The sequence below is a fragment of the Amycolatopsis sp. DSM 110486 genome (assembly GCF_019468465.1).
In the GTDB taxonomy this organism is placed as follows: Bacteria; Actinomycetota; Actinomycetes; order Mycobacteriales; family Pseudonocardiaceae; genus Amycolatopsis.
The window spans coordinates 5,893,910-5,942,500 of record NZ_CP080519.1; the positions used below are offsets into that span (position 1 = coordinate 5,893,910).

45 protein-coding genes and 1 tRNA gene (2 of these 46 only partly in view) are annotated in these 48,591 nt (G+C 69.8%); 20 read left to right on the top strand and 26 right to left on the bottom strand.

Translation table 11 applies throughout. The annotated features are described in order from the left end of the window. On the bottom strand, positions 1–183 hold the start of the coding sequence (locus tag K1T34_RS28645) for an Lsr2 family protein (protein WP_220237876.1). It extends 279 nt beyond the left edge of the window; only the first 183 of its 462 coding nucleotides appear in the window; the start codon lies at positions 181–183; its stop codon lies off the left edge, out of view. Positions 184–320: 137 nt separating this feature from the next. Here K1T34_RS28645 and K1T34_RS28650 point away from each other — a divergent pair, with 137 nt between their 5' ends. Further along, positions 321–1,730: an NAD(P)/FAD-dependent oxidoreductase gene (locus K1T34_RS28650; protein ID WP_220237877.1), complete on the top strand. Its 1,410-nt coding sequence runs from the start codon at positions 321–323 to the stop codon at positions 1,728–1,730. Between the two features lie 63 nt (positions 1,731–1,793). Here K1T34_RS28650 and K1T34_RS28655 read toward each other — a convergent pair whose 3' ends face one another. Continuing rightward, the gene (locus tag K1T34_RS28655) at positions 1,794–4,109 is read right to left on the bottom strand and encodes a hypothetical protein (protein ID WP_220237878.1); all 2,316 of its coding nucleotides are present in this window, start codon (positions 4,107–4,109) and stop codon (positions 1,794–1,796) included. 279 nt (positions 4,110–4,388) lie between these two features. Between K1T34_RS28655 and K1T34_RS28660 the strand changes: the two genes are divergently transcribed. Next, positions 4,389–4,892, top strand: a complete 504-nt coding sequence (locus tag K1T34_RS28660; protein WP_220237879.1) for a DUF3145 domain-containing protein — start codon at positions 4,389–4,391, stop codon at positions 4,890–4,892. A 31-nt stretch (positions 4,893–4,923) separates the two neighbouring features. Then, the gene (locus K1T34_RS28665; RefSeq protein ID WP_220237880.1) at positions 4,924–5,517 is read left to right on the top strand and encodes a hypothetical protein; all 594 of its coding nucleotides are present in this window, start codon (positions 4,924–4,926) and stop codon (positions 5,515–5,517) included. Between the two features lie 75 nt (positions 5,518–5,592). Here K1T34_RS28665 and K1T34_RS28670 read toward each other — a convergent pair whose 3' ends face one another. The 5 genes from K1T34_RS28670 to K1T34_RS28690 all read right to left on the bottom strand — a co-directional run bounded on the left by K1T34_RS28670 (position 5,593) and on the right by K1T34_RS28690 (position 10,560). Next, on the bottom strand, positions 5,593–6,843 hold the full coding sequence (locus tag K1T34_RS28670; RefSeq protein WP_220237881.1) for a beta-ketoacyl synthase: 1,251 nt from the start codon (positions 6,841–6,843) through the stop codon (positions 5,593–5,595). 64 nt (positions 6,844–6,907) lie between these two features. Then, positions 6,908–7,153: an acyl carrier protein gene (locus tag K1T34_RS28675; protein WP_220237882.1), complete on the bottom strand. Its 246-nt coding sequence runs from the start codon at positions 7,151–7,153 to the stop codon at positions 6,908–6,910. A gap of 71 nt (positions 7,154–7,224) precedes the next feature. Continuing rightward, positions 7,225–8,208, bottom strand: coding sequence for a beta-ketoacyl-ACP synthase III (locus K1T34_RS28680; protein ID WP_220237883.1), 984 nt, complete (start codon positions 8,206–8,208; stop codon positions 7,225–7,227). Further along, positions 8,205–9,128 carry an ACP S-malonyltransferase gene (locus tag K1T34_RS28685; RefSeq protein ID WP_266118348.1) on the bottom strand — a complete coding sequence of 308 codons (924 nt, stop codon included), beginning with the start codon at positions 9,126–9,128 and terminating at the stop codon, positions 8,205–8,207. Before K1T34_RS28685 ends, K1T34_RS28680 begins: the two co-directional genes overlap by 4 nt. 220 nt (positions 9,129–9,348) lie before the next feature. After that, complete coding sequence (locus K1T34_RS28690) at positions 9,349–10,560, bottom strand: CdaR family transcriptional regulator (protein WP_220237884.1); 1,212 nt, start codon at positions 10,558–10,560, stop codon at positions 9,349–9,351. A 160-nt stretch (positions 10,561–10,720) separates the two neighbouring features. Between K1T34_RS28690 and K1T34_RS28695 the strand changes: the two genes are divergently transcribed. From K1T34_RS28695 to K1T34_RS28710, 4 genes are all read left to right on the top strand, one after another. Continuing rightward, complete coding sequence (locus tag K1T34_RS28695) at positions 10,721–11,644, top strand: ABC transporter ATP-binding protein (protein ID WP_220237885.1); 924 nt, start codon at positions 10,721–10,723, stop codon at positions 11,642–11,644. After that, positions 11,641–12,855, top strand: coding sequence for an ABC transporter permease (locus tag K1T34_RS28700; RefSeq protein ID WP_255637658.1), 1,215 nt, complete (start codon positions 11,641–11,643; stop codon positions 12,853–12,855). Before K1T34_RS28695 ends, K1T34_RS28700 begins: the two co-directional genes overlap by 4 nt. 375 nt (positions 12,856–13,230) lie before the next feature. Continuing rightward, a complete protein-coding gene (locus K1T34_RS28705) occupies positions 13,231–14,103 on the top strand; it encodes a hypothetical protein (protein WP_220237886.1) in 873 nt (290 codons plus the stop codon). A gap of 153 nt (positions 14,104–14,256) precedes the next feature. Continuing rightward, a complete protein-coding gene (locus K1T34_RS28710; RefSeq protein ID WP_220247468.1) occupies positions 14,257–14,895 on the top strand; it encodes a nicotinamide mononucleotide transporter family protein in 639 nt (212 codons plus the stop codon). On the opposite strand, the gene K1T34_RS28715 is transcribed toward K1T34_RS28710, so the two are convergent. From K1T34_RS28715 to aceE, 3 genes are all read right to left on the bottom strand, one after another. Continuing rightward, positions 14,876–16,489 (bottom strand): L-lactate permease, encoded by a 1,614-nt coding sequence (locus K1T34_RS28715; protein ID WP_220237887.1) that lies wholly within the window; start codon positions 16,487–16,489, stop codon positions 14,876–14,878. The genes K1T34_RS28710 and K1T34_RS28715 overlap by 20 nt on opposite strands. Before the next feature lie 220 nt (positions 16,490–16,709). Continuing rightward, positions 16,710–17,921 (bottom strand): alpha-hydroxy acid oxidase, encoded by a 1,212-nt coding sequence (locus tag K1T34_RS28720; protein ID WP_220237888.1) that lies wholly within the window; start codon positions 17,919–17,921, stop codon positions 16,710–16,712. A 155-nt stretch (positions 17,922–18,076) separates the two neighbouring features. Then, on the bottom strand, positions 18,077–20,872 hold the full coding sequence (aceE, locus tag K1T34_RS28725) for a pyruvate dehydrogenase (acetyl-transferring), homodimeric type (protein ID WP_220237889.1): 2,796 nt from the start codon (positions 20,870–20,872) through the stop codon (positions 18,077–18,079). A 431-nt stretch (positions 20,873–21,303) separates the two neighbouring features. Here aceE and K1T34_RS28730 point away from each other — a divergent pair, with 431 nt between their 5' ends. From K1T34_RS28730 to K1T34_RS28740, 3 genes are all read left to right on the top strand, one after another. Beyond that, complete coding sequence (locus K1T34_RS28730) at positions 21,304–21,738, top strand: DUF3052 domain-containing protein (protein ID WP_220237890.1); 435 nt, start codon at positions 21,304–21,306, stop codon at positions 21,736–21,738. Between the two features lie 75 nt (positions 21,739–21,813). Beyond that, positions 21,814–22,275 carry a peroxiredoxin gene (locus K1T34_RS28735; RefSeq protein WP_220237891.1) on the top strand — a complete coding sequence of 154 codons (462 nt, stop codon included), beginning with the start codon at positions 21,814–21,816 and terminating at the stop codon, positions 22,273–22,275. 49 nt (positions 22,276–22,324) lie between these two features. Next, positions 22,325–22,399: transfer RNA gene (locus tag K1T34_RS28740), tRNA-Val, on the top strand. A gap of 55 nt (positions 22,400–22,454) precedes the next feature. Here K1T34_RS28740 and K1T34_RS28745 read toward each other — a convergent pair. The 9 genes from K1T34_RS28745 to K1T34_RS28785 form a co-directional block, all read right to left on the bottom strand. After that, positions 22,455–23,591 (bottom strand): tyrosine-type recombinase/integrase, encoded by a 1,137-nt coding sequence (locus K1T34_RS28745; RefSeq protein ID WP_220237892.1) that lies wholly within the window; start codon positions 23,589–23,591, stop codon positions 22,455–22,457. Between the two features lie 23 nt (positions 23,592–23,614). Next, positions 23,615–23,818, bottom strand: coding sequence for a helix-turn-helix domain-containing protein (locus K1T34_RS28750; RefSeq protein ID WP_220237893.1), 204 nt, complete (start codon positions 23,816–23,818; stop codon positions 23,615–23,617). 682 nt (positions 23,819–24,500) lie between these two features. After that, on the bottom strand, positions 24,501–24,755 hold the full coding sequence (locus tag K1T34_RS28755; protein ID WP_220237894.1) for a hypothetical protein: 255 nt from the start codon (positions 24,753–24,755) through the stop codon (positions 24,501–24,503). 456 nt (positions 24,756–25,211) lie between these two features. Next, a complete protein-coding gene (locus tag K1T34_RS28760; RefSeq protein ID WP_220237895.1) occupies positions 25,212–25,553 on the bottom strand; it encodes a hypothetical protein in 342 nt (113 codons plus the stop codon). Between the two features lie 611 nt (positions 25,554–26,164). Then, a complete protein-coding gene (locus K1T34_RS28765; RefSeq protein ID WP_220237896.1) occupies positions 26,165–27,277 on the bottom strand; it encodes an AAA family ATPase in 1,113 nt (370 codons plus the stop codon). Between the two features lie 158 nt (positions 27,278–27,435). Then, entirely contained in the window at positions 27,436–27,774 is a 339-nt protein-coding gene (locus K1T34_RS28770) for a hypothetical protein (protein WP_220237897.1), read from the bottom strand. A 99-nt stretch (positions 27,775–27,873) separates the two neighbouring features. Then, complete coding sequence (locus K1T34_RS28775) at positions 27,874–28,263, bottom strand: hypothetical protein (RefSeq protein WP_220237898.1); 390 nt, start codon at positions 28,261–28,263, stop codon at positions 27,874–27,876. Next, the gene (locus K1T34_RS28780) at positions 28,260–28,697 is read right to left on the bottom strand and encodes a hypothetical protein (RefSeq protein ID WP_220237899.1); all 438 of its coding nucleotides are present in this window, start codon (positions 28,695–28,697) and stop codon (positions 28,260–28,262) included. The genes K1T34_RS28775 and K1T34_RS28780 overlap by 4 nt, the downstream gene beginning before the upstream one ends. Before the next feature lie 2 nt (positions 28,698–28,699). Continuing rightward, a complete protein-coding gene (locus K1T34_RS28785) occupies positions 28,700–28,972 on the bottom strand; it encodes an AlpA family transcriptional regulator (RefSeq protein ID WP_220237900.1) in 273 nt (90 codons plus the stop codon). 192 nt (positions 28,973–29,164) lie between these two features. On the opposite strand from K1T34_RS28785, the gene K1T34_RS28790 reads away from it, so the two are divergent. Continuing rightward, positions 29,165–29,515 carry a GntR family transcriptional regulator gene (locus tag K1T34_RS28790; RefSeq protein ID WP_220237901.1) on the top strand — a complete coding sequence of 117 codons (351 nt, stop codon included), beginning with the start codon at positions 29,165–29,167 and terminating at the stop codon, positions 29,513–29,515. On the opposite strand, the gene K1T34_RS28795 is transcribed toward K1T34_RS28790, so the two are convergent. Continuing rightward, the gene (locus tag K1T34_RS28795) at positions 29,512–29,712 is read right to left on the bottom strand and encodes a hypothetical protein (protein ID WP_220237902.1); all 201 of its coding nucleotides are present in this window, start codon (positions 29,710–29,712) and stop codon (positions 29,512–29,514) included. The genes K1T34_RS28790 and K1T34_RS28795 overlap by 4 nt on opposite strands. 223 nt (positions 29,713–29,935) lie before the next feature. Between K1T34_RS28795 and K1T34_RS28800 the strand changes: the two genes are divergently transcribed. The 3 genes from K1T34_RS28800 to K1T34_RS28810 all read left to right on the top strand — a co-directional run bounded on the left by K1T34_RS28800 (position 29,936) and on the right by K1T34_RS28810 (position 34,147). Continuing rightward, positions 29,936–31,171 carry a helix-turn-helix domain-containing protein gene (locus K1T34_RS28800; RefSeq protein ID WP_255637659.1) on the top strand — a complete coding sequence of 412 codons (1,236 nt, stop codon included), beginning with the start codon at positions 29,936–29,938 and terminating at the stop codon, positions 31,169–31,171. After that, a complete protein-coding gene (locus K1T34_RS28805) occupies positions 31,168–32,112 on the top strand; it encodes a hypothetical protein (RefSeq protein ID WP_220237903.1) in 945 nt (314 codons plus the stop codon). The genes K1T34_RS28800 and K1T34_RS28805 overlap by 4 nt, the downstream gene beginning before the upstream one ends. Positions 32,113–33,049: 937 nt before the next feature. Next, positions 33,050–34,147, top strand: coding sequence for a hypothetical protein (locus tag K1T34_RS28810; protein WP_220237904.1), 1,098 nt, complete (start codon positions 33,050–33,052; stop codon positions 34,145–34,147). Positions 34,148–34,316: 169 nt separating this feature from the next. Here K1T34_RS28810 and K1T34_RS28815 read toward each other — a convergent pair whose 3' ends face one another. Beyond that, the gene (locus K1T34_RS28815) at positions 34,317–34,868 is read right to left on the bottom strand and encodes a carboxymuconolactone decarboxylase family protein (RefSeq protein WP_255637660.1); all 552 of its coding nucleotides are present in this window, start codon (positions 34,866–34,868) and stop codon (positions 34,317–34,319) included. 80 nt (positions 34,869–34,948) lie between these two features. On the opposite strand from K1T34_RS28815, the gene K1T34_RS28820 reads away from it, so the two are divergent. After that, the gene (locus K1T34_RS28820; protein WP_220237905.1) at positions 34,949–35,410 is read left to right on the top strand and encodes a MarR family winged helix-turn-helix transcriptional regulator; all 462 of its coding nucleotides are present in this window, start codon (positions 34,949–34,951) and stop codon (positions 35,408–35,410) included. A 4-nt stretch (positions 35,411–35,414) separates the two neighbouring features. Here the strand turns inward: K1T34_RS28820 and K1T34_RS28825 are convergent, their stop codons facing one another. Next, a complete protein-coding gene (locus K1T34_RS28825) occupies positions 35,415–36,620 on the bottom strand; it encodes an aminotransferase class V-fold PLP-dependent enzyme (RefSeq protein ID WP_220237906.1) in 1,206 nt (401 codons plus the stop codon). 45 nt (positions 36,621–36,665) lie between these two features. Here K1T34_RS28825 and K1T34_RS28830 point away from each other — a divergent pair, with 45 nt between their 5' ends. Continuing rightward, a complete protein-coding gene (locus tag K1T34_RS28830; RefSeq protein WP_220237907.1) occupies positions 36,666–37,283 on the top strand; it encodes a GntR family transcriptional regulator in 618 nt (205 codons plus the stop codon). A 4-nt stretch (positions 37,284–37,287) separates the two neighbouring features. Further along, entirely contained in the window at positions 37,288–38,055 is a 768-nt protein-coding gene (locus K1T34_RS28835) for a metallophosphoesterase (RefSeq protein ID WP_220237908.1), read from the top strand. Here the strand turns inward: K1T34_RS28835 and K1T34_RS28840 are convergent. Genes K1T34_RS28840 through K1T34_RS28850 form a run of 4 tightly spaced genes read right to left on the bottom strand, consistent with a single transcriptional unit; the run spans position 38,045 to position 41,495 of the window. Continuing rightward, positions 38,045–39,670, bottom strand: a complete 1,626-nt coding sequence (locus K1T34_RS28840; protein WP_220237909.1) for a CocE/NonD family hydrolase — start codon at positions 39,668–39,670, stop codon at positions 38,045–38,047. The two genes, K1T34_RS28835 and K1T34_RS28840, sit on opposite strands and share 11 nt — an antisense overlap. A gap of 60 nt (positions 39,671–39,730) precedes the next feature. Next, complete coding sequence (locus K1T34_RS28845) at positions 39,731–40,693, bottom strand: asparaginase (protein ID WP_255637661.1); 963 nt, start codon at positions 40,691–40,693, stop codon at positions 39,731–39,733. Next, the gene (locus tag K1T34_RS53570) at positions 40,690–40,818 is read right to left on the bottom strand and encodes a hypothetical protein (protein ID WP_255637662.1); all 129 of its coding nucleotides are present in this window, start codon (positions 40,816–40,818) and stop codon (positions 40,690–40,692) included. Before K1T34_RS53570 ends, K1T34_RS28845 begins: the two co-directional genes overlap by 4 nt. A gap of 5 nt (positions 40,819–40,823) precedes the next feature. Further along, on the bottom strand, positions 40,824–41,495 hold the full coding sequence (locus tag K1T34_RS28850) for a FadR/GntR family transcriptional regulator (protein ID WP_220247472.1): 672 nt from the start codon (positions 41,493–41,495) through the stop codon (positions 40,824–40,826). Positions 41,496–41,869: 374 nt separating this feature from the next. Between K1T34_RS28850 and dnaE the strand changes: the two genes are divergently transcribed. From dnaE to K1T34_RS28865, 3 genes are all read left to right on the top strand, one after another. After that, positions 41,870–45,457 carry a DNA polymerase III subunit alpha gene (dnaE, locus tag K1T34_RS28855; RefSeq protein ID WP_220237910.1) on the top strand — a complete coding sequence of 1,196 codons (3,588 nt, stop codon included), beginning with the start codon at positions 41,870–41,872 and terminating at the stop codon, positions 45,455–45,457. Continuing rightward, positions 45,457–46,932 (top strand): MFS transporter, encoded by a 1,476-nt coding sequence (locus K1T34_RS28860; protein WP_220237911.1) that lies wholly within the window; start codon positions 45,457–45,459, stop codon positions 46,930–46,932. The genes dnaE and K1T34_RS28860 overlap by 1 nt, the downstream gene beginning before the upstream one ends. A 485-nt stretch (positions 46,933–47,417) precedes the next feature. Then, positions 47,418–48,591: the 5' portion of a low temperature requirement protein A gene (locus K1T34_RS28865; RefSeq protein WP_220237912.1), read on the top strand. Its footprint extends 23 nt past the window's final position; 1,174 of the gene's 1,197 nt are visible here — the first part of the coding sequence; the start codon lies at positions 47,418–47,420; its stop codon lies beyond the right edge, outside the window.

The following is a 48,591-nucleotide window of genomic DNA, read 5'->3' on the forward strand; positions in this document are numbered from 1 at the left end:
CTTGCGGCCACCCGTGCGACGGCCGTTCGTCACGTAGGGGTCGAAAATTTCGCGCAGTGCCGCGGCGTTGCGGACGGAGAGGTCGATCTCGTAGTCGAGTCCGTCGAGGCCGAAGCCCACCGTCTCGGCGGCGGGTTCGCCGGTGAGGTCGTCCAACACGTGGACGGCGGTGTTCTTGGCCATGCGAAAGCCTCCGTGCTCGATCGTGGTCGTGCGTGCAATCGGCACGGCGACGACCCGGTGTCGCCGATTTCTTGCAGCTCGCGGAAGACAATAACGGCTGGCTTGCGTGAAGCCGCGCAGTGGTGTGCGCTGAACCCATGTCAGGACAGACTTTCGACGTCGTGGTGATCGGGGCCGGCCCGGTCGGTGAAGTCGCCGCGGAACGCGCCGCCATGGGCGGGTTCAAGGTGGCGCTCATCGAGCACGAGTTGTTCGGCGGTGAGTGCTCGTACTGGGCGTGCGTCCCCAGCAAGGCGTTGCTGCGCCCGGGGAACCTGCTCGCCGCGGCCAAACGCATGCCGGGGGTGGTGGTCGGCGACGCGCTCGACCCCGCGCAGGTGCTCGCCCGCCGGGACTCGTTCATCGGCCGCGGCGACCCGCAAGGTCAGGACCACGGCCAGGTGGACTGGGCGCGAGGGGTGGGCGTCGAGCCGATCCGCGGCCACGGGCGGATTTCCGGTGAACGGGAGGTGACGCTGTCCGACGGGCAGGTGCTCACCGCGCGCCACGGCGTGATCGTCTGCACCGGCAGCGTGGCGCGTTACCCGCCGATCCCCGGCCTCGACACGATCAAGCCCTGGGGCTCGCGCGACGCGACGGCGTCGTCGGCCGTGCCCGCGCGGCTCGGCGTGCTGGGCGGTGGCGTCGTCGGCGTGGAGATGGCGCAGGCTTGGGCGCGCCTGGGCGCGCAGGTGCACCTGATCATCACGGGCAAGCGCCCGCTGCCGCGGCTACCGGAGTTCGCGGGCGACCTGGTGCTCGCGGGCCTGCGCGCCGACGGCGTGATCGTGCACACCGGCTCGGGCATCGACGAGGTGTCCGCTGTGGACGGCGGCGGCGCGTCGCTCAAGCTCACCGGCGGCGAAGACCTGGTGGTCGACGAGCTGCTGGTGGCCACCGGCCGCGTACCGGCGACCGGCAACGTCGGGCTCGACGTCCTCGGCCTGCCCACGGAGGGCCCGCTCGAGGTCGACGAGAGCGGCCGCGTGTCCGCCGTGGACGGTGGCTGGCTCTACGCCGCGGGCGACGTGACCGGGCGCGCGCTGCTGACCCACCAGGGCAAGTACGGCGCCCGCGTGGCCGGTGACAGCATCGCCGCGCGCGGCCGCGGTGAGGACATCTCCACCGCGCCGTGGAGCCGCTACAGCGCGACCGCCGACCACCACGCAGTGCCGCAGGTCATCTTCACCGACCCGGAGGTGGCGTCCGTCGGTCTCACCGAGGCCCGCGAGGGCTCGGCCGACCGCGTCGTCGACATCGACATCGCGGTCGCCGGCTCGGCGCTGTTCGCCGACGGCTACACCGGCAAGGCCCGTATGGTCGTCGACACCGACCGCGGCGTGGTCCTGGGCGTCACCTTCGCCGGCCAGGACGTCGCCGAAATGCTGCACTCCGCCACGATCGCCGTCGTGGGCGAAGTCCCCCTCGACCGCCTGTGGCACGCGGTCCCCTCGTTCCCCACGATCAGCGAGGTCTGGCTGCGGCTGCTGGAGGCTTACGGCCTGTAGGCAGGGCTCTGGAAGGTGGCGGGTCCCCGGCTGTTGCCGGGGACCCGCTGTTTTTCAAGGCGGTCAGGCGGGCATGGCGAGTGCGAGGGCGCGCTGGGCCGCGCGGGTGAGGCCGGGGTCGTCCGGAGTGGACGGACCGGACTGCCACACGACCTGCACCAGCCGCACGCCGGTGCCGTCGAGTTTGCTGGCGTAGGCGGCGCTGTCGAACTGCGGGGGCGGGGCCGGCCACTTGCCGGTCTCGGTGGCGACGTCGAGGATGCCGCCGCCGCCCGGGGTGTCGGCGACCTGCTTGAAGTGCGTGGCCTGGGCGGCGTCGGGGAACTGGACCACGGCCATGGTCACCGCGGCGGCGCGCCCATCGACCAGGGCGGTGTAGCTGGCGCGGCTGACGGCGGAGCAGCTCGTCTGCTGCAGACTGGCCTGCACGTCGCCGAACGCGTGCGACGCGCAGCGCTGGTCCGAACTGCTCGCCCGCGGCTCGAACGACAGGCTCGGCGACGCGCTGCCGGCCGGCGCACTGCTCACGGCCGCGGGCGGCGGCACCGGCCGCGCGCTCGAGCTCGGTGCGGGAGCGGCCTCGCCGCCCCCACCGCTGCCGGTCGCCGCCACGACGATCGCCGTGACCAACAGGATCGCCAGCAACCCGATCGCGGCCACCGGCACCCACCGCACGGTCCGCGACTGCTCCTTCTCCCGCGGCGGCGCACCGCCACCCGCGGGAACCTCCACCGACCCGGAGGCCGACGGCGCCGACGACACAGTCCTCGGCGGGCTCGCCGCGTTCGTCGCGGTCGCTGCGGCACCCTGCCGGGCCGCCGGTGCCGGCGGTGTGCCACCCGGTCCGGCGCCGACCACGGCGGGCTTGCCACCCGCGACGGCGTTGGTGCCGGCCACGGCGGGCTTGCCGCCGGCAGCGACGGGAGGCTGTCCAGCCGGAGCCTTGCCACCAGCGGAGACAGAAGACCTGCCTCCAGCCGGAGCGACAGGCGGGTTTCCACCGAGAGGGACGGGCGGCTTGCCGCCGGGCGCACCAGTCGGCCTGCCGTTGCCATTCCCCGGCGGGACCGGCCTCGGCGCAGGCACCGCTCGCTGCCCGGCCGGCCGCTGCCCGCTCTGCTTCGGCCCATCCTGCCTCGGCGACGTCATCTTCTCCGTCACCGCCGACTCCAGCGAACCGCCCCGGCCACCGCCCGAAGTGGACGGACCGTTCGGCACCGCACCGGGGAAGCTCGGCGGGGCAGTCGACTCGGTCGGCCCGTCGGCGAGGGGAATCGCCTGCTCAGGCGCGGTGGCCGACTCCGCGGTGGCCGGCGAAGCAGCCGTACCGGGGAAGGTCGGTGCGGCGGTGGACTCCGTCGGGGCGTCGGCGAGGTGGATCGCCGCGTCCTGGTCGGTGCCGATGGTTTCCTCGGTGGCCGGGGGAACGGCCGCCGAGGAAGACTCCGTGGGGAAAGGCGAAGCGGCCGAAGTGGACGAACCCGGTGCCGCCGTCGACTCGGTGGGTGCGGTGGCGAGGTGACCCGCCTGTTCCGGAACCGCGGCCGGGGAAGTGACCGAAGTGGACGCACCCGGGAAAGCCGGCGCCTCGGCCGGGACGCCGGCCAGGGACGGCGCGGCGACGTGCGGCACCGGCCGGGTGGTCGGGATGACCGGCGGTGGCGGCGGCACCGACGTGATGCGCGTGCGCTGCGCGGGCTTCGACACACCGGAAGCAGAAACAGGAGCGGCAGCCGGAACAGGAGCAGGCACAGGAACCGGCGGATCATCCGTGTACCGGACGAACCCCTCACCCAGCAGCACCTCGTCCGACATCCCTGGCGCATCCGGCGCCAGCGCGGTGATCAACGCCCGCGCCTGGTCCACCGACCGCGGACTCCGCGCCGTGGCCAGCGACACCGTCGCGGCCAGCATCGTCGTCGGCGTCGGGTGCAGCACGCGTACCGGCCCGGAGAGGTCCGCGGGTGGCTGATCGACCGTCTCGACATACGGACCGACCGCCACGATCGTGCCCACCGGGCCGGAACCCGGCGCCAGCTCGGCGATGCGGCGTTCGCACTCGGCCGAGAGGTCCAGGGCTTCCGTGGCGGGGTTGACGGCGTCGTCACCGTGGACCAGCGGCCAGCCGTCGGCCTTCCACGGGCCGCCGAGCGGCGCTTCGAGGCGCAGCGCCGGGTCGGGGAGGTCGACGCCGATCACGATGAGCACGCCCTTCGGCAGCACCACCACGGCTTCGACGGCGCGCTCGCCGCCGGCCGGGCGGGCGCCGATCAGGGCCACGCCACCGATCACGGTGCTGCCGCGGCCGAGGGAGGCCAGCGCTGCCCGCACATCGTCGGCGACGCGCGACGGCTGCTGCCCGAGGCGGACCAGTCGCACCGAAACCCTCCTCACCTCGTCCGTTTCGCGGCCCACGCTAGCGTGCCTGCCCCGCAGATCCCTGCTACACGCGGACGCGTCGGCGAGCCTCCCTCCTCAAGGGGGATTCCGGTGCGACTTGTGGTGTTCGTGTGGCCAAACGGCACGGTTGGGGTGCAGAATGTGCTACACAGATCGGGAAGTGGCACATCGGGGAGGGGCACGGAAGCCCACAAGCCGAAGCGAAGCTCGAGAGGTCGTAGGGGAAGACGTCCCTCGTCGAGCAAGCGGAGGTCAGCAGTGAGCACCCGTGGCAACACCCGAGGTGTGGTGTACGTCCACTCGTCGCCGTCTGCGGTGTGTCCGCACGTCGAGTGGGCAATTTCGGGCACCCTCGGGGCCCGAGTCGAGCTGAAGTGGACGGCGCAGCCCGCCAGTCCCGGGCAGCTGCGTGCCGAGTGCGGCTGGCGCGCGCCTTCCGGTACCGCGGGCAAACTGGCCTCGGCGCTCAAGGCGTGGCCGATGCTGCGCTTCGAGGTCACCGAGGAACCCAGCGCCGGCGTCGACGGCGAACGGTTCTGTTTCGCGCCCGGACTGGGCCTGTGGCACGGCCGTACCAGCGCCAACGGCGACATCGTGGTGGGCGAGGACCAGCTGCGTTCCCTCGTGAGCATGACTCGTGGCGGTGAGTCGCTCGCGCACAAGCTGGACGAGCTGCTCGCGGCGAGCTGGGACGAGGCACTCGAGCCCTACCGCCACGCAGGCGACGGCGCTCCCGTCACGTGGCTGCACCAGGTCGGGTGACACCCGCGGGCGGGTGGGTACCCTCTCGGGGGTGACCGCCCGTCCGCCCGCACCCGCCCGCCAGCGGTGGCTGGTACCCGTCATCGTCGTGGTGTTGTCGATCACCGTCGGCGGTGGCCTGCTCGCGCGCGAGCTGTACCGCCGCCCGGTCGTCGACACCGCCGACCCCATCGCCCTCACGACGCCGACGTCGGTGGACAAGGACGACCTACCCGGTCCCGGTGACGTCAAGGTCACCGAGGACGCCGCCCGGCACCCGAACGGCAAGGCCGTGCAAGCCGTGCTGCAGGACTACTTCGACGGCATCAACAACCACGACTACGACCAATGGGCACGCTCGGTCAGCAAAGCCCGGATCTTGGACAACCCCCGCACGATGTGGACGAGCGACTACAAGTCCACGAAGGACGGCAGCATCCTGCTGTACCGCATCGAACCCGGAGCAGGCTCGTCGCTGCGGGTGCTCGTGGGCTTCACCAGCACGCAGTCGTCCAACGAGGCACCGGAAGCGCTCAAGGAGGGCTGCATCCACTGGCGCCTGGTGCTGCCGATGATCCTCGAAGGCGGCGGGTACAAGATCGACACCGTCACCCCCGGGACCTTGCCCGAACAGGAGAAGTGCTGACTCTGCCCGGCCCGGACAACGAATCAGGGCCCCTCCCGCGACGGGAGGGGCCCTGATTCGTTGCGGTGGAACCGATCAGGCGGCCGGCGTGAACAGCAGGGCGGTGTTGTGGCCGCCGAAGCCGAACGAGTTGCTGAGCGCCGCGGTGAGCTCGACCTTGCGGTTCTCGCCCGACACGATGTCGAGCTGCACCTTCGGGTCGAGGTCGGTGAGGTTCAGCGTGGCGGGCACCACGCCTTCGTAGAGCGCGAGGATCGTGGCGATGCCCTCGACCGCGCCGGCACCGCCGACGAGGTGGCCGAGCGCGCCCTTCGGAGCGGTGACCACGGCGTGGTCGCCCACGGCCTTGAGGATCGCCGCCGCCTCGCCGATGTCACCGACCACAGTGGACGTCGCGTGCGCGTTGACGTGACCGATGTCCGCCGGGGACAGGCCGGCCATGCTCATGGCCGCCCGCATCGCCGCGATCTGCCCGATGCCTTCCGGGTGGTTGCCCGTGATGTGGTAGGCGTCGGACGTGATGCCGTAGCCGGCGAGCTTCGCGTAGATCCGCGCGCCGCGCTCCCTGGCGAGGTCGGCCCGCTCCAGCACGACCACCCCGGCGCCTTCGCCGAGCACGAAGCCGTCGCGGCTGGAGTCGAACGGCCGGGACGCGGCCGCCGGGTCGTCGTTGCGGGTCGACACCGTGCGCGCCTGGGCGAAGCCCGCGAGGGTGATCGGGTGGATGCACGCCTCGGTCCCGCCGGCGACCACGACGTCGGCCCTGCCGGACCGGATCATCTCGTAGCCGGTGGCGATGCCCTCGGCGCCGGAGGCGCACGCCGAAGCGGGGGAGTGGACCCCCGCCCGCGCCTTGAGGTCGATGCTCACGTGCGCCGCCGGCCCGTTGGGCATCAGCATCGGCACGGTGAGCGGCGACACCTTGCGGAGCCCCTGCTGGTGCAACAGGTCGTTCTGGCTCAGCAGCGTCATCGGGCCACCGACACCGGTGCCGATCGACACGCCGAGGCGTTCCGGCTCGACGTCGGTGTGCTCGTCGGTCTGCTCGGCGAACCCAGCGTCGGCCCAGGCCTGGCGGGCGGCGATGATCGCCACCTGCTCGCACCGGTCCAGCCGGCGGGCCTGGACCCGCGGCAGGACCTCGGACGGATCGACGGCCAGCGTCGCCCCGATCTTCACGGGCAGGCCGAGTTCTTCGACCCAGTCCGCGGTCAGCGGGCGGATGCCGCTGCGGCCGGACAGCAGGCCGTCCCAGGTGGACGCGACGTCCCCGCCGAGGGGCGTGGTCGCCCCCATACCGGTGATCACGACGTCGATGTTGCTCATGGGAGTCTCCCCAAGGTCTCGGCTCCGGACCGGGGAGCATCCCCGGCCCGGGTACGAAGAGGACTTACTTCGAGTTGGCGGACACGTAGTTCATCGCGTCGCCGACGGTCTTCAGGTTGGCGAGCTCGTCGTCCGGGATCTTGACGCCGAACTTGTCCTCGGCCTGCACGGCGATCTCGACCATCGACAGCGAGTCGATGTCCAGGTCGTCCACGAACGACTTCTCGGCGGTGACGTCGTCCTGAGCCACACCGGCCACCTCTTCGACGATCTCGGCGAGGCCGGCGAGGATCTCAGCGTTGTCAGCCATTGGAGTTGTTCCCTTCTCGGTTCTTCTACAGGTCCACCTCGCGGACACGGCGTCCGCGAGGGAAGTATCCATCAGGGGCAGACGAAGGCCTGTCCGGCATACGAGAGCCCGGCGCCGAAACCGATCGCCAGCACGATGTCGCCCGGCTTCGCGGTGCCTGCCTTGCGCATGTGGTCCAGCGCCAACGGGACCGACGCCGACGAAGTGTTGCCGGAGTACTTGATGTCGTCGGCCACGATCATGTCCTCCCGCGCGCCCGCGGCGCGCAGCTTCTTCGCGATCGACTCGACGATGCGCAGGTTGGCCTGGTGCGGGATCAGCACGTCCACATCGGACGGTTGCAGGCCCGCGGCCTCGAGCGCCCGCAGGGCGATCGGCGCGATCTGCGTGGTCGCCCAGCGGAAGACCGACTGGCCCTCCTGGTAGATCCACTTCTCGTCGCGCATGTAGATCAGGTCCACGAGGTCGCCCGCGCTGCCCCACACGACCGGGCCGATGCCCGGCTCGTCGGAGCCGCCGACCACCGCGGCGCCCGCGCCGTCGGCGAAGATGATCGCGTTGGCGCGGTCGGTCGGGTCCACCACGTCGGTGAGCTTCTCGGCGCCGATCACGAGCACCTTCTTCGCGGAGCCGGCGCGGATCAGGTCCGAGGCCACGCCGAGGCCGTAGCAGAAGCCGGCGCACGCGGCGTTGAGGTCGAAGGCGCCGGGGCTCGGGATGCCGAGCCGGGCGGCGACCTGGCCGGCCGCGTTCGGAATGGGCGAGGGCATCGTGCAGTTCGGCAGGATGACCGTGTCCACTTCGGACGGATCGACGCCCGCGTCTTCCAGTGCGGCGGTGCCGGCGGCGACGGCGAAGTCGACGAGCAGCTCGTCCTTGTTCCCGAAGCGACGCTCGATGATGCCCACGCGCTCGCGGATCCATTTGTCGTTGGTGTCCATGAGCTCCGAGAGGTCGTCGTTGGTCACGACCCTCTCCGGCTGGTGGCTGCCGACGCCGAGGATGCGGGTGCTGGCAGGGCCCGTGCTCTGGCGCAGGCTGGGACGGTCGGTCACAGGGCGTCCTCCTCGCGCAGCTTCGCCAGCTCGGCCGGCGTCTTCAGCGCGGTGGTTGTGGTGACGACACCCTTGAGCTGCCGCTTGACCAGGCCGGTCAGCGTGCCCGCGGGCGCCAGTTCGACAGTGCTGCTCACGCCGAGCGACACGAGGCCGTCCATCGTGAGGTCCCAGCGCACGGGCCGGGTGACCTGCGCGAGGAGCCGCTCCAGGTACTCGGTGCCGCTGGTGACCACGGTGCCGTCGGCGTTCGACAGCAGCGGGCGCGTGGGGTCGGCCGGGGTGAGGCCGGCGGCGTGCTCGCGAAGGGCGTCTTCCGCCGGCGCCATGTACGGCGTGTGGAAGGCTCCCGCGACCTTGAGCGCACGGATCTTCGTGCCCTCCAGGGGTTCGGCGACGATCCGCTCGATGGCGTCGGCCGCGCCCGAGGCGACGATCTGGCCGGCGCCGTTGCGGTTGGCCGCGGCCAGCCCGCGCTCTTCGAGCCACGCGACGACCTGCTCGGGGTCACCGAGCATCACGGCCGCCATCGACGTCGGCTCCAGCGCGCAGGCCTTGGCCATCTCGGCGCCGCGCACCGCGGCCAGCGCCACGGCGTCGGCCGGGGTCAGCACCCCGGCGATCGCGGCGGCGGCGAGCTCGCCCACGGAGTGGCCGGCCACCGGCGCGTCGTCGGCCACCGGCGCCACCTGCTGCAGGCGCTCGAACGAGAGCAGCGAGAGCGCGACGATCAGCGGTTGCGCGACCGCGGTGTCCTGGATCTCCTCGGCGTCGCCTTCCGTGCCGAGGCGGACGAGGTCGAGCCCGGCGCGGGCGGACCACTCCTCGACGCGCGCGCGGGCGCCGTCGGTCTCGAGCCACGGGGAGAGCATGCCGGGGGCCTGTGAGCCCTGGCCGGGTGAGAGGACTGCTGCTGTCACGCCGTCTATGACACCACGCTGGGTCGCGTCCCTCGGATGCGGCCGGTCACCAAGTCCACGGGGCGTTATTGGAGGAAACCTCCAAAGACCCGGGATAGAACCTTGCCCTTAACCCAGATGCCTTGTGGGATTCAACCATCGCTTGCCGTGAAGTCTGTCACGGGACCGGTGCCGCGCGCGGGCACGTCACGCCGAGTCGTCATCCGGGCCGCCGCAAGAGTCACCAGAGGCCGCGGGCGCGGGCCAGCCTGCCGACGGTGAGCGCGGCCCGGAGCACGAACGCGTCGCGCGGCTCGGTGGGGTTGCGGCCGGTGAGCTCGGCCGCTTTGCGCAGCCGGTACCGCACGGTGTTGGGGTGCACGAACAACGTCTGCGCGCAGCGTTCGAGCACGCCACCGCTCTCGAGGTAGGTCTCCACGGTGCGCTGCAGCGCGGTGCCCGCCTCCTCCAGCGGCCGCGCCACGAGATCCACCAGCAGGCGCTCGGCCTCGGGATCACCCGACAGCGCGCGCTCGGGCAGCAGGTCGTCGGAGCGGACGGGCCGTGGCGCGCCCGGCCAGCCCACCACCGCGCGCAGGCCCGAAAGCGCTTCGGCCGCGCTGTGGTGCGCCTCGGCGAGCGACGGCACGGTCGGGCCGGCGACCACGGGACCGTCGGCGAACACCGCGGACATCCGCGAAAGCGTTTCGCGTTCCTTCACGCCGCCTTCGGTCGGGCCGCCGATCACGATCACCAGCCGTGAGCCCTGCACCGACAGCAGCACGGGCCGGCCGACGCGCGCGGCGCGGCTGCGGACCTCGAACACCACCGTCGGCGGGTCCTCCGAAGGCGGGTTGCCCACGATCACGGTCGCGGCCGACGCGGGGTCCCAGCCGAGCGCGGCCGCGCGTGAGAGCACCGCCTCCTCGGCGTCGCCGCGCACGATTCCGTCGACGACCAGCGCTTCCAGCCGCGCGTCCCACGCGCCGCGCGCCTCGGCCGCCGCCGCGTAGGAGTTGGCCGCGGCGAACGCGATCTCCCTGCCGTAGCGCAGGATTCCCTCGATCAGGGCCGCGCGTTCGGCCTCGTTCGCGGCGAACTCCGGCAGCTGTTCCTCGAACTGCTCGATCGCGAGCCGCACCATGCTCACGGCCTGGCGCAGGCTGATGTAGCGCGACAGCTCGGCGGGCGCGTCGCGGAACGCCTCGGTGGTGAGCTTGAGCGCTTCCTTCGAGTCGCGCAGCCAGTCGACGAACCCCGCCGCGCCCGCCTGCGTGATCAGCAGCACGCTGGCGCGCTGGTCGGCGGGCAGCCGCCCGAACCACACCAGCCGTCGTTCCATCACAGCGACGCTCGCGCTCGCGAGCCGTCCTGAGGCGTGGTCGAGCGAGCGCAGCGTCTTCGCTGACAGCCCGTGGTGCTTGGGGACCCGGCGCCCCGTCGTCTCTGCCATTCGTTTCGATCCTCCGCTGGAATCCTAGTTGGACATTCGATCGGCAACTTTCGGTGGCGGACACGCAACCGGGGGCGCTAGGCACCGTCCGGCGGGAACTCTACGATCCGTAACCGGTGATGTACGTCACCGAAATCCGACAACAAGGGGGAAAGGGCCGATGCCAGAGCCCGGACTGGAGATCGATGCGATCTCCAAACGCTACGGCACTGTCGTGGCACTGGAGAAGATGACTTTCGACGTGCGGCCGGGCGAGCTGTTCGGCTTCGTCGGCAGCAACGGCGCGGGCAAGACCACCACGATGCGCATCGCGCTCGGGGTGCTCAGCGCGGACGCGGGCGAAGTCCGCTTCGCGGGTTCGCCCATCACTCACGAAACCCGGCGGCACATCGGGTACATGCCGGAAGAGCGTGGTTTGTATCCGAAGATGAAGGTGGGCGAGCAGCTGACGTACCTCGCGCGGCTGCACGGCATGTCGGCGGCCGACGCGAAGGCGTCGACCGAGCGCTGGACCGAACGGCTCGGCGTGGCTTCGCGCCGCGGCGACGAGGTGGAGAAGCTCAGCCTCGGCAACCAGCAGCGCGTGCAACTCGCGGCCGCGCTGGTGCACGAACCGCGCATCCTCGTGCTGGACGAACCGTTCTCGGGCCTGGACCCGGTCGCGGTCGACGTGATGAGCAAGGTGCTCAAGGAGAAGGCGGCCGACGGCGTGCCCGTCGTGTTCTCCAGCCACCAGCTGGATCTGGTGGAGCGCCTCTGCGACCGCATCGGGATCGTCCGGAGTGGACGGATGGAGGCGATGGGCACCGTCTCGCAGCTGCGGGCCGGCGGCGCCGTGCGGCTGCTCGTCGACGCGCCGCAGGCGGCCGACGGCTGGGCCGCGAACCTGCCCGGCGTAACGGTGCTGGGCCGCGACGGTTCGGTGACCGAGCTCGAGCTCGTCGACGGTGCCGACGACCAGGTCGTGCTGCGCGCGGCGCTGGCGACCGGGCCGGTGCGCGAGTTCGCGCGGAAGCTCCCGTCGCTGACCGATCTGTTCCGTTCCGTCGTCACCGAGCACCACCACGAGGAGGTTGCGGCATGAGCACGCCCGACGTCCGCATGAGCCCGCTGTCCGGGGTCGGCCTGGTCGCCTCGCGCGAGATCAGCACGCGGCTGAAGTCCAAGGCCTACCGGATCAGCACGCTCGTGCTGCTCATCCTCATCGTCGCCGGGGTCGTGGTGCTGAAGCTCGTGGGCGGCAGCAGCGGTCCCGACGAGACCGTCGGCTACGTGCCGGCCGCGGCACCGCTGTCGGCGCCGCTGACGGCGATCGGGAAGTCGGTGGGGCAGGACATCGCCACGCAGCGCGTCGCCGACGAGCAGGCCGGCCTCGCGAAGCTGAAGGACGGCTCGATCGACGCGTTGCTGGTCCAGGGCGCGGACCGGGTGCACGTGCAGGTCGAGAAGGACCTCGACGGCAACCTCAAGAACGTGCTCACCGTGCTCGCGGGCCGCGTCGCGCAGAACTCGGAGATCATCGCGCAGCACGGTGATCCGGCGAAGGTGGACGCCGCCGTCGCGAGCGCGAGCATCGACGAGCTGCCGCCGCTGGAGAAACCGTACGACTACGACAGCCAGCAGCTCGTGCTCGGCATCATCGCGGGCATCCTCATCTACATGTCACTCCTGCTCAACGGCCAGACCGTGGCGCAGGGTGTGGTCGAGGAGAAGACGTCGCGCGTGGTCGAGCTGCTGCTGTCCACCATCAAGCCGTGGCAGCTGATGGCGGGCAAGGTGCTCGGCATCGGCACGGTCGGGTTGATCCAGATGCTCGCGATCGGGGTCGTCGGCATTGCCGCGGGCCTGGGGACGGGGGTGCTCACCATCTCGGTGTCCGCGGCCATCGGCACCGTCGTCTGGCTGGTGGTGTGGTACCTGCTCGGGTTCTTCATGTATTCGATCGTGTTCGCGGCGCTCGGCGCGCTCGTGTCGCGGCAGGAGGACGTGAGCGGCGCCGTGTCGCCGGCGCTGATGCTGGTGATCGTCGGGTACGTGGTGGGCATCTCCGTGCTGCCCTCGGACCCGTCGAACGAATTCGCCGAGGTGCTTTCGGTGATCCCGGTGTTCGCGCCGACGCTGATGCCGATGCGGCTCGCCATGGGCGGGGTGCCCGTGTGGGAAGCCGTGGTGTCGGTGGGACTCGTGGTGCTGCTGATTCCGCTTTTGATCTGGCTGGCCGCGCGGATCTACCGCAACGCCGTGATGCGCACCGGTGCGAAGGTCAAACTGCGCGACGCGCTGCGCGCGGCCTGAGTGTCCGTTCGGTGAACGTGCGTCGTCGCCCTGTGAAACCCGAAGGCCGCTGAAACCTCGAAGGGTGCTGAAAGCCCTGAAGGGTCCGGCGAAACCTGAAGCGTATTCGCAGGGCGACGACGCGAACACCCGCTGAATACGCCCGGTGGTAATACCCGCAAATGCTCGAGGCCGCCCGGCGCTTGCGGTTTACGCTGCGCCGGACGGCCTCGTCTCCCCGGTCCCCACCGGTAGTACAAGTATGGCCGCGATTGATCTTCTCGCGCCAGTCGTCTCACTCGATCGTGGTGCAACGCACTCCCGCTGGCTGGGTACCTGATCATCGACCCGCTGCAACAGCCCGCAGCCGGGAATCCATGACGAAGGGAGCCCAGCGTGGGTGAGCAACTCAAGGACGGACTCGGACAGGCCTGGAATCTGGTGGCCACGTTCGTCCCGAAACTCGTCGGGTTTCTGATCATCCTGCTGATCGGCTGGCTGATCGCGAAAGCGGTGTCCAAAGCACTGTCACTGGTGCTCGGAAAACTCGGATTCTCCCGGCTCGTCGAGAAGACGGGCCTGACCGGAATGATGAAGCAGGCGAATGTCGACGCCACCGGCATCCTCGTGAAACTGGTCTACTACTTCATTCTGCTGATCGCGCTCCAGCTGGCGTTCGGCGTGTTCGGTGAGTCGAATCCGGTCAGCCAGCTGCTCAACGACATCATCGCGTTCCTGCCGCGGATCGTGGTGGCGCTGGTGCTGATCGTGGTGGCCGCCGCCATCGCGAAGGTCGTGCGCGACGTCGTGAACTCGGCGATGTCCACGCGGCCGGCGGGCCGGCTGCTCGGCACCGTCGCCTACTGGCTGATCATGGCGTTCGGCATCATCGCCGCGCTGGGCCAGGTCAACATCGCCACCGCCATCACGGGCCCGGTGCTCATCACGGTGCTGGCGACTATCGGCGGCGTGATCGTGGTCGGCTTCGGCGGCGGCCTCATCAAGCCCGCCCAGGACCGCTGGGGTGGCTGGCTCGCCAACCTGCAGGGCCAGCTGAGCCCGGGCGACGGAGGTGGTCAGCGGCAGGTCGGTGGCCGGCTGCAGGCCCAGACCACTCAGCCGCAGGCCCAGACCACCCAGACCCAGGCCCAGACCACGCAGGCCCAGACCACGCAGACCCGCACCCAGCCCGTTCAGCCGGGAAACGGCCACCCGGCCGCGAACGACACCCCGACCCCGCCGGTCGGGTTCAACCGCGTCGATCGCTGATCCCGGCGCGGTTCGGACTGGCCCGGTGCATCGGGAGGGCACCGGGCCTGTCCGCGTGCTGGGACGGTGTCGCCCGCCTCACACCTCGGGGAATCCCGCGCCCGCCCGAGGTGTTGCGGCGAGAGTTACATGGGGACGAGAAGGGGTGCGGACGTGGACTTCCTGCTGCAGCACGGTGTCACGGTGTTCGGCCAGTGGATCTCGATCGCGGAGCTCGCGGGGCAGGTGCTCGCGCTCGCGGTCGTGTTCCTCGCCGACCGGCGGACGCTGTGGACCTGGCCCGTGCAGGTCGGCGCGACGATCCTGCTGTTCTCTGTCTACGTTTCCGCACACCTGGGCGGCCTGGCCAGCCGGCAGATCGCCATCCTCGCGATCTCGCTCTACGGCTGGTGGGCATGGCGGCGCCGCACCGACCCAGTCAACGGGGTGGTCGTGCGCACCGCGCGGGCGACCGAGCGGTGGGCGATGCTCGGCGCGTTCGTGGTCGGCACGGTGGCGATGGCGTTGGTGCTGCAGGCGCTGAACGCGTCGTGGGCGCCGTGGCCGGACGCCGCGATCTTCATCGGCACGCTCGTCGCCTTCGGTGCGCAGGGCGCGGGGCTGGTCGAGTTCTGGGGTGTGTGGCTGGTGGTCGACGCGATCGGCGTGCCGTTGCAGATCTCCTCCGGCCTGTACTTCTCCGCCGCGATCTACCTCGTCTTCGCGGTGCTGGTCGTGCACGGCTGGTGGAACTGGAACCGCTCGGCCAAGCGCGTGGCCGCGCACCGGGCGGTCACGGCAGCATCCAGCTGAGCACCGGGGTGCTCTGCCCGAACACGATCAGGCACATGACCAGCAGCAGTCCCACGCTCCACGGCAGCACCTTGCGCAGCAGCTTGCCCTCTTCGCCCGGCAGGTTGGCCGCGACGCACGCGATGGTCAGGTTCTGCGGCGAGATCATCTTGCCCAGCACGCCGCCGGAGCTGTTCGCCGCGGCCAGCAGGTCCGCGCGCAGGCCCGTCTGGTGCGCGGCCGTGACCTGCAGGGCGCCGAACAACGCGTTGGCTGAGGTGTCCGAACCCGAGACGGCGACGCCGAACCAGCCGAGCACGGGGGAGAGGAACGCGAGCCCGGCGCCGGCGGCGGCGATGAACGTGCCGATCGTGGTCGTCTGGCCGGACAGGTTCATCACGTAGGCCAGCGCGAGTACCCCGGTCACGGTGACGATCGCGAACCGCAGCTCCTTCACCGTCGCCAGCCACTCCCGTCCGGCCGTGCTCGCGGCGACCTTGAGCACCACGAGCGTGAGCAGCCCCGCGATGAGCACGAGCGTGCCGCCGGTGTTGAGGAACGGCAGCGAGAACGTGTTGCCGGACACGGCTTTGCCGTCCGGGCCGTGCACGTCGAGGCCGGGCCAGTGGAACTTCCACGTGGCCGCGTCGAGGAGCTTCTTGATCGGCGGCACCTGCGCGAGCGAGAAGATCACGATGATCAACGCGTAGGGCAGGTAGGCGCGCACGACCTCGCCGCGCTCGTCCGGCCGGTCGAGCGTCGCGGTGCGGGAGCCGGTGAGCACCTGCGCGCGGACCTCGGCGGGCACCGCGCGGCGCGTCATCGGCAGCGCTACGAGCGCGGCGGCGCCGGCCAGGGCCGCACCGATGTCGGCCAGCTGCGGCGAAACGAAGTTGGACGCGAGGAACTGCACCACGCCGAACGCGACGCCGCAGACCAGCGCCGGCACCCACGTCTCCCGCAGGCCGCGTTTCCCGTCGACGATGATCACCAGCAGCAGCGGCACGAACAGCGCCAGCAACGGCGTCTGCCGCCCGACGATCGACGACACCTGCTCCAGCGGAAGCCCCGTCACCTGCGCGAGCGTGACCACGGGCGTGCCCATCGCGCCGAACGCGACCGGCGCGGTGTTCGCGACGAGCGCCACCACGGCGGCCTTGCCCGGCCCGAACCCGACCGCCACGAGCATCACCGCGCTGATCGCCACGGGCGCGCCGAAGCCGGCCAGCGCCTCCATCAACGCGCCGAAGCAGAAGGCGATGATCAGCGCCTGCAGCCGCGGGTCGTCGGAGATCCGCCCGAACGAGCGGCGCAGCACGTCGAAATGACCCGTGTGCACGGTGATCCGGTAGATCCACAGCGCGTTGACCACGATCCACAGGATCGGGAACAGCCCGAACGCCGCCCCTTGCAGCGCGCCGGAAATCGCTTGTCCCACAGGCATCCCGTACACGGCGATGCCGACGACGAGCGCCACGACAAGCCCGATCAGCGCGGCGTGGTGGGCCTTGGTCCGGACCACCCCCAGTAGCACCAGCACCACGGCCAGCGGCACCACCGCGACGAGCGCGGAAAGCCCGAGACCACCGAGCGGAGCCAGGTCTTGCACGAACACGCCGACCTCCCGGGGGGACCGCCGTTTCCGGATTGCGGAAACAGCCTTTCACGAGGTGGCAGAGATACTCGTCACAGACCCACCGGTACGTCAACCCGGTGTCGCACGTCTGGACCAATGCCCCAACGCGGCATTGGGTGTGTTGGGCGCACCGAATGTGGCGTTCGGTGCAACGCGCACCAAGAACGCCACATCGGGGCGATTCAGGCTCGGCGGAAGGTCAGCGCAGGGTCACGTGCGAAGGTCGCAGGTCCTCGACGCGGCGCACGCCCAGCAGCTGCATGGTCCGGATCATCTCCGTGCGCAGGATGTCGACGCAGCGCTGCACACCGCGCTCGCCGCCCGCCATCAGGCCGTAGAGGAACGCCCGGCCGACGAGCACGAAGTCGGCGCCGCGCGCGATCGCGGCCACGATGTCGCCGCCGGAGAGGATGCCGGTGTCGACCCAGACCTCGGCGGTGCCCTGGATCTCGTCGAGCACCGCGGGCAGCAGCTCCAGCGGCGTCGGCGCGCGGTCGAGCTGGCGGCCGCCGTGGTTGGACAGGACCACGCCGTCGGCGCCGTGTTTCACCACGTCGCGCGCGTCGGCCACGTTCTGCACGCCCTTGACCACGAGCTTCCCGGGCCAGGTGCGGCGCACCCAGTCGAGGTCGTCGAAGTCGAGCGTGGGGTCGAAGAGCTGGGCCAGCAGCTCGGCCACGGTGCCGTCGAAGTGGCTCAGCGACGCGAAGTTCAGCGGCTCGGTGGTGAGCAGGTTGAACCACCACGCCGGGTGCATCGCGCCGTCGGCGAAAGTCTTGAGCGTGAGCGCCGGCGGGATGGTGAGGCCGTTGCGCACATCGCGCATGCGCGCGCCGGCCACTGGGGTGTCGACGGTGAGCAGGAGCGTGTCGTAGCCGTTCTCCCACGCGCGATTCATCAGATCTTCGCCCGCGCCGTGGTCGCGCCACACGTAGAGCTGGAACCACTTGCGCGCGTCGGGCGCCGCCGCGGCGAGGTCCTCGATGGAGGTGGTCGCCATGGTGGACAGGCCCATCGGGATGCCGTTGCGCTGCGCCACGCGGCCCACGGCACGCTCGCCCTCGTGCTGCATCATGCGCGTGAACCCAGTGGGCGCGAAGCCGAACGGCAGCGCCGAGGTCTTGCCGAGCACCGTCCGCGTGGTGTCCACATCGGACACGCCGCGCAGCACGTTGGGGTGGAACTCCACGCGCCGGTAGGCCTGGCGGGCGCGCAGCAGGCTGTCTTCGAGCTCGGCCGCCCCGTCGGTGTAGTCGAACGCGGCGCGCGGTGTGCGCTTGCGCCCGATCATCCGCAGGTCGGCGATCGTGTGCGCGCCGGCCAAGCGCCGCTCGGTCGGGTTGAGCACGATCGGCTTCGGCCGCAGGATCTGCTTCAGTTCACTCGGCCGCGGCAGACGACGCTGGGTCACGCGCGATCACCCTTCCTCAGGCGCTCGGTCATTTCAGGGACGAGAGCTCTCGGACGCTGAGATACATCCGATGTCTACCCTAGTGGGCTGGGGTCTCGAAACAACAAGACCCTCCGGGCCATTGTGCGCCCGGAGGGTCTTGCTGCGACCACTGCTTACGCGTTGCCCGAGTCCGACGTCTGCGGGCCGGCGGCCGAGACGTCGTCGAGGCGGTAGCGGCGCACCGCTTCGGTCACCTTGTCCTGCGCCACCTCGCCGCGCTTGGCGAGCGCAGTGAGGGCGCCGACCACGATCGACTGCGCGTCCACGAGGAACTTGCGCCGGGCGGCCGGGCGGGTGTCGGAGAAGCCGAACCCGTCGGTGCCGAGCGTGAGCATGTCGGTGGGCACCCACGGGCGGATCAGGTCCGGCACCGCGCGCATCCAGTCCGACACCGCCACGACCGGCCCGTTGACGCCCGACAGCGCCTGCGTCACGTACGGCACGCGGGGGCTGTCGGCCGGGTGGAGCAGGTTGTCGTGGTCGATTTCCACGGCCTCGCGGCGCAGCTCGGTCCACGACGTGGCCGACCACACCGCCGCGCGCACGCCCCACTCCTCGGCCAGCAGCTGCTGGGCCTTGAGTGCGTCGGGCATCGTGACGCCGGAGACGAGGATGTGCGCCTCCGGGCCGTCGCCCGCCGGGGCGTCGGCGTACTTGTAGAGACCCTTGAGCAGGCCGTCGACGTCGAGGTTCTCCGGCTCGGCGGGCTGCTGGTAGGGCTCGTTGTAGATCGTCAGGTAGTAGAAGACGTTCTCGCCGTTGCCGTGCGGCCCGGTCTCGCCGTACATGCGCCGCAGACCGTCGCGGACGATGTGGGCGATCTCGAACGAGTAAGCCGGGTCGTAGGCCACGACCGCCGGGTTGGTCGCCGACAGCAGCAGCGAGTGCCCGTCGGCGTGCTGCAGGCCCTCACCGGTCAGCGTGGTGCGGCCCGCCGTGGCGCCGAGCACGAAGCCGCGCGCCATCTGGTCCGCCGCCGCGTACAGGCCGTCGCCGGTCCGCTGGAACCCGAACATCGAGTAGAAGATGTAGATCGGGATCATCGGTTCGCCGTGCGTGGCGTACGAGGTGCCGACGGCCGTGAACGACGCGGTGGAACCCGCCTCGTTGATGCCCTCGTGCAGCAGCTGGCCCTTCTCGGACTCCTTGTAGGCCAGCATCAGGCTCGCGTCGACCGACGTGTACGTCTGGCCGTGCGGGTTGTAGATCTTGGCAGTCGGGAACATCGAGTCGAGACCGAACGTGCGGGCCTCGTCCGGGATGATCGGGACGACGCGCTTGCCGATCTCCGAGTCCTTCGCGAGCTCGCGCACGAGCCGGACGAACGCCATCGTGGTGGCGACCTCCTGCTTGCCCGAGCCCTTCCGGATGCCCTCGTAGACCTTGTCGCCCGGCAGCACGAGCGCCTTGGCGTGCTTCGGCCGGCGCTCGGGCAGGTAGCCGCCCAGTGCCTTGCGGCGGCCGATCATGTACTCGATCTCGGGCGAGTCGGGGCCCGGGTGGAAGTACGGCGGCAGCTTCGGGTCGCGCTCGAGCTCGGCGTCGCTGATCGGGATGCGCTGGGCGTCGCGGAACAGCTTGAGGTCGTCGAGCGTGAGCTTCTTCATCTGGTGCGTGGCGTTGCGGCCCTCGAACGCCGGGCCGAGGCCGTAGCCCTTGATGGTGTGGGCGAGGATCACCGTCGGCTGGCCGTGGTGCTCCATGGCCGCCTTGTACGCGGCGTACACCTTGCGGTAGTCGTGGCCACCGCGCTTGAGGTTCCAGATGTCGCCGTCGGAGAGGTCCTTGACCAGGTCCTTCGTCCGCGGGTCGCGGCCGAAGAAGTGCTCGCGCACGTACGCGCCGTCATTCGCCTTGTACGTCTGGTAGTCGCCGTCCGGCGTCACGTTCATCAGGTTGACGAGGGCGCCGTCGCGGTCGGCGTGCAGCAGCGAGTCCCACTCGCGGCCCCAGATGACCTTGATCACGTTCCAGCCCGCGCCGCGGAAGTACGACTCGAGCTCCTGGATGATCTTGCCGTTGCCGCGCACCGGGCCGTCGAGCCGCTGCAGGTTGCAGTTGATCACGAAGGTCAGGTTGTCGAGGCTCTCGCCGGCGGCCACGTGGATGAGGCCGCGCGATTCCGGCTCGTCCATCTCGCCGTCGCCGAGGAACGCCCAGACGTGCTGGTCGTTGGTGTCCTTGATGCCGCGGTCGCGCAGGTAGCGGTTGAATCGCGCCTGGTAGATGGCGTTCATCGGGCCGAGGCCCATCGACACCGTGGGGTTCTCCCAGAAGTCCGGCATCAGCCGCGGGTGCGGGTACGACGGCAGGCCGCCACCCTCACCGGCGTGGCTGTACTCCTGGCGGAAGCCGTCGAGCTGCGACGAGGACAGGCGGCCCTCGAGGAACGCCCGCGCGTACATGCCCGGGGAGGCGTGGCCCTGGAAGAAGACCTGGTCACCGCCGCCGGAGTGGTCCTTGCCGCGGAAGAAGTGGTTGAAGCCCACCTCGTACAGCGCCGCGGACGAGGCGTAGGTCGAGATGTGCCCGCCGACGCCGACGCCCGGCCGCTGCGCGCGGTGCACCATGATCGCGGCGTTCCAGCGGATGTAACGGCGGTAGCGGCGCTCGATCTCCTCGTCGCCGGGGAACCACGGCTCGTTCTCCGTGGGAATGGTGTTCACGTAGTCCGTGGACGTGAGCGCGGGTACGCCGACGTTGCGCTCGCGGGCGCGCTCCAGGATGCGCAGCATCAGGTAACGCGCGCGCTGCTGACCACCCCTGGCCAGCGCCTCGTCGAAGGAGTCCAGCCACTCGGCGGTCTCCTCCGGGTCGATGTCGGGCAGGTGCGCCGCGAGTCCGTCACGGATGACGCGTACGCGTGCCGGGGTCTCCTTGCCGGAGGCGCCGTCGTTCTGCGGGGCCAAGGGGTCTCCTTGTAACTGGTTGTAGCCGTTGTAGCTGCTGGGCGGGAGTGCACGCCGATTCCCATCGTCGTCCCCGGCCCGGCTCCCGTCACCTTTACTGTCCGGTAACAAGGGTCGCCCCGAGTGTGCCACTCCCCGCGTGCGGTGTATCGCGCGCGCGTTTTCTTCTCCCCAACACTAGAGGAGAGGTTTCCGGGGGTTGCCGGAGCGGTCGTGCGACACTGCCCACAGACACCTGTCCCGGGGTCACCGAAGACCCCGGGGGGCCTCCACGCTGCGACACGACTTGTCAAAGATCCGGTGTGGACGGTTGCGCGCAGCGCCGCGCCAGTGTTCGCTATCGACAACCGTGTACCCGAGTGTGGTGGCCGGCGCGGCTTCGCCCGTGTGTCCGACCACCGCGCTCCGTCGTAGTTGGAGGAGTGGAAGCAGTGGTCGCCGCGGGAGACGCAGGCACTGCCGGCGTCGCCGAGAGCCTTGGCATCAAGCCGGACATGGTGGTCCAGGAGATCGGCTGGGACGAGGACGTCGACGAAGACGTTCGCGCGGCGATCGAGGAGGCGATCGGCGCCGAACTCCTCGACGAGGACGCCGACGAAGTCATCGACGTCGTGCTGCTCTGGTGGCGCGAAGACGACGGCGACCTGGGCGACGCCCTGGTCGACGCCCGGGGTCCGCTGGACGAGAACGGCGTGATCTGGGTCCTGACGCCCAAAACGGGTCAGCCCGGGCACGTCGAGCCCAGTGAGATCGCCGAAGCCGTGCCCCAGGTCGGTCTGTCACAGACCGCCAACATCAGCGTGGGAGCCGACTGGCTCGGGACCCGCCTGGTGTCGCCGAAATCCTCGAAGGCGAAACAGCGGTGAACCGGGGCCTGCGCAGCTGACACGATAGGGTTGTCGGCGCAGGTTTCGTGATCGCTTTCGGAGAGGATTCGCCGCATGGCCGTCGAGGTCGGTACGCCAGCCCCGGACTTCACGCTCAACGACTACAACAAGCAGCCCGTCACGCTGTCGTCGTTCAAGGGCGACAAGCCGGTGCTGCTGGTCTTCTTCCCGTTCGCGTTCAGCGGGACCTGCACCGGCGAGCTGTGCCAGCTGCGTGACGAGTTCGCCGACTACGACACCCAGGGCGTGCAGATCCTGGGCGTCTCCGTCGACGCGGTCTTCTCGCTGAAGGTGTGGGCCGAGCAGCAGAACTACCAGTTCCCGCTGCTCTCGGACTTCTGGCCGCACGGCGCGGTCGCCCAGGCCTACGGCGTCTTCAACGACAAGGCCGGCATGGCCCTGCGCGGCACGTTCCTCATCGACACCGACGGCATCGTCCGCTTCGCCGAGGTCAACCAGCCCGGCGAGGCTCGCGACCAGTCGGCGTGGAAGAAGGCCGTGGCCGAACTGGCCTGACGTTCTTTTTGTTGACGGGCCCGGCTTCTCACCGGCCGGTCCCGTCAGCGGGCGCATAGCTCAGCGGAAGAGCACTCGGTTTACACCCGAGCGGTCGCAGGTTCGAACCCTGCTGCGCCCACCAGGCGAAACGGGGCTCCCAAGATTATTGGGAGCCCCGTTGACATCACCACTTGACATCAGTCGCCGGTGGCGCGGCGGTCCATCCGGTCCGCCAACCGCTTCTTTGCCGCGTCGAGGACGTGGCCGTAGATGTTCGCCGTCGTCGCGATCGAGGCGTGGCCGAGCTGTTCCATCACCTCCCGAATGGTCGCGCCGTCGAGCAGGAGCAGCGTCGCTGCGGTGTGACGGAGGTCATGGACCCGGACGTGGTCGAGCTTGGCGTTCGTCAGGATGCGATTGAGCATCGTGTTGACGTTGCGCGGCTCCACGACGCGGCCTGAACTCGTGACGAAGATGAGGTCGTCCGGTTGCTCCGGAGCAGGGTTGAGGGGCTCTGAGAGCCGCTCAGCCGTTTGCTGTCGGTGCTTCGCCAGGGCGGCAAGCGCGACCCGGCCGATGTAGACCTCCCGGCGGGAGCGCTTCGTCTTCACCTTGCCGAACAACAGCCGGCCTCGGACCCGCTGCACCGTCCGGCGGACCTTCACCAGCCCCGTCTCCATGTCCACGTCCGACCAGGCGAGCCCGAGGGCTTCTCCCTTCCTGAGCCCGGTTGTGACGAGGATCAGCCAGAGCGCGTGCAACCAGTGAGCCGCGATCGCTCGAATGAACGCGCGGGCGGCCTCTTCGTCCAACGGCTCGATGTCGGTTTCCCCGCGGCTTGGCGTGGCCACCAGGCGTGCGACGTTCCGCCCGATCAGCTCTTCCCGGCAGGCGTTGCTCAGAGCGCTTCGTAGTACCTCGAAGACGTTCTGTACGTACCGGTCGGACAGCTTCTCGCCGAGGACAGTCTTCTCCTTTCGTAACTTCGCGATGAGGGCTCGCACGTCACGCGGCGTCAACGCATTCATCTTCCGTTTGCCGAGGTGGGGCTTGATGAACCGCCGAATGACGGTCTCGTACCCGGCGTACGTCGATTCGGCGCGCTCGACCTTGACGATGCTCTCCACCCAGTAGTCCAGGTAGTCGCCGAGTTGCATGGTCGAGCTCATCGACGGCACGCCCTTGCGGTTGTTGTCCAGCAGCTCGACGCGCTTCGCCTTCACCTCGTCGCGGGTCTTGCCGTAGACGTACTTGCGCTTGGTGCCCCCGTCCGGCGTCAGTACGTATACGGCGGCGTGGAATCGCCCGTCTTTTCGGGCGACGATGGTGCCCATGCCGTTCTCTGCTCGCTTCGCCATCAAGCGGCCTCCTGGATGAGACTGTTCACGTAGTCCTCGACCGAGGACCGTGGGATTCGGCGGGCTCCGAAGACCTTCACGGACTTGAGAAGATCAAGCCGAATGAGGTCGTACACGCGAGTGCGGCCGATGTTCAGGAGATGGGCGGCCTCCTCGACTCGCAGCAACAGGCGGTCGGTGGCTTCGGTGTCGTGCGTCTGCATTGGATGCGGCTCCGGGGTCGCTGGTGCGGGTGGCGGTGTCGCTTGACGGCGCATCTCCTCCTCCTTCGAATTCGGGCGTGCTCGATCGCCGTGCGTCGCCAGCTGGTGAGGCGGGCACTTGGCGTGGTGCGGGGTATGAGTTACGGCGTCGACCGTGTCCGCACGTGCTATCCAGGGCGGGATTTGGACGGCCGGTGGCGAGGGCCTAACTCGCGTAACTTTGTAACTTTTGCCTGGCCAGGGGTCGAATTACGTTCGTAACTCGCTGAGTTAGTCGTAACTGTCTGGTTGGGCCGTAACCGGGTACGTAACTCCGGGATGGCGGTGCTGCTTGGCCGGTGTTGCAGGGTCGGTGGGCGGGTGAGTTGGGAATGAGTTGGCGGATGAGTTCGGGTCGGGGCGGATGAGTTGACTCATTCCGAGGATGAGTTCCTCATTTCGGGTCTTGACCAGGGAAAATGAGCTGGAATGAGCTGAATGAGGCGGATGAGCTGGCCTGGTTGGGGTGCCTGTGGGGGCCGGTTTTCGCCGTGCGCGCGGCGGGCGGGCGGACTCATTCGCCGGTGGGCTGCCCCCTCCTGCCAGCCTTGGCGAGGTGGCTGGGTCGCAGGTGCTGGCAGGTGGGGGGTGGCTCAGTGAGTGGGCCGTGGCCTGCTCGGCTGGTGGCCCGTTGCGCGGGGTTTCAGCGCCGTCTCTGGCGGGTGTCCACTGAGCCACTGGCGGCGGGTTCGGCCTGGTCGTGCCCAGTGGATCGGGTGGAGTGGGTGGGCAGTGGGAATCCACCGCGCGCGCCGCGATCCACTGGCGGCCCGATGAGGGAGCCACTGGTGGCGAGGCGTTCGGCGGTGTGGTCGAGCCGGCCGACGATGCCGTCAATGCGGGCGATGGCCTGGCCGGCCAGCTGGTGCAGCCGGGCGGCGGCCGACGCGTGAGACATGGGCGGAGCCTCCTTCTGAGTTTCGGGCCGTTGTGGAGTGGCGGCGGGGTAGGGAGGGAATCGGGCGAGGTGGTCGACAGGGCCGTTTTCCGGGGTTGTGGAGGGGCGATTCCCTTCGATTCCCTCGCTCCCTCACTCCCTTCCGGGGGTGTTTTCGCTGGTCAGGGTTAGGGAATGGGTTAGGGAGGCGTGGAGGGAAAATTCCCTCGCTTGCTGGCGGCTCCCTGGTGATTCCCTCGCCGTTCCCTCGGGAGGGGACGCGGCAACACCGTGGCCGTCGGCCTGGTTTCGTGGCCTCCCGGACGGCTGCGGTCGGGTCGTTCCCCCGCTCCCCTTTCTCCCCTCCGGGTGGGTTCGCGCTGGTCGGCTTGGGGGAGCCAGGGAGGGGAGCCAGGAGAAGCGAATGCTTCTCCGCGCGGGCCGGTTCCCCTGCTCGTTCCCCCGGCCGGTGGCGGGTTACGGCACTGCCGGATCAGGCCAGCCGACCCCCGGATTGCGGGGTGTCGGGTGGTGCGCGGATCCGTAATCCGGGCGGTGGCCGGCACCCGCCCGGCGGCGTCGGCGCCGGGTGCTGGGGATCGCCTCGCCCCACCCATCGCCCCACTGGTGTCGGGCGGTGCGCGGCGCGGGCGGCGTGGACAGTTCGGTGTCGATGACGGTCATGGCCCAGCCGAGGACGCGGGCGATGGCGAGGAACGGGAGCCGGGCCAGGTGCAGGCCGGTGAAGACCAGAAGCAGGCTGGTGAAGCGGACCAGGGCGAGCGTGCCGTAGCGGTCGAGGACGTTGGTGGCGTTCATCGCAGGTGGCCTCCTGTCGTCGGTGTGTCCGTTTTGCCGGAGTGAGTTGGGGTGAGTTGCGGGTGAGTTGCGGGTGAGTTCGGCCGGATCGGGGTGAGTTGACGCACTCGCGGGTGAGTTGGGTTTTCAGGGCTCTGACCAGCGGAAGTGAGTTGGGGTGAGCCGAGTGAGCGGGGTGAGATGGCCTCTGAGGGGTGCTCACAACCCCGGTTTTCGGGGTTGTCGCACGACCCGGTCCGAACTCACCCGGTCCGGGTTGGCGGGTGGTGCTGGTCCTCTCGGAGGGTGGGCGGGTACGAGCTGAGCGGGTTGGGCGACCTGTGCCAGGCATGCGGGACCCGTGCCAACCCGTGCCACCCCTGGCACGGGTTGTGCGGGTGTCCTGACCTGCGGAAACGATCGAATTTCGGCGGACCTGTGCCACGTGCCAGGGGTGGCATGGGTGTGGCACGGGTCGGGACCTGTGCCAGGTCCTGTGCCACCTGGCGCGGGTGGCACGGGTCGGGGTTTTCTGGGGTGTTTGCGCTGGTCACGGGTGGTTTCTGACCTGTGCCACCCCTGGCACGGGTTGGCACGGGTCGCGTGGGCCTGGCACGGGTCGGCCGGCGCGGTCACGGCAGGCTCCAGATGGTGTTCCGGCCCTCGGTGTGCACCGCGAGCTTGAGCTTGGCGCGGGCGCGTTGGGCGGTCCGCTCGGTGAACCCGGCCGCTTTTGCTGCCTTCTTCACCTCGCCGGACGCGGCCTCGCCGCCCTGGCTGGTCAGGAACTCGCTGAGCCATTCGGCGACGGCTTCGGCGTCGGTGCGTTCCTCCCGGGTGGGCGGGGCGTCGTCGAGCAGGTCGTTGACGTGGGTGTCGGTTTCGCCGGTGACGACCATGCGGCCCCACTGGGCCGGGCCGTCGGCGGTGTCGAGTTCGACCGAGTCCACGACGTAGCGCAGCGAGGGGACGTCGAGGTCACCGAGGTTGTTCTTGACCTGGGAGATCACGCACGATCCGTCTCCGGCGGCGGTGTCGCGGGCGAACGCGATGACCGCGCGGGCGACGGCGGAGAACGCGCGGCCGCCCATGATGCGTGAGAGCACGTCGGTGCCGCTGGCCTTGTTGAAGTGGGCCAGGCCGAAGATCGCGCACCCGGTGTCGTCAGCCAGCTGCTTGAGCGGTTCCAGCCCGGTCCTCAGGTCCCGGTCCTGGTGCGGGTTGATCCGGTCGTCCAGCACGGAGATCAGCGGGTCCACGATCAGCAGCGCCACGTCGTGCTCGGTGATCACGGCCGCCATGGCGTCGCAGTCCTTGGGCAGCGACAGCGGCACGGATGCGCCGCCGAGCGCCTCGACCTCGACCCGGTAGACGCGGTCCAGGTCCGCTCCGGCGACGCGGAGCCGCCCGGCCAGCGTGCGTTCCCAGGAGTCCTCGGTGGCTGCGTAGATGACGCTCTTCGGGTGCCCGTAGTGAACGCCGGGCAGCTCGCCGAGCGTGACCCGGGCCGCGAGCCACGCGCAGAACAGGGACTTGCCGATGCCTTCACGGCCGGGGCCGATCGCCAACGCGCCGTGCGGAATCCGGCCGTCCCACAGCCAGTGTGTCGGCTTGAGCGGGATGTCGGCGACTTTGGTCAGCCGGACCTGGCGGGCGGGGACCGGCGGGCTGTCGTACGGGTCCTCAACCGGGTCCGGGAACGGTTCGGGGTCCAGTTCGTGAACCCCGGTGGCGGGTCCGTTCACGGGCCACAGGGTGCGCCCGTTGGTTGCGGGGTGGGTCACTGGTGAACTCCCTTGCGGCGGTCGTGCCGGACTCGGTCCGGTCCGGGCGGACCGTGGGTGTACTCGTGCTGGTCCCGGGCCTGTTTGACCCGGTCCGGACGGGTCCGGGTCCATCGGACTCAGGCCCCGGTCCGGGGCTGGGGAACCGCTCCCGGACCCGGACCCGGACCGGGAGCACGGAGCGGGACCGGGACCGGGACGATGTCGGTCCCGTCGCGGCGGGCCTTGGCGACGGTCTCGGCGAGGGCGGCGCGGCCGTCGGGGTCGGTCGGTTCGTAGAGGGCGATGGCGAGGAACTCGGCGCGGCCGGTCGTCGGGTCGAGGTCGAACACGGGCACGTAGAAGCGGGTCCCGTCGGTGATGATCAGCGACAGGTCTTCGCGCAGCCCGCCGCCCGGCAGTGGGGCGGGTGGGGTGTGCCCGGTCCGGCGGTAGGGGTCGCGGGGTGCGGATGCCATCGGGTTGCCTCCAACGGGGCGCGGGGGGGTGAGGGCACAGGGATGCCCGGGACAGGAAGAGGGGAAGTGGTCGGCGACGGCCCGGTGGCCGGCCGGGTGCTACAGGGGCGGGCGGTCGCGGTGGGCCTTGCGGCATAGTTCCTGCGCGGCGACCTGGCAGCGGTACGGGTGGGCATCGGCCGGGAACGCGTCGAGCTCGTTGCCCTCGCGCAGTCGCTGGGCGGCGCAGGCCAGCTGGCCGCGACCGCAGATCCGGACGCCGCGCACGGCTGCGTCGGCGGCCTCGTTGGTGAGCAGGCCGTAGCGGCCGATCTCCTCGCCGCTGTGCGCGATGGCGAGGGCGACCTCGTCGACGGTGAGCACCCACGGGGCGGGCGCGTCGGCCGGCCACATTCCCAGCCGCTCCACCGCGGTGCCGTCCAGTGCGGTGGCGGGTTCGGCGGGGGCGAGGCGGTGGCCGTGGTCGTAGGTGGCGAACCCGGTGGTCACTGGGTCACCTCGTCGGAGGTGCGCGGGTGCGGGACCTGCCGCGCCGTGCGGGTACGACGGGCGGCGGCGTGCGCGGCGACCAGCTCGGCCACGATCGGGCGGATCATCTCGGCGCGTTCGGTGTCCCAGCTGCCCGGCTTGGCCGCGTCCAGCTCGATCCGGGCGGCTTCCATGCCGTCGCCGCCGATCCCGAACAGCATCTCGGCCATGGCGCCCCGGATGTAGGCGGTGTCCGCGAGCGCGGCGGCGACGTCGTCGCGGCCCTCGCCCTTGGTGGCCGCCCACAGCACCGCGACCAGGTCTTCGACCGAGACCGGCACGACCAGCCCGAGGTTCATCACCACGCGGGTGTCGTTGTCCTGCCGGTGGGTCGGGATGAACTCCGTCGCCACACCAGCCATCAGCGCGTGTCCCATGTGCGTCGTCGTCGCCATGATTACGCCACCTCCGCCGCGTCGATGCTGACCTCGGTGTCGTCGGCCGCCGCCGACTCGTCGCCCTTGACGTAGCCCTGGTAGGCCGCTTCGGCGCAGGTCTCCAGGTAGGTGTTCACGGCGTGGCCGGGGATCCGCAGGGCACCCTTGCCGGTGCCGATCTTGAGGGCGTCCAGCTGGCCGGACTCGATGGCGCGGTAGATGGTGGCGCGGGAGACGTCGAGCATCTCCGCCAGCTGCTTGACCCGGAAGTACCGGTTACTCTCGACCTGCATCGTTGCTCCCAGAGGTTTCGATGTGGGCCCCGGTTGGTGCTGCAACACCGCCGGGGCCGTTTGCTGTCGTCCAGGATCTCTGTGATCCCTGCGACGAGAGGAACAGTAGGACGACATAGCCAACATGGGCAATATGAGTGGACTATGTTCACCCAGGTGGGTTAGTTGACTTGGTGCCGTAACCTGGCCGACATGCCAAAACTCGACCCGAACGACGCGCGCTCGCCCTACCTGCAGGTGTCGGAGTCGCTTCGCTCCCAGATCTTCGCTGGCTCGTTCAAGCCAGGGGAGAAGTTGCCCTCGCATCAGGCCATCGCCGAGGACTTCGGCGTGTCCGTGGGGACCGTCAAGCGGGCCTTCGCGGAGCTGCAAGAGGAACAGCTCATCGTGACTCGGCAGGGGCAGGGGTCGTTCGTGCGTGATCCTCTGCCGGCCGTTGCGGACCACGGAACGACTGGCGACCTCGGCCAGGTGTACGAACAGATCGCCACCATTCGCCAGCTGCTCGACTCGGTGGAACGTCAACTGCGCGCTCATGGTTAGTTCCCCAGGTTCCGGAAGAACGTCACTAGGCCATCGATCGCGCCTCCGGCGGTTCCAGCGGCACCCTTGGCCCAGCTTGCAGCGTCTGCGGGGTAGTGCACGATCAGCGCCAGGAGTGCGAGCGCAACGCACGCACCGAGAACTTTCCGGAGTGCGCCGCCGCCGGTCTTGAAACCCGGAATCTGGCTCTTGGCCATCGTGTTCCACCTCCCATGTGCGTTGCTGCGACTTCCGTTGCTGGTGTCGCTGCCTTCGCTTACAACCATCGTCGTCACGGAGGGTGGAAAGTAGTGTCACCGCACGTGACACTCTGGTGATGTGGGGATACGCCAGCGTCACCAGCGCATCACCGCGTAACACTTGGCGCGGGTGCCACACTGGAAGTGCAGGTCAGTCGGCTGTGAGGGAGAGGGACGCAGGATGAGTGACGACCAACCGTCGTGGGCCAAGCGCATCCGGGCGATGCGGGAGGCGCGAGGCTGGTCCCAGACGGAGGCAGCGGAGCAGATGCGCCGGCACTCCTCACGGGCGCTGCCTGAGACCGACCATCTGGCGCGGCGCTGGAAGGCATGGGAACTGGGGGAGAACAAGCCTGGCCGCGAGTACGCGCCGATCATCGCGGCGACTCTCAACACCGTCACGCAGTCCTTGTTCCCGCCCGAGGAAAAGCCGGAGGCGGGTCTGGAAATCCTCAATGCCACCGGCATGGACACACTGGAAATCGTGTCCCGGCTTCAGGCATCGGACGTGAACGATGCCACCCTTGAAGCCGTTCGCATCACAGTTGACAAGCTCTGCTCCGAGTACGCGCGACAGCCGCCCTTCGAGCTGATCGGAGAGGGTCGCCAGTGGCTTCGACGACTAGTCGAAATGCAGGAGCAACGTCTCAATTTCCGTCAGCGACGCGACACGTTGGAATTGGCCGGCTGGCTGGCGCTCCTGGTCGGTTGCCTCGAATATGACCTCGGCGACCGCCGCGCGGCCGAGGCGACCCGGCAGGCGGCTCTCAGTCTCGGACGTGAAGTCGGAAGCCCCGGTATTCTCGGGTGGGCTCACGAAATGAGTGCGTGGTTCGCTTTGACTGCAGGCGATTACCGTGGCGTGGTCGCGGCTGGGCAGGCGGGCGAGGCGGCAGCTGAAAATCACAGCGTATCGGTTCAGCTGATTGCACAGCAGGCGAAGGCGTACGCACGAATGGGGCGTCGCGAGGAGATGGAAAGCACCCTCGAACGTGGCCGCGTCGCGCTCGACAAGATGGAGTATCCGTCGAACATCGACAATCACTTCGTGGTTGATCCGTCCAAGTACGACTTCTACGTCATGGACTGCTACCGGCATGTGGGCGAAGACAGGATGGCGCGTGAGCTCTCGGACGAGGTGATCAGGGTCAGCTCGGGCTTCAACAACCAGGATCGTTGGCCGATGCGCATCGCGGAAGCTCAGATCACGCTGGGCGTCGTCGCAGCTCGTGAGGGTGACTTGGATGAGGCCGTGAGCTACGGCCGGAAGGCGATCGGGAGCGGTCGCAAGTCCCTGCCGTCTCTGGCGATGGTGTCGCAGGATCTGGCGGACGTCCTGCGCGAGCGCTATCCCGGTGAGCGCGAAGCGACGGAGTACCTGGAGCAGCTGCGGGCAATCCAGCGGCCGGCCTCATGAGCGACGCTACGGACTGGATATCCGCTGTCTCGACCGCCCTCGCGATGGGCTTCGCGGGGACCGCCGCGGTCTATGCGGCCAAATCCTGGGGCTCCGCGAAGAAGCAGGTCCAAGCGGCCGAGCGGCAAGTGGAAGCTGCGTATGAGCAGGTCAGAATCGCGGAAGCTGCTACGCAAAGGCAAGAGGAGCGTGCGGCAGCTGCCGATGAGCGCGCCGATCGCGCGGAAAATAGAGAACTGTTACAAGTCCAGGCGGCGGAAGAACGGTTCATTAAAGCCCAGCTAGATGCTCGTGCTCCGTACGTCTATCTTCGAACCCGGGACGGATACTCCGGCCTGGCTGGCATCACTTATAATGAGGAGGTGCTTAGCCCGGCGCCGCTCATAGCGGCGTTACCTAAGGAGGCCAGTAGATTAGCTTTCGATCCTGAGGCTCGCCTTCACAATTACGAACCAAAAGACGGGACAGAGATTCCGTCAGCCGAAGACTTCCTATTCGTGGTGACAATAACTGTTGATGCGGTCAATGTTTCGGATTACCCCGCGCGAATTAATGTGATCGATATTGGGGAGTTCGATGTCCTTGGTGACTTCCGGGGAAACGATATTATCGTTCCTCAGCGTGGCGCAAAAACAGTCGTACTGAGACGAGTGATCAGCTCTGCGGAGATTCGAGCGTCTGGAACCTCGGCGGGGATCGCGGACTTTAAAGGTTGTGTCGTGTATATGAAATTCTGGGCCCGTGATTTTAGCTACAGTGTCCGCGATGAGCTTAATCTGGGTGTGGATCTTCGATTCTTTGCGATGGATGGACAGCGTATTATCGTTTCGCGTACCCCTGCGTTTCTGATCAACGAAACCGCCGACATGGGCCCTGCCAGGGTCTACGAGCGGATCGAGGCGGCGAAGGAGCAGGCGGACGCGAGTTTGGCCAACCCCTGACCGGCAGTGTGGAGCGGTCCGAACTCACCTCAACCGGTGAGAGTCCCCGTTCCACCGCCGCGGTCGCCGCCAACGCAGGGGATCGCCGGAGGCGGCCACGTGGCGGAAGGCTGGCCGCACTCGGCGCGCGTTCTCCGTGTTTCAGCCTCTGGGTATGACATCCAGTTCTGACACCAACGGGTGTGACCCACCGTGGACAGATCTGAACGATGTTGGACGTCAAAACCATGTGAGTGCAGGAAAAACGCACATGCGAGAGGGGAAGCCCTTAATTTACACCCGAGCGGTCGCAGGTTCGAACCCTGCTGCGCCCACGCGGTCCTCTGGGTGGACTGTGTCCGCGGAACGCGCGGACTGGGTCGTCCCACGGTGTCTTTTGGGGGTGCAACCCCCAAACCCCGCCCGGCGGGCTTCGCCCCCGGGCCCCCACGGTGGTCGTCTTGGGTGGTCTTGCCCCCGGGCCCCCGCGGTGGTCGTCTTGGGTGGCCTTGCCTCCGGACCCCGCGGTGGTCGTCTTGGGTGGTCTTGCCTCCGGGCCCCGCGGTGGTCGTCTTGGGTGGTCTTGCCTCCGGGCCCCGCGGTGGTCGTCTTGGGTGGTCTTGCCTCCGGACCCCGCGGTGGTCGTCTTGGGTGGTCTTGCCCCCGGATTCCCGCGGTTGTCGTCTTGGGTGGGTTGTCTCCGGATTCCCGCGGTGGTCGGCTTGCGTGGGTGGTCTCCCGGGTTCCGGCGGTCGTCGGCTGGGGTGGTCGTGGCGGCGCCGGACGTTCCGGCGGTGGTCGTGGGGGGTGCGCCCGGAGCTGCCCCCGGCGGGGGTCGTCTTTGTCTGATCTGTAACGGTTGGTGATCGGTCGGGGACGGGTCGAGACCGGCGCGGCGGAGTGGCCCTACGCTGGACCGGCGTGATCGGAGGGTCGCCGGTCTGCGGTGGGGGGACGAGTGGACGCGCAGCGTGCATATCGGCGGGTCAGCGGGACGTTCGGATTCTTCGCGCTGCTGTTCAGCACCGCGGTGGGCACGGCGGCCGTCGCTGACGGAGCGCTGAGCCGGTCGAGGGTGGAGTGGACGCCCGCGCTGGTGCTGGCGGGAATCGCAGTGGTCGGAGCGGTGGTGCTGCGGGCCGGGCGGAAGGTCGCGTCGGCGCGGTACGTCGAAGCCTCCAGGCGGCGGCGCCGGGCGGGGTTTTCGCCGGCGTTCCCGTTCACGCTGGCCGCCTGGGTGCTCGCCGCGGCGGGATTCGGGGCGGTGGCCGGCACCGCGGTCGTGGCCGGCGAACTCGGGGACGCCGAATCACATGCGCGCCTGCAGAACCTCGTGGACTTCCCGCGGCCGATTCTCCTGCTGTTCGCCGGGCTCGTGCTCCTGGCGGCCGCCGGGTACTACTCGTGGCGTTTTCGGGAACGGCACGAGCTGCTGGCGCTGCAGGCGGCGGGGATCGCGGTCTTGGTCGAGCCTGAGCCGCCGCGGCCGATCCAGACGACCCGGCTCTGGCTCGTCGGCACGCTGGTCGACGCCTCGCTGTTCGCCGGCGCGATCGTGCCCCGGCTGCTGTCCGACGGCGACCGCCCCACCTCGGACGAGCTCCTCAACGGCGGCTTTGGCGTCCTCGCCGGGCCGGCAGTCGTGAGCTTCTCGATCCTGCTGCTCATGATGGTCAACTGGTCGACCCGCCGATCCGCCTGGCGCGCCCTGTCCCACCCGGCTTCCCTCGGCGCCCTCGCCCTGGTGGCGATCGGCTACGCCCTCGACGCCGGCGCCGGCCTCTCGGTCGTCGGCGCCGTCATCGGCGTCGCCGGCATCCTCCTCGGGTCGATCACCTGCCTGAACATCATGACCCGTGGCGCCCAGCCGTGGATGGGCCTGCTGTACCTCGCCGGCAACTACGTCTACGGCTACCTCACCGCCCCGAACGGCGACTACGTCCTCCCGCAGGGCGTCACCGGCTGGATCATCGCCGTGCTGGCGGCGGCCTACGCGATCCGCGAGGCGATCAAGCACTACCGGGAGTGGACCGCGGTGGAGCCGCCGCCGTTCTGAGGCCGGCGGACCGGGGCCGGGCCTGCCCCCTCGACAGGCCCGGCCGCGTGGTGCGCGTCGCGGGCGAACGTGGAGTAGGAGGCTCGGCGGGCCCCGGTGGATACGTCGGAGACTGCGGCAAACGGGTGATCTTCCGAGACCGACGAGGACCCGACGAGGACCGACGCTGTCAGGCGGCGGTCCACGCGTGCTCGGTCAGGCTCGGGTGCAGGGGAGCGGCCACGAGCCGGTTGGCGAACGTCGAAAGCGTGTACGCGCCGATGCCCAGCACCACCTCGAGTGCCTGCCGCGGGGTGTAGCCGGCGGCGAGGAACGCGTCGAGGTCAGCAGCAGGCACATCACCGGTCGTCGCGAACGTGGTCAAGGCGAACTGGCGCAGCGCCTCCAGCCGAGGCACGGGCAATGGCGCCGACGCGCGCAGCGCGGCGATCAGCGAAGCCGGCGCGTCGAGCTGCACCAGCTTCGCGGTGTGCATCGCGACGCAGAAGTGGCAGCTGTTGCGCGTGGATACCACCAGGATCAGCGTCTCGCGCTCCAGCAGCGACAACGTGGTGGTCTCGAACAGGGCGCTCAGCTTGAGGAACCCGTTCAGCAGCTCCGGCGACGTCGCCAACCGGGCGACGGCGGCCGGCAGTGAGCCGAACTGGGCTTCGGTCGCGGCCAGTGCGCGGCGGGCGGCCGGTGGGGCGGTCTCGGCGGTGTGCTCGGGGAAGTGCGGCACGGAACCCTCCTGGGGTAAAGTCGTCAACGTGGTTGTCGAATTCCAGAAGGTAAACCTGGTTGTCGAATTTGGCAAGCGGCATGGCTGACGCGCCCGGCTTCGAGCTGCCGTTGCTGCTGTTCTCGGGCTTCCGCACGCTGATCGACGACCTGCACGCCGAGCTCGCCCGCCAGGGGCACCCCGACGTGCGCCCCGCGTTCGGCTTCGCGATGCAGGCCATCGGACCGCGCGGGGCCACCGCGTCGGAGCTGGGCAAGCGGCTCGGCGTCTCGAAGCAGGCCGCGGGCAAGACCGTCGACCGCCTGGAGCAGCTCGGGTACGCCGAGCGCGCCGACGACCCCGAGGACGCCCGCCGCAAGCTCGTGCGGCTCACCCCGCGCGGCATCGACTCCCTCGCCCGCTCCGCCGCCATCTTCGAAACGCTGCGCGCGAACTGGGTGGGCGAGCTCGGCGCCGACCGCGTCCGCGCCCTCGAAGCCGACCTGCGCACCATGACCGGCGGCGGCTTCCGGCTCGACGTCGCGGGCTGGTTCGCCGGGTAGCGCGTCAGCCGTTGCGCGACTCCTGGGCCAGCTTCGCCACCTGGCTCGTCAGCAAGTCGATCTCGCCCTCGGTGTTGTAGTAGTGCACCGACGCGCGGACGAGGTCGGGCAGGTCGCGGGCGGTGAAGTCGTACTGCGCCGAGGTCGCGTGGGTCACGCTCGTGTTGATCTTCGCGGCCGAAAGCCGCACCTTCACCTGCTCCGCGCCGAGGCCGTCGAGGCTGAACGCGACGAGCCCGCACTTGCGCGCGCCGACGTCGTGCACCCGCACGCCGTCGAGGTCACCGAGGCGGCCGCGCAGCGTCGCGCCCAGCTCGGCCACGCGGTGCTCGATCGCCGGCAGGCCCCATTCGAGCGCGTAGTCGACGGCCGCGCCGAGCCCCAGCACGGCCGCGTAGTCGCGTTCCCAGACCTCGAACCGCTTCGCCGTGGGGTCCACCACGAACTCGTCCGGCGACTCCCAGCTGGCCGAGTGGAGGTCGAGCATCGCCGGCTCGAGCTGCTCGCGCAGCCGCGGGTGCACGTAAAGGAAGCCGGTGCCGCGCGGCCCGCGCAGGTACTTGCGGCCGGTAGCCGACAGTGCGTCGCACTGCAGCAGCTCCACGTCGAGGTCGAGCTGCCCGGCCGACTGGCACGCGTCGAGCAGGAACGGGATCCCGGCCTCGCGCGCGACCTTGCCGATCTCCTCGGCCGGGTTCACCAGGCCGCACTGCGTCGGCACGTGGCTCACGGCGATGAGCTTCACGTCGTCGTCGATCAGGCGGCGCAGGTCGGCCACGTCGAGCTGGCCGGTCTCGTCGTCGGCGACCACCTCCACGCGCGCCCCGGTGCGGCGCGCCACCTGGAGGTAGGCGATCGCGTTGCTCGCGTACTCGGCGCGGGAGGTCAGGATCCGGTCGCCCGGGCCGAAGCGCAGCGCGTAGAAGACCGCCTGCCACGAGCGTGTCGCGTTGTCCGTGATCGCGATGTCCTCGGGCGCGGCGTTGATCAGCCTCGCCACGGACGTGTACACGGCCTCGGTGCGCTCGGCCGCCGCCGCGGCGGCCTCGTAGCCGCCGACCAGCGCTTCGGCTCGCAGGTAGTCGACCATCGTGTCGGTGACGCGGGCCGGCGGGAGCGCCGAACCGGCGTTGTTGAAGTGGACGACGCCGGTGCAGCCGGGCGTCTCGGCGCGGGCGCGGGCCACGTCGGCGGGCTGGATGCTGACCATGTGAACTGAATACAGTAGGGCCAGTCTGTATGCAATACTGCGCGGATGACCAAGCGACTCCTGCGGGGTGAGCTCATCGAGGAGATCACCGCGCGCGTGCTCGACGGCCGGCTGGACGCCCGGATCAACGAGGTGCACCTCGCGCGCGAGCTCGGCGTGAGCCGCACGCCGCTGCGGGAAGCGCTGATCGGGCTCGCCGACCGCGGGCTGCTCGTCGCCGCGCCCGGTCGCGGGTTCCTCGTCGCGCCGCTCGACCCGGAGGAGGCCCGGCGGCTCTACCCGCTGGTCGCCGAGCTGGAGTCGCTCGCCTTGCGCTGGACCTCGCCGCTGGACCTGACCCTCCTGCCGGACGCGCTCGACGCGATCGCCGACGAGATGGCGGCTCGGCCCGCCGGCGCCGATCTGTCCACTGTGGACGATCGCTGGCACGAGCTGTTGCTCTCCCGCTGCGGCAACCCGCACCTGCTGCGCTTGATCGAGCAGACCAAACCTCTGCTCAAACGCTACGAATCCGTGTACTTCGGCGGCCCCGAGCGGGCCGCCGAGAGTATCGACGAGCACCGGGGGATCGCCGACGCGCTGCGTTCCGGCGACGGGCCCGGCGCGACGGCGCTGCTCGTGCGCAACTGGGTCAAGGCACTGGCGTACCTCGAACGGAGCTGAACGTATGAAGGTCTTCGCGCACCTGTCGGACATCCACCTCGACGGCGGCGAACGCGCCGACGCGCGCGCCGCCGCGGTGCTCGACTACCTGCGCGCCCTCGAGCGCCCGGTCGAGGCCGTGTTCGTGACGGGCGACCTCGCCGACCACGGCCTGCCCGAGGAGTACCGCCGCGCGACCGAGCTGCTCAAGCACCCCGCGCCCGTGCTTACGTGTCCTGGCAACCACGACGTGCGCGAGGCCTTCCGCGAGGTCCTGCTCGGCGAGCCGGCGAGCGTCGCCCCGGTGAATGTCGCCACCGATGTGAACGGCGTCCTCGTGGCCATGTGCGACTCGACGATTCCCGGCGAGGGCGCGGGTTATCTCGAAGACGCGACGCTCGCGTGGCTCGACGAAGCGCTCACCGCCCACGACGGTCCCGCGTTCGTCGCGTTCCACCACCCGCCGGTCGAGGTCGGCATCCCGCTCGTGGACGCCATCCGCCAGACCGGCGAAGACCGCCTCGCCGAGGTCCTGCGGCGCCACCCGCGGGTGCTCGCGCTGCTCTGCGGCCACGTCCACACCGGCGCCGCCACCACGTTCGCGGGCGTGCCCGTGCGCGTCGCCCCGGGCGTCGTCTCCGGTGGGCTGCTGCCCGTCGAGCCCGGCGCCGACCGCTCCTGGGCCGAGGGCGGGCCGATCGACCTCGAGCGGCCGCCGTCGCTGCTGCTGCACGTGCGGCACGACGACGGCCGGCTCACCACCCACCAGCGGGTGGTGCCGTTCAGCGGCTGAAGACGGGCAGCGTGACCCGCGACGGGTGCGCCGCGTCGTGGAAGATCTCGAACCGGTTCGCCTTGCCGTCGACGGCGCTCGCCACCGGTTCGCCCGTGCCGTGGTTACGGGCGAAGCGCGGGAACGCACCGCCCGCCACCTGCACGCGCAGCCGGTGGCCGCGGCGGAACCGGTAGGCCGTCGGGTCGAGCTGAACCCGCACCGTCACGATCCCGTGGGCGTCCGCCTCGGGCGCGCCGGGCCGCAGCCGGAGGATGCCGTCGGTGACGTTGCGGGAGCGCCCGTCCTGGTCCACGTCGCAGAGCCGCACGTACACGTCGGCGTGGCCGAGTTCGGTGCGCACGAACACGGTCGCGCTCGCCTCGCCGATCACGTCGAGGTCGGCGATCAGCGGTTCGCCGGTGAACACGAGCACGTCGTCGCGGGCCTCGACCACGTTGTTGTCCTGCTGCTTGTTGGTGCCCGTCAGCAGTGGCCCGCCGACCGCGGGTGTCGGGTCGGCGGGGTCGTAGGTGAACGCGGTGGGCCGGGCTTCGCCGTCGACCACCTCGCCGAGGCCGCCGATCGGCCGCAGGTGCGAGTCGGTGGCCGTGGACTCGGGCGGCCACGCGTCGAAGTCGAGCCAGGTCGCCGCCTGCTGCAGGTACAGCCGCACGGGGGAGCGCTGCAGCTGCGCGCGGTCGTCGAGCAGGTGCGCGCGCAGGAACCCGACCTGGTCCTGCACGGAGATCCGCAGGCTGGCCGGGTCGCCGTGGGCCCACGGCCCGATCGTGATCCGCGGCGCGCGCCCGGCGTCCTGCAGCGTGCGGAAGTCGCGCAGCTGCCCCTGGATGAACAGGTCGTACCACCCGGTGACCATGCTGACGGGCACGGTGAGCCCGGCGACCTCCGCGCTGTGGTCGGACATGGCCCAGTAGCCGTCGTCCGGTTCGGCGTGGGTGGTCACGTCGCGCAGGAACAGCACCTGCTTGCCGATCGCGGCCACATCGGCGGCGTTCAGCGGCAGGTGCGCCATTGCGCGGCGCGTCTTGCGCGTCTGCACCGGGTTCGGCAGCCCGCCGAACCGCTCCTCCTGCCGGCCGATCATGGCCGACCACGACACCATGTTGTCGGCCGCGAGCACCCCGCCCGGGTAGAACGTGCTCACGAACTCCGAAGCCGTCACGCCCAGCGCCATCGCCTCGAGCGGCGGGTCGAGGTAGGGCCCGATCGCCCATTGCGTGTGCCCGAGGTAGCTCAGGCCCGCCGTCGCCAGCCGCCCGTCGCACCACGGCTGCTCGCGCAGCCACTCGGCGGTGGCGATGCCGTCCTCGCGTTCGAGGTGGAACGGGCGGAACTCGCCCTCGGAGCCGAACGTGCCGCGCGTGCTCTGCACGACTGTCTGCAGGCCGTGGCGCGCGAAGACGCTGCCGAAGAGCGCGGCGATCGGCCCGCTGCGCCCGTACGGCGTGCGCACGAGCACGACCGGCCCCGAACGCCGGCCGGCCGGCGTGTACCGGTCGGCCACGAGGTGGACCCCGTCGGGCATGGGTATCCGCAGGCCCTTGGTGGCGACGGGGGCCGGGCCCTCCGCCTTCGGGAGACCGAGCAGGAGGTCGGCGATGCGCTGCAGCACAGGTTTACCCCTTTCACCAAGCCGGACGCTTTCGAAGCTACCCGTCTCGCGTGAGCGGGGTCACGCAGCGCGCGGGCGGCCCTCGAGTTCCGCGGTCACCCGCAGCGCCGGGTTCGTGAACGGTTCGAGCACGCCGGCGTCGACCCCGCACCGCTCCAGCGCCGCCGCGAGCACGGCATGCCGCGCGCGATCGCCGCCGTCGGCGATCTTCAGCGCCACGGCCGTGCCGTCGGGCAACGCGGCGAGCTGCACGGCCTCGAACCCGTCCTTCGCGAGGAGCCCGGGCACCGCGCGCATCACCGCGGTGACGTCCCGCCGGGTGCCGCCCACGAGGTCCGGGTGCTGCCGGATCCCTTGGGCCACCAGGCTTTCCGGTGTGCCGGGCGCCGCGGTCGCCAGCCGCGAGGCCGCTCGGGCGAGTCCCCGCAGCGACATTGCGAACAGCGGCGCACCGCACCCGTCGACGGCCACGCGCGGCACGGTCTGCCCGGTGAGGTCTTCGACGGTCGCGCGGATCGCGAGCTGCAACGGGTGCCCGGGCTCGAGGTACGTGCGCGGGTCCCAGCCCTGCTCCCGGCAGGTGGCGAGCATGGCCGCGTGCTTGCCGGAGCAGTTGTGCGCCAGGCGCGCGGGCGGCCGGCCCTCGGCGACCCACGCGTCGCGTTCGACCGGGTCGAACGGGTAGTCGGCCGGGTTGCCGAGGTCCTCGGCGGTCAGGCCATGGCCGGCCAGCACGGCGGCCGCGGCGTCGAGGTGCCGGCGCTCGCCCGAGTGACTGGCCGCGGCGATCGCGAACCCCGCAGGCGGCAGCCGCAGGCCCAGCCGTGCCATCGCCGTGGCCTGGAGCGGCTTCACCGTCGAACGCGGGTACATCGCGACGTCCGGGTCGCCGGCGGAGAAGAGCGTGGACCAGTCCGGCGCGAGGGCGATCACCGAACCGTGGTGCACGCCTTCGACCATGCCGTCGCGCACGAGGTGGACCAGGGGGACGTGGCGCGGCACGCGCTGTTCGGGAGTGCTCACCGTTCGGCCTTCTCGAACGCGCTCATGGAGATGTGGTGGGACTTCAGCGCCTTGTTGTAGCCGGCGTCACCGGCGTCGGCGTGCTTCTCCGTTTCGCCGGACGACGGAAGGGTCTGCGCACTCACGTTTTTCAGTCGTTCCTGTTCTGCTTCGCCGTGCGGCCCGGCCGCACGATGGTGGTCAGCGCCTGCTCGACGTGCGCGAGGTGCGCCGTCATCGCGGCCACGGCCGCCTCTTCGGAGCCCTCGGTGATCGCCGTGACGATCCGCCGGTGCTCCACGTTCGACTCCGCGCGCCGGTCGCCCAGCTGGTTGAGGAAGGCCGACTGGCGGGCCAGCGCGTCGCGGATCTCCTCGATGACCTTGGCGAACACCGGGTTGCCCGAGGCTTGGGCGATGGTGATGTGGAACAGCGAGTCGAGTGCCACCCACGCCGTGTTGTCGGTCTCGAGCTCCATCCGCTCGGCGAGGTGGCCGAGCAGGTCGAGGTGGTCGGCGTCGCGGCGCAGCGCCGCGTAGCCGGCCACGGGGATCTCGACGTGGCGGCGCACCTCGATGAGGTCGCGGGCCGAATAGTCGCCGAAAGTGGGGTTCTCGGCCGGGCCGGTCGCGGTGACGAACGTGCCCTTGCCGGTGCGGGAGACGGTGAGCCCGAGCGCCTGCAGCCCGCGCAGCGCCTCGCGGATCACCGAGCGGCTGACCTCGAACTCCTTGCTCAGCGCGGCTTCGGACGGCAGCTTGTCGCCCACGGCGTACTCGCCGCGTTCGATGGCGCGGCGCAGGTAGGCCAGCACAGCCTCCATGGCGCTCACGCGACGGGGGCCTTGTCCGGCTGTCTGGCTGTCAGACAGGTTCATGGAACGAGATCGTGAAGTTCCGCCGAACCGGTGTCAAGTCAGGTGGAGGTCTGCCACATCCGGACTGGGGGAATCACCGGAATTCTGTGGGCCGGTTCACTCGCCCCGGTTCTGTCGGTGGGGCGTGCGAGGGTGTCGCCGTGGCGTCACCCGCGAAGGTTTCGTCGGGCCCCGGGCGGCATGTCGGCGGGCGCGGCGGGCGGGTGAGGAGAGAGGATCCCTACCGAGCCGCACAGCGCGAGCGCGGACTAGGGTGGAGGACCCCGGGCCGCGCCGCAGCAACAACCGGGAAGCCGTCTGCCTAGGGGAGGTTTTCGCTGGTGTCGAACGATTCCTTCGTCCACCTGCACGTCCACACCGAGTACTCGATGCTCGACGGTGCGGCGAAGATCGGACCCCTCTTCGCCGAGGCGGCGCGGCTGGGCATGCCCGCGGTGGGCATGACCGACCACGGCAACATGTACGGCGGCGACGAGTTCTACCAGACCTCCAAGAAGCACGGCCTGAAGCCGATCATCGGCATCGAGGCCTACATCGCGCCGGAGAGCCGCTTCCACAAGAAGCCGGTGTTCTGGGGCCAGGCCAGCCAGCGCGGCTCGGACGAGTTCGGTGAGGGCGGCGACGTCTCCGGTGCCGGCGCGTACACGCACATGACGATGCTGGCCGAGAACGCCACCGGGCTGCGGAACCTGTTCAAACTCTCGTCGGTCGCCTCGATCCAGGGCTACTACCGCAAACCGCGCATGGACCGCGAGGTGATCGCGGAGAACCACGAAGGCATCATTGCCACCACCGGCTGCCCGTCGGGCGAGGTGCAGACCCGCCTGCGGCTGGGCCAGCGCGAGGCCGCGATCCAGGCCGCGTCGGACTACAAGGACATCTTCGGCGCCGACAACTTCTTCCTCGAGCTGATGGACCACGGCCTGCCGATCGAGCGGTCCGTGCGCGAGGGCCTACTCGAGGTCGGCAAGCTGCTCGACCTCAAGCCGCTCGCGACCAACGACTCGCACTACGTCACCAAGGACCAGGCCGACACGCACTCGGCGCTGCTGTGCGTGCAGGCGGGCAAGACGCTCAACGACCCGACCCGGTTCAAGTTCGACGGCGACGGCTACTTCCTCAAGTCGGCCGAGGACATGCGGCAGTACTGGGACAAGGAGGTCCCGGGCGCGGCCGACAGCACGCTCCTGATCGCCGAGCGAGTGCAGTCCTACGAAGAGGTCTACTCGCACAAGGACCGCATGCCGGTCTTCGAGGTGCCCGAGGGCCACACCGAGGCGACGTGGCTGCGCCACCAAGTGGCCGAGGGCCTCCGGTGGCGCTTCCCGGCCGGCGTGCCCGACGGCTACGAGGAGCGCTGCGACTACGAGCTCGGCGTCATCGAGCAGAAGGGCTTCCCGGCCTACTTCCTCATCGTCGCCGACCTCATCCAGCACGCGCGCGAGGTCGGCATCCTGGTCGGCCCCGGTCGCGGTTCCGCCGCCGGCGCGCTCGTCGCGTACGCGCTGGGCATCACGAACCTCGACCCGATCCCGCAGAAGCTGCTGTTCGAACGGTTCCTGAACCCCGAGCGCATGTCGATGCCCGACATCGACATCGACTTCGACGACCGCCGCCGCGGCGAGATGATCCGCTACGCCACCGACAAGTACGGCGCCGACCGCGTCGCGCAGGTGATCACGTTCGGCACGATTAAAACCAAGGCCGCGATCAAGGACTCGGCTCGCGTGCACTTCGGCCAGCCGGGCTACTCGATCGCGGACAAGATCTCCAAGGCGCTGCCGCCGCCGATCATGGCCAAGGACATCCCGCTGTCCGGCATCGTCGACACCAAGCACGAGCGCTACGCCGAAGCCGCGGAGGTCCGTGCCCTCGTCGAGACCGACGAGGAGTGCAAGACGATCTTCGACACCGCGCGCGGGCTCGAGGGCCTGATCCGAAACGCCGGTGTGCACGCCTGCGCGGTGATCATGTCGAGCGAGCCGCTGACCGACGCGATCCCGGTGTGGCAGCGCGACGACGGCTCGATCATCACCGGCTGGGACTACCCGTCGTGCGAGAACATCGGCCTGCTGAAGATGGACTTCCTGGGCCTGCGCAACCTCACGGTGATCGGCGACGCGCTGGCCAACATCAAGACCAACCGCGGCGAGGAGATCGACCTCGACCGCCTCGGCTTCGACGATCCCGAGGCCTACAAGCTCCTGGGCCGCGGTGACACGCTCGGCGTGTTCCAGCTCGACGGTGGCGCGATGCGCGACCTGCTGCGCCGCATGCTGCCGACCGGATTCGAGGACATCGTCGCGGTTCTCGCGCTGTACCGCCCCGGCCCGATGGGCATGAACGCGCACAACGACTACGCCGACCGCAAGAACAACCGGCAGAAGGTCACGCCGATCCACCCGGAGCTGGAGGACCCGCTGCGGGAGATCCTGTCCGAGACCTACGGCCTGATCGTGTACCAAGAGCAGATCATGCAGATCGCGCAGAAGGTCGCGGGCTACACGATGGGCCGAGCGGACACGCTGCGCCGAGCCATGGGCAAGAAGAAGAAGGAAGTCCTCGAGAAGGAGTACGAGGGCTTCGAAGAGGGCATGAAGGCCAGTCCCCTGCTGCCCGGCGGCTTCTCGCCCGAAGCGGTCAAGGCGCTGTGGGACACGATCCTCCCGTTCGCCGGCTACGCGTTCAACAAGAGCCACGCGGCCGCGTACGGCCTGATCGCGTACTGGACGGCCTACCTCAAGGCGAACTACACGCCGGAGTACATGGCCGCGCTGCTCACGTCGGTGGGTGACAACAAGGACAAGTCGGCCATCTACCTGTCGGAGTGCCGCCGGCTCGGCATCAAGGTGCTGCCGCCGGACGTCAACGAGTCGGCCCTGCGGTTCGCGGCCGTCGGGACCGACATCCGCTTCGGGCTGGGTGCCGTGCGCAACGTCGGCGCCAACGTGGTGGAGTCGGTCATCAAGACGCGCGAGGAGAAGGGCAAGTACTCCTCGTTCACCGATTTCCTCGACAAGTCGGAGCTGGTGGCCTGCAACAAGCGGGTCATGGAGTCGCTGATCAAGGCCGGCGGGTTCGACACGATGGGCCACACTCGCCTGTCGATGATCCAGGTGCACGAGGACGCGGTGGAAGCCGTCGTCCCGCTCAAGCGCCAGGAGGCCATGGGCCAGTTCGACCTGTTCGGCTCCTTCGGCGGGGACGACGACTCGGCCGAGGCCACGCCGTCCTCGTCGCCGCTCGCGCACCTGAAGTTCGGCGAGGAGGAGTACCCGCGCAAGCAGCTGCTCGCCTACGAACGGGAGATGCTGGGCCTCTACGTGTCCGCCCACCCGCTCGACGGTGCCGAGCGCATCCTGCGCAAGCACGCGCCCAAGCCGATCGCCGGCCTGCTCGCCGATCCGCCGAGGGAGGGCGAGGTCGTGATCTCGGGCCTGCTCACCTCGCTGGAGCGGCGCGTGAACAAAAAGGGCGAGCCCTGGGCGATCTGCACGGTCGAGGACATGGACGCCGCCATCGAGGTGCTGTTCTTCGCGAAGGCGTACTCGATGTTCGGCGCGGACCTGGTCGAGGACAACGCGGTGCTGGTCAAGGGCCGGGTCAACTGGCGCGAGGACAAGATGTCGGTGTTCGGTGGCGGGCTCGTGCCGCTGGACCTGTCCGAGATCGGCAACGGCGACGAGGAACCACCACTGATGCTGCTGGCCGCCGCCGAGAAGATCGACCAGTCGGTGGTGAGCGAGCTCAAGTCGACGCTGCTGGCGCACAAGGGCGAGACCCCGGTGCACCTGAAGCTCGTCGGCAAGAACCAGACCGTGTTCGCGCTTTACGATTACCCGGTGAAGGTCAGTTCGATGCTCATCGGTGAGCTCAAGGGCATCCCCGGGATCACCGCCAACACCTGATGACGGAGTACGTGCCGGACCCGCGCCGGTGGCGGGCACTCGCCGTCACGCTGGCGGCCGGGCTCATGACGCTGCTCGACGTCAGCATCGTCAACACGGCACTGCCGGCGATGCAGCGCGGCCTGAACACCGGCAGCGGCACGGTCCAGTGGGTCGTGTCGGGTTACGCGCTCACGTTCGGCCTGGTCCTGGTCACGGGCGGCCGGCTCGGCGACGCGCTGGGCCGGCGCCGGATGTTCCTCATCGCGCTGGCGGCGTTCGTGGCCACGAGTGTGCTGGCCGGCGCGGCGACCGGCCCCACCATGCTGGTGATCGCGCGGCTCGCCCAGGGCTGCGCGGCCGGCCTGCTGACGCCGCAGAACAGCGGCCTGATCCAGGACCTGTTCCGCGGCGCCGAGCGCGGCCGTGCGTTCGGCATCTTCGGCGCCGTCGTGGGGATCTCCACGGCTGTGGGGCCGGTGCTGGGCGGCGTGATCCTCGCGGTGTTCGGCGACCCCGGCGGCTGGCGGTGGGTGTTCTTCGTGAACGTGCCGGTGGGCGCCGTCGCGTTCGTGCTGGCGATGCGGCTCCTGCCGAAGACCGAACGCAGGCCGATGCGAGTGCGCTCGGAGATCGACTTCGTCGGCATCGCGCTGCTCGCGATCACCGTGCTCGGGGTGCTGCTGCCACTCGTGGAATCGGAGCAGGGCGGTCTCGCGAAGCTGTGGTGGCTCTTCCCCGTGGCGGTGGTGTTCGGCATCGGTTTCGTGCGGTGGGAACGCCGGGTGGTCGCGCGCGAACGGTCGCCGCTGCTGGACGTCCGGCTGTTCACGGGCACGCCGGGCTACTCGGCCGGCGCCGCGGTGGGTGCGCTGTACTTCTGCGGGTTCGCCGGGATCTGGCTCGTTTTCGCGTTGTTCTTCCAACAGGGGCTGGGGTACACGCCGCTGCAGTCGGGGCTTTCGGTCACGCCGTTCGCGATCGGTTCGGCCGTTTCGGCGGCGGTCGCGGGCAGGCTCGTGCCGCGGTTCGGCCGCCGGTTGTCCGTCACGGGACTGAGCCTGGTGGCGTTCGCGCTGCTCTTGGTGGCGCTGGTGGTGGAGCTCGTGCCGCCGTCCGCGGCCGGGTTCGCGGTGGCGCTGCCGTTGCTGATCGGCGGCATCGGCGGCGGCATGGTGCTGGCGCCGAACACCACGCTGACGCTGGAGTGCGTGCCCACGTCGATGGCGGGCGTCGCCGGTGGCGCCCTGCAGACCGGGCAGCGCATCGGCACGGCGATCGGCACGGCTGTGCTGGCGTCGGTCTTCCAGTCGGTGGTGGTGGGCTCGAACCGGGACTACTCGCTGGCCCTCACCACGGCGATGTGCTGCTCGGCCGGGCTCACGTGCGTCGCGCTCGTGCTGGCTGTACTGGAGCTGCGGGCGCGTCGCAACAGGGCTGCGCGTGACGAGGACCGTGCCGCTGCGGAAGCGGCTGCCGGCGTTCACCGACAGTGAGCAGATCACGCTCACTCAGCACTACAGGTGAATTACTTTCAGCGAATCCGCGATGCTCCATCCGAGTGACACGCTACGTTTGACACTGGTGCTACTCAGAGCAACCGGGTAGACCTTATGGAGCCTTCAGCACGACACTTTGGCTACCTACAGTGGCATTTCGATCGATCGACCGGGGATGGGTCGATCGGGCGAGCGGCTGAGAGTTCCGGAGTTCCATGGAATGGACACTCTTGGTCACCTCCCAGGCAACGGATCGTCGGCGTCCGCGGGGGACCGTACGGCGACCGCCGGGAGCATTGCCCCCGAGGTGGCGAGGGAGTGCGGCGAAGGCGTTCGGGCGGGTCCGGAAGAGGGGGAACCGGGCCCGCCCTTTCTCACCTCGGATTTTCTCCCCTTTCACCCTCTGTTGGGGGTCGTACTCGCCTGAGCGCTTTGGCCGTGTTGGGATGGCGGCGTTCGTCGGGTGAGTGCGGGGAGCGTCGATGTCCCAAGGGATTTTTCCGGTCCAGCGGTTCCGGGTGTGGTACCGGCCGATGCGGTCGCGCGACAGCGGTGAGAACCACCGCGTGTCCACCCCGCTGGAATTGCTGTTCGACCTGTGTTTCGTCGTCGCGGTGGGCGCCGCGAGCGCCGACCTGCACCACGAGCTGGTCGAAGGGCACATCGGCCACGGTGTGCTGAGCTACGCGATGGTGTTCTTCGCGATCTGGTGGGGCTGGCTGAACTTCAGCTGGTTCGCCTCCGCGTTCGACACCGACGACGTGCCCTACCGGCTGGCCACCCTCGTGCAGATCGCCGGCGGCCTCACCGTCGCGGCCGGCGTGGACCGCGCGTTCAACGGCGACTTCCGCGTGGTGATGGTCGGCTACGTACTGATGCGCCTCGCGATGGTGACCCAGTGGCTGCGCGCCGCGAAATCGGATCCCGAACGCCGCACGACGGCGCTCTGGTACGCGGGCGGGATCACCGTCGTGCAGGTGTTGTGGGTCGCCGACGCGTTGATCGGCTTCCCTCAGACCACGGCGGCGATCGTGTTCGCGGTGCTGGTGGTCTGCGAGCTCGCGGTGCCGAGCATCGCGGAGTCGCGGGGAGGTACTTCGTGGCACCCGCACCACATCGCCGAGCGCTACGGGCTCTTCACTCTGATCGTGCTCGGCGAGGTGGTGCTGAGCGCCACCACCGCCGTGAAGGAGGGCGTGTCCGAGGGCGAGCACGTCGGCACGCTAATCGGGCTCGCCGCGGCGGGGCTCGTGCTGGTGTTTTCGATGTGGTGGCTGTACTTCGACCAGCCGGGGCACCTGCGGCTCGTGCGTCACCCGTCGCTGCTGAGCACGTCGAGCTGGGGGTACGGGCACTACCTGATCTTCGCTTCCGCCGCGGCGGTCGGGACGGGCCTCGAGCTGGCGGTGGACTACGACACGCACCACAGCGCGATCAGCGGTCTCGCCACGGCGCTCGCGGTGACGGTGCCGGTCGCGGTGTTCCTGCTGAGCGTGTGGCTGCTGCACATCGGGCCGACGAACGAGTGCCGGGAGATCGCGATCGGATACCCGGTCACCGCGGTGCTCGTGCTGGCGGCTTCGTTCGGGCCGGCGCCCATTCACGTCGCGGCGGTGCTGGCGGCTGCGTTGGTGGCGCTGACGGTGTTCGCGACCC

Bases quoted from the DNA above. Each gene is read 5' to 3' on its own strand.
- K1T34_RS28675 (WP_220237882.1), bottom strand. From the start codon at position 7,153: ATGGCTGACAACGCTGAGATCCTCGCCGGCCTCGCCGAGATCGTCGAA.
- K1T34_RS28820 (WP_220237905.1), top strand. From the start codon at position 34,949: ATGGCTGACGCGCCCGGCTTCGAGCTGCCGTTGCTGCTGTTCTCGGGC.
- K1T34_RS28695 (WP_220237885.1), top strand. From the start codon at position 10,721: ATGCCAGAGCCCGGACTGGAGATCGATGCGATCTCCAAACGCTACGGC.
- K1T34_RS28760 (WP_220237895.1), bottom strand. From the start codon at position 25,553: ATGAACGCCACCAACGTCCTCGACCGCTACGGCACGCTCGCCCTGGTC.
- K1T34_RS28835 (WP_220237908.1), top strand. From the start codon at position 37,288: ATGAAGGTCTTCGCGCACCTGTCGGACATCCACCTCGACGGCGGCGAA.
- K1T34_RS28745 (WP_220237892.1), bottom strand. From the start codon at position 23,591: ATGGGCACCATCGTCGCCCGAAAAGACGGGCGATTCCACGCCGCCGTA.
- K1T34_RS28825 (WP_220237906.1), bottom strand. From the start codon at position 36,620: ATGGTCAGCATCCAGCCCGCCGACGTGGCCCGCGCCCGCGCCGAGACG.
- K1T34_RS28805 (WP_220237903.1), top strand. From the start codon at position 31,168: ATGAGCGACGCTACGGACTGGATATCCGCTGTCTCGACCGCCCTCGCG.
- K1T34_RS28860 (WP_220237911.1), top strand. From the start codon at position 45,457: ATGACGGAGTACGTGCCGGACCCGCGCCGGTGGCGGGCACTCGCCGTC.
- K1T34_RS28650 (WP_220237877.1), top strand. From the start codon at position 321: ATGTCAGGACAGACTTTCGACGTCGTGGTGATCGGGGCCGGCCCGGTC.
- K1T34_RS28750 (WP_220237893.1), bottom strand. From the start codon at position 23,818: ATGCAGACGCACGACACCGAAGCCACCGACCGCCTGTTGCTGCGAGTC.
- K1T34_RS28850 (WP_220247472.1), bottom strand. From the start codon at position 41,495: ATGGAGGCTGTGCTGGCCTACCTGCGCCGCGCCATCGAACGCGGCGAG.
- K1T34_RS28755 (WP_220237894.1), bottom strand. From the start codon at position 24,755: ATGTCTCACGCGTCGGCCGCCGCCCGGCTGCACCAGCTGGCCGGCCAG.
- K1T34_RS28670 (WP_220237881.1), bottom strand. From the start codon at position 6,843: ATGAGCAACATCGACGTCGTGATCACCGGTATGGGGGCGACCACGCCC.
- K1T34_RS28690 (WP_220237884.1), bottom strand. From the start codon at position 10,560: ATGGCAGAGACGACGGGGCGCCGGGTCCCCAAGCACCACGGGCTGTCA.
- K1T34_RS28770 (WP_220237897.1), bottom strand. From the start codon at position 27,774: ATGGCATCCGCACCCCGCGACCCCTACCGCCGGACCGGGCACACCCCA.
- K1T34_RS28700 (WP_255637658.1), top strand. From the start codon at position 11,641: ATGAGCACGCCCGACGTCCGCATGAGCCCGCTGTCCGGGGTCGGCCTG.
- K1T34_RS28830 (WP_220237907.1), top strand. From the start codon at position 36,666: ATGACCAAGCGACTCCTGCGGGGTGAGCTCATCGAGGAGATCACCGCG.
- K1T34_RS28790 (WP_220237901.1), top strand. From the start codon at position 29,165: ATGCCAAAACTCGACCCGAACGACGCGCGCTCGCCCTACCTGCAGGTG.
- K1T34_RS28795 (WP_220237902.1), bottom strand. From the start codon at position 29,712: ATGGCCAAGAGCCAGATTCCGGGTTTCAAGACCGGCGGCGGCGCACTC.
- K1T34_RS28785 (WP_220237900.1), bottom strand. From the start codon at position 28,972: ATGCAGGTCGAGAGTAACCGGTACTTCCGGGTCAAGCAGCTGGCGGAG.
- K1T34_RS28800 (WP_255637659.1), top strand. From the start codon at position 29,936: ATGAGTGACGACCAACCGTCGTGGGCCAAGCGCATCCGGGCGATGCGG.
- K1T34_RS28735 (WP_220237891.1), top strand. From the start codon at position 21,814: ATGGCCGTCGAGGTCGGTACGCCAGCCCCGGACTTCACGCTCAACGAC.
- K1T34_RS28780 (WP_220237899.1), bottom strand. From the start codon at position 28,697: ATGGCGACGACGACGCACATGGGACACGCGCTGATGGCTGGTGTGGCG.